Source organism: Niallia oryzisoli (genome assembly GCF_043641075.1).
GTDB lineage: Bacteria > Bacillota > Bacilli > Bacillales > Cytobacillaceae > Bacillus_BD > Bacillus_BD oryzisoli_A.
Map to the genome: position 1 here is coordinate 517,809 of NZ_JBHZRC010000001.1, position 57,671 is coordinate 575,479.

At 38.3% G+C, this 57,671-nt stretch carries 51 protein-coding genes and 1 pseudogene (2 of these 52 cut by a window edge); 37 read left to right on the forward strand and 15 right to left on the reverse strand.

Going from position 1 to position 57,671, the window contains the following annotated elements; translation table 11 throughout:
* The 7 genes from ACHUFV_RS02750 to ACHUFV_RS02780 form a co-directional block, all read left to right on the forward strand.
* Positions 1-1,194: the 3' portion of an alanine/glycine:cation symporter family protein gene (locus ACHUFV_RS02750; protein ID WP_394233356.1), read on the forward strand. 267 nt of this gene lie to the left of the window's left edge; 1,194 of the gene's 1,461 nt are visible here — the last part of the coding sequence; its start codon lies off the left edge, out of view; it ends in the stop codon at positions 1,192-1,194.
* 204 nt (positions 1,195-1,398) lie between these two features.
* Positions 1,399-2,124, forward strand: coding sequence for a 3-ketoacyl-ACP reductase (locus ACHUFV_RS02755; protein WP_394232077.1), 726 nt, complete (start codon positions 1,399-1,401; stop codon positions 2,122-2,124).
* 316 nt (positions 2,125-2,440) lie between these two features.
* The gene (locus ACHUFV_RS02760; protein WP_394232078.1) at positions 2,441-2,815 is read left to right on the forward strand and encodes a GntR family transcriptional regulator; all 375 of its coding nucleotides are present in this window, start codon (positions 2,441-2,443) and stop codon (positions 2,813-2,815) included.
* Positions 2,816-2,826: 11 nt separating this feature from the next.
* Entirely contained in the window at positions 2,827-3,516 is a 690-nt protein-coding gene (locus tag ACHUFV_RS02765; protein ID WP_394232079.1) for an ABC transporter ATP-binding protein, read from the forward strand.
* Positions 3,513-4,343 (forward strand): hypothetical protein, encoded by an 831-nt coding sequence (locus ACHUFV_RS02770; protein WP_394232080.1) that lies wholly within the window; start codon positions 3,513-3,515, stop codon positions 4,341-4,343. Before ACHUFV_RS02765 ends, ACHUFV_RS02770 begins: the two co-directional genes overlap by 4 nt.
* Positions 4,344-4,358: 15 nt before the next feature.
* Entirely contained in the window at positions 4,359-5,582 is a 1,224-nt protein-coding gene (locus ACHUFV_RS02775) for a hypothetical protein (RefSeq protein WP_394232081.1), read from the forward strand.
* Positions 5,583-5,778: 196 nt separating this feature from the next.
* Positions 5,779-6,573 carry an enoyl-CoA hydratase/isomerase family protein gene (locus ACHUFV_RS02780; RefSeq protein WP_394232082.1) on the forward strand — a complete coding sequence of 265 codons (795 nt, stop codon included), beginning with the start codon at positions 5,779-5,781 and terminating at the stop codon, positions 6,571-6,573.
* Between the two features lie 88 nt (positions 6,574-6,661).
* Here ACHUFV_RS02780 and ACHUFV_RS02785 read toward each other — a convergent pair whose 3' ends face one another.
* Positions 6,662-7,465, reverse strand: a complete 804-nt coding sequence (locus ACHUFV_RS02785; protein WP_394232083.1) for a hypothetical protein — start codon at positions 7,463-7,465, stop codon at positions 6,662-6,664.
* A gap of 170 nt (positions 7,466-7,635) precedes the next feature.
* On the opposite strand from ACHUFV_RS02785, the gene ACHUFV_RS02790 reads away from it, so the two are divergent.
* The 6 genes from ACHUFV_RS02790 to ACHUFV_RS02815 all read left to right on the forward strand — a co-directional run bounded on the left by ACHUFV_RS02790 (position 7,636) and on the right by ACHUFV_RS02815 (position 14,263).
* Positions 7,636-8,220: a nucleotidyltransferase family protein gene (locus ACHUFV_RS02790; RefSeq protein WP_394232084.1), complete on the forward strand. Its 585-nt coding sequence runs from the start codon at positions 7,636-7,638 to the stop codon at positions 8,218-8,220.
* A gap of 134 nt (positions 8,221-8,354) precedes the next feature.
* Positions 8,355-10,511 (forward strand): xanthine dehydrogenase family protein molybdopterin-binding subunit, encoded by a 2,157-nt coding sequence (locus tag ACHUFV_RS02795; protein ID WP_394232085.1) that lies wholly within the window; start codon positions 8,355-8,357, stop codon positions 10,509-10,511.
* Positions 10,508-10,984: a (2Fe-2S)-binding protein gene (locus ACHUFV_RS02800; protein WP_394232086.1), complete on the forward strand. Its 477-nt coding sequence runs from the start codon at positions 10,508-10,510 to the stop codon at positions 10,982-10,984. Before ACHUFV_RS02795 ends, ACHUFV_RS02800 begins: the two co-directional genes overlap by 4 nt.
* Positions 10,969-11,841, forward strand: a complete 873-nt coding sequence (locus ACHUFV_RS02805) for an FAD binding domain-containing protein (protein ID WP_394232087.1) — start codon at positions 10,969-10,971, stop codon at positions 11,839-11,841. The genes ACHUFV_RS02800 and ACHUFV_RS02805 overlap by 16 nt, the downstream gene beginning before the upstream one ends.
* Positions 11,842-11,865: 24 nt before the next feature.
* Positions 11,866-12,702 carry an XdhC family protein gene (locus ACHUFV_RS02810; RefSeq protein ID WP_394232088.1) on the forward strand — a complete coding sequence of 279 codons (837 nt, stop codon included), beginning with the start codon at positions 11,866-11,868 and terminating at the stop codon, positions 12,700-12,702.
* A 358-nt stretch (positions 12,703-13,060) separates the two neighbouring features.
* On the forward strand, positions 13,061-14,263 hold the full coding sequence (locus tag ACHUFV_RS02815) for an iron-containing alcohol dehydrogenase (RefSeq protein WP_394232089.1): 1,203 nt from the start codon (positions 13,061-13,063) through the stop codon (positions 14,261-14,263).
* Between the two features lie 58 nt (positions 14,264-14,321).
* On the opposite strand, the gene ACHUFV_RS02820 is transcribed toward ACHUFV_RS02815, so the two are convergent.
* Complete coding sequence (locus ACHUFV_RS02820; protein ID WP_394232090.1) at positions 14,322-15,041, reverse strand: TerC family protein; 720 nt, start codon at positions 15,039-15,041, stop codon at positions 14,322-14,324.
* 276 nt (positions 15,042-15,317) lie between these two features.
* Here ACHUFV_RS02820 and ACHUFV_RS02825 point away from each other — a divergent pair.
* Positions 15,318-15,589, forward strand: a pseudogene (locus ACHUFV_RS02825) (EamA family transporter); the annotation flags it as partial.
* Positions 15,590-15,680: 91 nt separating this feature from the next.
* Here the strand turns inward: ACHUFV_RS02825 and ACHUFV_RS02830 are convergent.
* From ACHUFV_RS02830 to ACHUFV_RS02855, 6 genes are all read right to left on the reverse strand, one after another.
* Positions 15,681-17,177 (reverse strand): aldehyde dehydrogenase family protein, encoded by a 1,497-nt coding sequence (locus ACHUFV_RS02830; RefSeq protein ID WP_394232091.1) that lies wholly within the window; start codon positions 17,175-17,177, stop codon positions 15,681-15,683.
* Between the two features lie 92 nt (positions 17,178-17,269).
* Positions 17,270-18,244 (reverse strand): PDR/VanB family oxidoreductase, encoded by a 975-nt coding sequence (locus ACHUFV_RS02835; RefSeq protein WP_394232092.1) that lies wholly within the window; start codon positions 18,242-18,244, stop codon positions 17,270-17,272.
* Between the two features lie 38 nt (positions 18,245-18,282).
* On the reverse strand, positions 18,283-18,801 hold the full coding sequence (locus ACHUFV_RS02840; protein WP_394232093.1) for a dimethylamine monooxygenase subunit DmmA family protein: 519 nt from the start codon (positions 18,799-18,801) through the stop codon (positions 18,283-18,285).
* An 18-nt stretch (positions 18,802-18,819) separates the two neighbouring features.
* Positions 18,820-19,806 (reverse strand): heme-dependent oxidative N-demethylase family protein, encoded by a 987-nt coding sequence (locus ACHUFV_RS02845; RefSeq protein ID WP_394232094.1) that lies wholly within the window; start codon positions 19,804-19,806, stop codon positions 18,820-18,822.
* Between the two features lie 147 nt (positions 19,807-19,953).
* Positions 19,954-21,384 (reverse strand): purine-cytosine permease family protein, encoded by a 1,431-nt coding sequence (locus tag ACHUFV_RS02850; protein ID WP_394232095.1) that lies wholly within the window; start codon positions 21,382-21,384, stop codon positions 19,954-19,956.
* 26 nt (positions 21,385-21,410) lie between these two features.
* A complete protein-coding gene (locus ACHUFV_RS02855; protein ID WP_394232096.1) occupies positions 21,411-21,614 on the reverse strand; it encodes a hypothetical protein in 204 nt (67 codons plus the stop codon).
* A gap of 194 nt (positions 21,615-21,808) precedes the next feature.
* On the opposite strand from ACHUFV_RS02855, the gene ACHUFV_RS02860 reads away from it, so the two are divergent.
* Positions 21,809-23,671, forward strand: a complete 1,863-nt coding sequence (locus tag ACHUFV_RS02860; protein ID WP_394232097.1) for a sigma-54 interaction domain-containing protein — start codon at positions 21,809-21,811, stop codon at positions 23,669-23,671.
* Positions 23,672-23,759: 88 nt separating this feature from the next.
* Positions 23,760-24,329: a DJ-1 family glyoxalase III gene (locus tag ACHUFV_RS02865; RefSeq protein ID WP_394232098.1), complete on the forward strand. Its 570-nt coding sequence runs from the start codon at positions 23,760-23,762 to the stop codon at positions 24,327-24,329.
* 106 nt (positions 24,330-24,435) lie between these two features.
* Here ACHUFV_RS02865 and ACHUFV_RS02870 read toward each other — a convergent pair whose 3' ends face one another.
* A complete protein-coding gene (locus ACHUFV_RS02870) occupies positions 24,436-25,977 on the reverse strand; it encodes a glycosyl hydrolase family 28-related protein (protein WP_394232099.1) in 1,542 nt (513 codons plus the stop codon).
* Between the two features lie 255 nt (positions 25,978-26,232).
* Between ACHUFV_RS02870 and ACHUFV_RS02875 the strand changes: the two genes are divergently transcribed.
* Complete coding sequence (locus ACHUFV_RS02875) at positions 26,233-26,742, forward strand: DinB family protein (protein ID WP_394232100.1); 510 nt, start codon at positions 26,233-26,235, stop codon at positions 26,740-26,742.
* Positions 26,743-26,864: 122 nt separating this feature from the next.
* Here the strand turns inward: ACHUFV_RS02875 and ACHUFV_RS02880 are convergent, their stop codons facing one another.
* The 3 genes from ACHUFV_RS02880 to ACHUFV_RS02890 all read right to left on the reverse strand — a co-directional run bounded on the left by ACHUFV_RS02880 (position 26,865) and on the right by ACHUFV_RS02890 (position 28,474).
* Positions 26,865-27,314 carry a cupredoxin domain-containing protein gene (locus ACHUFV_RS02880; protein WP_394232101.1) on the reverse strand — a complete coding sequence of 150 codons (450 nt, stop codon included), beginning with the start codon at positions 27,312-27,314 and terminating at the stop codon, positions 26,865-26,867.
* 119 nt (positions 27,315-27,433) lie between these two features.
* Complete coding sequence (locus ACHUFV_RS02885; RefSeq protein WP_394232102.1) at positions 27,434-27,586, reverse strand: BH0509 family protein; 153 nt, start codon at positions 27,584-27,586, stop codon at positions 27,434-27,436.
* A 279-nt stretch (positions 27,587-27,865) separates the two neighbouring features.
* Complete coding sequence (locus tag ACHUFV_RS02890) at positions 27,866-28,474, reverse strand: 3'-5' exonuclease (RefSeq protein ID WP_394232103.1); 609 nt, start codon at positions 28,472-28,474, stop codon at positions 27,866-27,868.
* 300 nt (positions 28,475-28,774) lie between these two features.
* On the opposite strand from ACHUFV_RS02890, the gene ACHUFV_RS02895 reads away from it, so the two are divergent.
* Both ACHUFV_RS02895 and ACHUFV_RS02900 read left to right on the forward strand, forming a co-directional pair.
* Positions 28,775-29,143, forward strand: a complete 369-nt coding sequence (locus tag ACHUFV_RS02895; protein ID WP_394232104.1) for a VOC family protein — start codon at positions 28,775-28,777, stop codon at positions 29,141-29,143.
* Positions 29,144-29,463: 320 nt separating this feature from the next.
* Positions 29,464-30,471, forward strand: coding sequence for an SGNH/GDSL hydrolase family protein (locus ACHUFV_RS02900; protein ID WP_394232105.1), 1,008 nt, complete (start codon positions 29,464-29,466; stop codon positions 30,469-30,471).
* A 59-nt stretch (positions 30,472-30,530) separates the two neighbouring features.
* Here the strand turns inward: ACHUFV_RS02900 and ACHUFV_RS02905 are convergent, their stop codons facing one another.
* Positions 30,531-31,259, reverse strand: coding sequence for a FadR/GntR family transcriptional regulator (locus ACHUFV_RS02905; RefSeq protein WP_394232106.1), 729 nt, complete (start codon positions 31,257-31,259; stop codon positions 30,531-30,533).
* A 350-nt stretch (positions 31,260-31,609) separates the two neighbouring features.
* Here ACHUFV_RS02905 and ACHUFV_RS02910 point away from each other — a divergent pair, with 350 nt between their 5' ends.
* The 11 genes from ACHUFV_RS02910 to ACHUFV_RS02960 all read left to right on the forward strand — a co-directional run bounded on the left by ACHUFV_RS02910 (position 31,610) and on the right by ACHUFV_RS02960 (position 46,696).
* Complete coding sequence (locus tag ACHUFV_RS02910; RefSeq protein WP_394232107.1) at positions 31,610-32,782, forward strand: M24 family metallopeptidase; 1,173 nt, start codon at positions 31,610-31,612, stop codon at positions 32,780-32,782.
* Positions 32,775-34,904, forward strand: coding sequence for a hydantoinase/oxoprolinase family protein (locus tag ACHUFV_RS02915; protein WP_394232108.1), 2,130 nt, complete (start codon positions 32,775-32,777; stop codon positions 34,902-34,904). Before ACHUFV_RS02910 ends, ACHUFV_RS02915 begins: the two co-directional genes overlap by 8 nt.
* Positions 34,905-34,916: 12 nt before the next feature.
* Positions 34,917-36,629, forward strand: coding sequence for a hydantoinase B/oxoprolinase family protein (locus tag ACHUFV_RS02920; RefSeq protein WP_394232109.1), 1,713 nt, complete (start codon positions 34,917-34,919; stop codon positions 36,627-36,629).
* Positions 36,630-36,811: 182 nt separating this feature from the next.
* Entirely contained in the window at positions 36,812-37,873 is a 1,062-nt protein-coding gene (locus ACHUFV_RS02925) for a sugar ABC transporter substrate-binding protein (protein ID WP_394232110.1), read from the forward strand.
* Positions 37,870-39,378, forward strand: coding sequence for a sugar ABC transporter ATP-binding protein (locus tag ACHUFV_RS02930; RefSeq protein ID WP_394232111.1), 1,509 nt, complete (start codon positions 37,870-37,872; stop codon positions 39,376-39,378). Before ACHUFV_RS02925 ends, ACHUFV_RS02930 begins: the two co-directional genes overlap by 4 nt.
* An 18-nt stretch (positions 39,379-39,396) precedes the next feature.
* Entirely contained in the window at positions 39,397-40,383 is a 987-nt protein-coding gene (locus tag ACHUFV_RS02935) for an ABC transporter permease (RefSeq protein ID WP_394232112.1), read from the forward strand.
* A gap of 515 nt (positions 40,384-40,898) precedes the next feature.
* Positions 40,899-41,360, forward strand: coding sequence for a tripartite tricarboxylate transporter TctB family protein (locus ACHUFV_RS02940; protein ID WP_394232113.1), 462 nt, complete (start codon positions 40,899-40,901; stop codon positions 41,358-41,360).
* Between the two features lie 17 nt (positions 41,361-41,377).
* On the forward strand, positions 41,378-42,895 hold the full coding sequence (locus ACHUFV_RS02945) for a tripartite tricarboxylate transporter permease (protein WP_394232114.1): 1,518 nt from the start codon (positions 41,378-41,380) through the stop codon (positions 42,893-42,895).
* Between the two features lie 24 nt (positions 42,896-42,919).
* Complete coding sequence (locus tag ACHUFV_RS02950; RefSeq protein ID WP_394232115.1) at positions 42,920-43,951, forward strand: tripartite tricarboxylate transporter substrate binding protein; 1,032 nt, start codon at positions 42,920-42,922, stop codon at positions 43,949-43,951.
* A gap of 25 nt (positions 43,952-43,976) precedes the next feature.
* Complete coding sequence (locus ACHUFV_RS02955) at positions 43,977-45,335, forward strand: LLM class flavin-dependent oxidoreductase (protein WP_394232116.1); 1,359 nt, start codon at positions 43,977-43,979, stop codon at positions 45,333-45,335.
* A gap of 198 nt (positions 45,336-45,533) precedes the next feature.
* Positions 45,534-46,696, forward strand: a protein-coding gene (locus tag ACHUFV_RS02960) for an IS3 family transposase (protein WP_394232117.1) whose coding sequence is annotated in 2 segments (ribosomal slippage) — positions 45,534-45,810 and positions 45,810-46,696 — 1,164 coding nt in all. Because the reading frame shifts where the segments join, the coding sequence is not laid out codon by codon here.
* 89 nt (positions 46,697-46,785) lie between these two features.
* On the opposite strand, the gene ACHUFV_RS02965 is transcribed toward ACHUFV_RS02960, so the two are convergent.
* Together ACHUFV_RS02965 and ACHUFV_RS02970 are read right to left on the reverse strand one after the other, a co-directional pair.
* On the reverse strand, positions 46,786-47,496 hold the full coding sequence (locus ACHUFV_RS02965) for a TerC family protein (RefSeq protein ID WP_394232118.1): 711 nt from the start codon (positions 47,494-47,496) through the stop codon (positions 46,786-46,788).
* A 266-nt stretch (positions 47,497-47,762) separates the two neighbouring features.
* Positions 47,763-48,500: a Dph6-related ATP pyrophosphatase gene (locus tag ACHUFV_RS02970; protein ID WP_394232119.1), complete on the reverse strand. Its 738-nt coding sequence runs from the start codon at positions 48,498-48,500 to the stop codon at positions 47,763-47,765.
* A 152-nt stretch (positions 48,501-48,652) separates the two neighbouring features.
* Between ACHUFV_RS02970 and ACHUFV_RS02975 the strand changes: the two genes are divergently transcribed.
* From ACHUFV_RS02975 to fdhF, 7 genes are all read left to right on the forward strand, one after another.
* On the forward strand, positions 48,653-49,081 hold the full coding sequence (locus tag ACHUFV_RS02975) for a universal stress protein (protein ID WP_394232120.1): 429 nt from the start codon (positions 48,653-48,655) through the stop codon (positions 49,079-49,081).
* Positions 49,082-49,275: 194 nt separating this feature from the next.
* Complete coding sequence (locus ACHUFV_RS02980) at positions 49,276-49,737, forward strand: PadR family transcriptional regulator (RefSeq protein ID WP_394232121.1); 462 nt, start codon at positions 49,276-49,278, stop codon at positions 49,735-49,737.
* A 15-nt stretch (positions 49,738-49,752) separates the two neighbouring features.
* Positions 49,753-51,495 (forward strand): ABC transporter ATP-binding protein, encoded by a 1,743-nt coding sequence (locus ACHUFV_RS02985; protein ID WP_394232122.1) that lies wholly within the window; start codon positions 49,753-49,755, stop codon positions 51,493-51,495.
* Between the two features lie 46 nt (positions 51,496-51,541).
* On the forward strand, positions 51,542-53,299 hold the full coding sequence (locus ACHUFV_RS02990; protein ID WP_394233358.1) for an ABC transporter ATP-binding protein: 1,758 nt from the start codon (positions 51,542-51,544) through the stop codon (positions 53,297-53,299).
* Between the two features lie 274 nt (positions 53,300-53,573).
* The gene (locus ACHUFV_RS02995) at positions 53,574-54,206 is read left to right on the forward strand and encodes a metallophosphoesterase (RefSeq protein WP_394232123.1); all 633 of its coding nucleotides are present in this window, start codon (positions 53,574-53,576) and stop codon (positions 54,204-54,206) included.
* A gap of 323 nt (positions 54,207-54,529) precedes the next feature.
* The gene (locus tag ACHUFV_RS03000) at positions 54,530-55,342 is read left to right on the forward strand and encodes a formate/nitrite transporter family protein (RefSeq protein ID WP_394232124.1); all 813 of its coding nucleotides are present in this window, start codon (positions 54,530-54,532) and stop codon (positions 55,340-55,342) included.
* Between the two features lie 109 nt (positions 55,343-55,451).
* On the forward strand, positions 55,452-57,671 hold the 5' portion of the coding sequence (gene fdhF / locus ACHUFV_RS03005) for a formate dehydrogenase subunit alpha (protein WP_394232125.1). 753 nt of this gene lie beyond the right edge of the window; only the first 2,220 of its 2,973 coding nucleotides appear in the window; its start codon is at positions 55,452-55,454; its stop codon lies beyond the right edge, outside the window.

Consider the following 57,671-nt stretch of genomic DNA (forward strand, 5'->3'; position numbering starts at 1 on the left):
TGGATGTGGGTCATCACATTTGTCGGTGCAGCTTCGGCATTTGTGGAGTCCACGCTGGCCCAAATCTATAAAGAAAAACAAGATGGCGTCTATCGTGGTGGCCCGGCCTACTACATAGAAAAGGGACTTGGCTGGAAGTGGTTTGCCGTCGTTTTTGCAGTTGCAACACTGCTTGCTATGGCTGTTTTGATGCCGGGAATTCAGGCCAATGCCATTACAGAAGGCGTTTATAATGCCTTTGGTATTGACAAAACCATTACTGGTTTAGTGGTAGTCGCACTTATCGGTTTTACTATTTTTGGCGGAGTGAAACGTATTGCTAGAGTAGCAGAATTTATTGTTCCGTTTATGGCTTTAGGCTACCTGTTAATTGCACTTGCAATTGTCGTAATTAATTTTGATAAAATACCAGAAGTTTTCGGACTTATTTTTAAAAGCGCTTTTGGAGCTGAAGAAATATTTGGCGGAATTATTGGCTCGGCAGTTATGTGGGGCGTTAAACGTGGACTTTATGCGAATGAAGCTGGTCAAGGAACAGGGGCCCACCCTGCTGCGGCAGCTGAGGTTTCCCATCCAGCAAAACAAGGACTTGTACAGGCATTTTCAATTTATTTAGATGTATTTTTAGTTGTTACATCAACAGCCATGATGATTTTATTTACAAATCAATACAATGTCATAAATGAAAAGACAGGAAAAGTGATAACGGAAGGCCTTAAAGGCGTTGAACCAGGACCTGGTTTCACGCAAGCAGCTGTTGATACCATCTTACCAGGCTTCGGACCAGGATTTATTGCTGTTGCATTATTTTTCTTTGCCTTCACAACCATTTATGCCTATTACTATATTGCAGAGACAAACCTTGCGTATCTCGTTCGTGGTAGATACAGAGGAATAGCTTTTGTTGCATTAAAACTCATCCTTATCGGATCCATTTTCTATGGATCAATAAAAACAGCAACAACTGCGTGGGCAATGGGCGATATAGGACTTGGAATTATGGTTTGGCTTAACTTAATTGCAATTCTACTTTTATTTAAACCAGCGTCAATTGCTTTAAAAGATTACGAAGAGCAGCTGAAGCAAGGAAAGGATCCAGTATTTAATTCATCTACATTCGGAATAAAGAATGCTGATTTCTGGGCAAATGGGTACGAGAAGTCAGAACAGGAGCATGATAAAAACGTCATGTAAATCGATCATCTATACAGATTGGAAAGGAGGCAGTTGTAAAAACTGGCTCCTTTTACCAGAACTAATAAAGTCTTTCTTACAGAAATACCTATAAATAATCAGAAGGATAAATCCATCTCCTCTTATTTAAATAATGTTATAACAGCATAATAAAAGAGGTAATCTTCCACAATAAGATAGATCATGTGGAAGGAGTTGTTGAAATTGGTTCAATCATTAAAAGGAAAAACAGCCATTGTTACGGGTGCTGGAAAAGGAATAGGAAAGGCGATTACGCTTGCATTAGCAAATGAAGGAGTAAACCTTGGTTTGCTGGCAAGAACAGAAAATGATTTGAAAGAGGTTGTAAGTCAAGTTGAAGGAAAAGGAATAAAGGCTGCTTATTCAGCGGTTGATATATCATCGCTGAAAGATGTAGAACGCGCGGTTCACCTATTAACAGATGAGTTAGGAACTGCTGACATTCTCATTAATAATGCAGGCATCGGAAAATTCGCCACACTTCTTGAAATGGATCCAGAAGAGTGGAAGAGGATCGTTGATGTTAATCTAATGGGACTCTACTATGTAACACGAACAGTTCTACCGCAATTAATTGAAAAAAATCGTGGGGATATTATCAATATTTCCTCTACAAATGGGTTAAACGGCGCAGCAACCTCAAGTGCCTATAGTGCCTCTAAATTTGGTGTCATCGGCCTTACGGAATCATTAGCACAAGAAGTTAGAAGAAACAATATCCGTGTTACTGCGTTAACTCCGAGTACAGTCGCTACAGAGCTTGCCAATAAAACAAACTTAATAGCAGAAAACAATGATGAAAAATATATGCAGCCGGAGGATATAGCTGATTTTGTTGTATCTCAATTAAAATTGCATCCGCGTATTTATGTGAAAACAGCAAGCCTATTGGCAACAAATCCATTCTAATCAAAAGTGGGACAGAGGGACAGGTAGCGTGGTCTAGTTATGAATTAAACCATGGCACCTGTCCCTTTTCCCATTCCATTAACAATATCTACATTGACAGGTAAGGTGTATTAAGTCTATAATACATCACATAAGGTGTATTAAGGACATAATACACATTTATACTTCAGGTGTATTATGTCCTTCATACAGCTACGTGAATGCAGAACGTATGCTGAGTTTACAACTGCAAGCTGCTTGATTAGTACACATATTTTTTTGTTTTTACTGTATTAACCACTTAATACAGAAGTTGAATTTTTTAGGAGTTGGGTCTATGGAAGCAAAGTTTAATAATCGAGATCCTGTTTATGTGCAAGTCATTCGACATTTTAAAGAACAAATAGCCAAAGGAAATTTTGAACCAGGTCAGGAGATTCCCTCAAGAAGAGAGCTTGCGAATAAGCTGAAGATTAATCCAAATACGGCGCAGCGGGCGTACAAAGAAATGGAGGAACAAGGATTGATTTTTACGGAAGGAAATTTACCAAGCCGCATTACGAAGGATGAACAGATGCTGAAAAGAGTGCGAGAGGAATTGATTTTAGAAGCTGTTGATACATTTATTCATTCCGTTCGGTCCATTAATGTGCCATTACCTGAGGTTTTAAATTTAGTGAAAGATCAATATGAAAAGGAAAGCAATCAATAGGGGGTGATTTTGTGATTGAAGTTAAGAATGTAACGAAAAGATTTGGGAAAAAGACCGTGTTAAAGGGTATTTCTTTTACTGCTGAGAAGGGTGAAATAACCTGTTTAATTGGGATTAATGGTGTGGGAAAGACAACTATTATGAAAGCAATCATGGCTTTAATCCCAATTGACAGTGGTGATATCCTGATTGACGGTGAAAAAATTTGTAAAGAAACCTATGAAAAAATCACCTTTATACCTGATGCGATTACGATGCTGCCATCCATGAAAATAAGTGACGCTTTTACGTTTATGGCCGACTTTTACGGGGGATGGAATCAGCTTCGAGCGAATGAGCTTCTCCAATTTTTCCGCCTGAATGAAGGTGACCGCATATCAGAGCTTTCGAAAGGGAATACCGCAAAGGTGAACCTGCTGCTCGGTCTCTCGATGGATGTCGATTATATTCTAATGGATGAGCCATTTTCCGGAATAGATATTTTCAGCCGTGAACAAATCACAGAGGTTTTTACCAGTCACTTAATTGAAGACCGCGGTGTGATTATTACCACTCATGAAATAAATGACATCGAGCATTTAATTGATAAAGCAGTATTAATAGATAACGGTGTTGTCATAAAGGAATTTAACACAGAGGAAGTCAGGGAAAATGAGGGAAAATCGGTAGTCGATGTCATGAGAGAGGTGTATAAAGGATGAACCGGTTTTTAAAGCTAGTTAATTTTGAGTTTAATCGATTTTTGAAGCTCTATCTTGTCTTAATGGGTATGACTATTCTATTACAAATGATTGGTGTAATTTTAGAGTCACGGCACTATTTGAGTCAAGTAAATCAATCCATTTATAAGGATTTAATGCCAAAGCAACAGTTCCTTGAGCAATTTGGAACCTTTTCTTTTTCTAATATTGCCCATTCCTTTTGGTTTATGGGACCGATTGCCCTTTGTATTGCGGCATTAGTGATTTATGTCTTTTTTATCTGGTATCGTGATTGGTTTGGAAAAAATACGTTTATTTATCGCTTGTTCATGCTGCCGACATCACGTTTAAATGTATACATGGCAAAGGCGACAGTGATTTTTCTCTGCATTCTTGGACTTGTGGCCGTACAACTGCTATTATTCCCACTCGAAAACCGGATAGTAAAGTGGATGATTCCGAATGAGTTTCTAAGTGTACTTTCTTTAAATGGAATAACGAATATTGATTATTTAACCATTCTATATCCATCGTCCTTTCTTGAATTTATTCTTTATTATGGGGGAGGAATGATTGCGGTATTTATGGTGTTTACCGCGATTTTGTTTGAACGTTCGTTCCGCATCAAAGGCATTATCTATGGCATTCTTTATTGTGCTTTCTCCCTTTTTATCTTTTTGGCACCGTTATTAGTAAATACCTTCCTGTTAAAAAATTACTTTTATCCATTGGAGCTATTTTTCATGGAAATAGTAACAGGGCTCATTGTTTTGGCTGGTGCCATTTGGACGGGGCATTATTTATTAAAGAATAAAGTAAGGGTTTGATAGGAGGTTGAAAAAATGAAACGATACTGGAAAATAATCTTTCTTTGTATCCTATCGATTGTCGTCATTGGCACGTTTTATATTCAATCCAGCCTGGCTGAACAGGAGAATATACAAATTGAATTTGAAAAAGTAAAAGGAAGTGAGAAGGAAGTAAAGGATCTTCTTTTATATGGTAATTATGTAGTCGGGAATTTGTATCAGGACCTACAAATCACCGAAAAGGAAACGACCCAAATGAATTATCAATCTCTTTTTCAAAGATTGTCAACAGATCGGTATGCCCCCATATTTAGAAATCTGATCAACAATCATAAAAGCTTTATGCGCGGCAAGGATTTGTCACCTAATTGCTTTTATGAAGATGAGGACCTATTAATATATGCGAACGTCAATGGTGATTTCAATGAAGACCCTTCAAATGACATCAATTTTACTATCGAGGTTTTCAATAAAGATTCCGAAGAAACATTCGCTTTCCAAACAAATGTTGCGAAAAAGGAAAAATACAGCTGGATGAACTTAGAAGACGTTCAAGCTGCAGGCGGTTCTTTAAATGTAATAACCAAAGGCTATGGAAAAAATGGTGCAGAGGATTTACTTGTTTATACCTTTGATTTAAAAGAGCAAAAATTAACAGAGAAAAACACAATCATATCTTCTCAAACAACAAATAATGGCTGGAATGAAATAAGCATGAATCATGATTATAACTCCATACAACCAGAAAACTATCATCTTATTATCAAGAAGACATTTGAAGCTGAAGAGGTAAGGACAAATGGTGAAGTGATGTCCTATGATGGTCAAGCAAAATTGGAGGCAAACGAGGCCTATTTATATGATATTAAGAATAATCAGCTAAAAAAACTATCGTTTCCTGATGAACTTCTTCAATCATACGGTACGTATTCCATTTTTCATTCAACCATCTATATTCAAACACTTTCAGCGAACGGCATAGGAGTCCATCCATATGATATTGAGAAGGATAAATGGGGTGAAGTATTGACGTTTGATTTACCACAATCCAAGAATACTAACGATCAGCCATTTATTAAATTGATGAATGAGAAAATATATACGATTCATTCCATAAATAATGGACATATTCTATCAATAGGAGATTTAATAACAGGAAAGTCCTTATATGAAGGAAAGCTACTTGTTACAAATCAAAAAGAAAATCAAGAAGATTACCAAGTCGATTTCCATGAAATGGAACTTCTAAAAAAGTAATTGGACCAAGGGGACAGACACAGTTGTTCATGAATTCAGGATTAGAAGGACTCGTCTAGATTGACGAGTTTTTTTTATCCATTCGAAATGATGCATAGTCAGCTTGAACGAGAAATTTTCTTCCAATATTTAGAGAATTTTGTCAATATATCTGTTAAAATACTATTGACAATATTTAGTAGGGGGGAGCTTAAGAATGAGGGTTACAATCCAAAGGACAGAGAAGGACGGGAATATTTCGTTACAGGAAAGCGGCGGCTTTGCAATCGTCACCATTAATCGGCCAGAATTGAAAAATGCATTAACAAATAGAATGTGGATGGATTTAAAAGAGGTTGGCAAAAGCATCACACAAAATCCAAAGAACAAAGTTGTGATTCTGCGTGGCAGAGAAAAGCTTTTTACTTCCGGCTCAGACCTAAAACAATTCAATCATTTATCATATGGCGAAGCAAATGATGCCTTTCGAATGATGGAGGAAGCCATTTCCACTTTTGAGAGAATTCCGTTACCAACAATCGGAGTTATTAATGGTCCAGCAATGGGTGCCGGGTTCCAGCTTGCCTTAGCCTGTGATATTCGCATTGGAACACCCAACACCAAGATGGGAATGCCTGTTGGTAGATTAGGAATTACCTTGAATCAAGCCTTTGCCAAAAGAATTGCAGATTTAATTGGTAAAAGCAGAACTATGGATCTCGTGTATACGGGCAGACTCTTGAAACCGCAGGAATGCTTTGATTTAGGGCTTATTAATTATTTATTAGATAATGATACAGATGTAAATCATTATGCAATTGAACTAGGTAAAAAAATTATGGAGCAGTCTCCAGCATCCCTTCTAGCCGTAAAGAGAGCGTTGTACTTTAATAATCCAACTGTTACAATCCCATGGGAAACAGGTATTGATTCAAGTGTTGACGCGTATGACTTCCCAGAAGGAGTCAGGGCTTTTGTTGAAAAAAGAAAACCGAATTTTAAGAAAAAATGATAAAGTATGAAGTAAAAATATAGGGCACTAATAATCATCATTGTTTCAGAAAAACAAGAGGTTATTGGGAGCCCTATTTTTATTAAATTTAAAGCCTTACTGCTGCTAACTTTATATCAATTGTATTCAGTTCGATTTCGAAATAAGCTAGAAGTGCTTCATTGATTTTTTGTTGTATTTCTTCCAAAGGCTCGACAATATTCTGTTCGAGAGTCCAGTTTAGTTCAATTTCTACTGTTATGCCTTGAAAAGTATTGAAATCGCTTTCGAGAATTTTTGCGTTTTTTACATATTTCATTCTCTTACAAATGTAGGTAATCAGCTCACGATACACGTTTTCCTGTATTGTAATCGTACCTTTAGTAAAATGAGGCTGGATAATTGTAACCTCGCCAATATATTTTGCTTGTTTTGAGAAAAGAAACAATCCTTTTTGGATAATTTTTTTTAGTTTGTTCCGCTCAACCTGTGTATATGGAATTGGAATCACATGCTTCCCTTGGGTATTACGCATATGGCGGGCTAAATTTATTTCTTTACTTGAACGAATTTCAGAAACATCTACATATTTATGAATTTTTCCAAGCATCAATTTCTTCGCTATCAAATCCACCATTTTAACGGAGGTTCCAACAATCAAAATTTTGGCCACGCATGTCATACGAATAGCATCCATCACTTCTTTACAATGATCCTCATAAAAAAAAGTGGCTCGTTTAACAGCCTTTATGTAATTTTTTTCATACTTAGCAGACGTACCCGCCATTTTACTTCCGTTAATTATGAATATTCCGTCATCTATAATCGCAGGAATATTATGTTCGTGACAATATTGCAAAACACTCGTGCTTTTTCCCGTTCCACTTTTTCCTACTAACGCATAAACGATCAAAAAATCCCCTCCTTACATACGATGCAGCTTCTTCCTTAAATTATAATTGAAATCTAATAGATACAAAAGTTTAAGATCATTTTATCGTAGAGATGACCCTCAAAGGAATGATTGACTTCTTCAAGAAGTATAAATGTAGAATAATAGAAAAAAATATAGCAGGTGATGAAATGGAAGCAATCATTCTAGCTGCTGGTTATTCGAGCCGAGCAAATGCCTTTAAAATGACTTTACCATTAGGGGAAAAGACCTTGTTAGAGCAAACGATCTCTAAATTTGAAGCAGTGTGCAGTAAGGTCATCGTTGTTACCGGATTCCAAGCAGGAATCATCGAAGAGGAAATTGCAAAAATTAGCAGAGTAAATGCCTATTCCTTTCAAATAAAATGTGTCTATAACGAAAATTTCACCCTTGGTATGTTCAGTTCGATTCAAAAGGGCTGCAATGAAGCGGCTGCTCCAAACTTCTTCCTAACACCTGGAGATTGTCCGCTAGTAAAAAAAGCGACGGTTCAGCTATTGGCAAAACAGAAAGGGAACGTAGTGATACCAAGCTTTAACTACAAAGGTGGACATCCCATCAAATTGTCAAGCGAAGTGAAGCAGAAGATACTCCAAACCAATCCTGAAAGTAATTTGCGCGACGTTCTGGGGGGACTTGAAAAGAACTACTTTAATGTGGCTGACCCAGGAATTTTAACTGATGTTGATACACCAGAGGACTATCGAAAAGCAATAGACTATTATAAAGTGTAATTTTTACAATAAAACAATGAAACTCGTACATATAAATTAATCATAAAATAGCATTCTCAATTATAAAATCATAGGAAGACATCTATATTAACACTAGGTTCCCTTAAAATTATGCGTCGAAGGGTGTTGTTGGAATGAATCTCAAAGACATAAGCACCTCCGTGCCCAAAAAGGACCACAAAGGCAAAGTATCGGGCCAGCTGCCCTATATTAGTGATAAGAAATTGGAAAATATGGTTTATGGTGTTCTGTATCGGTCACCCATTGCTTATGGGAAAATTCAATCCATCCTGTTACCACATCTGCCTGAAGGGTACGAAGCAGTGGGGGCAGATCATATTCCGGGACCCAATTATGTCAAAATTATCAAAGAAGATCAGCCTATATTTGCCAATGAGTGGGTTCATTATATTGGTGAGCCAATACTGATGCTCGTTGGAAAAGAACTTGATATTCTCTACAGCTTGTTAAAGGAAGTAACAGTAGAATTTGAAGAACATAGGGCTGTCTATACATTGGACGAAGCAATTAAACAAAAATCAACATCTACCATGGCCAGTTATGAATTCGGCGAAAGTTTAGACAGCATATCAGCAATCGAACAGGGAGCGCATCACATCATTGAGGAAGAATTTGATACGGGTTATCAGGAGCATGTCTACCTAGAGCCACAAGGAATGCTAGCCATATATAAGGAGGATGAAATCGTCGTTCAAGGATCTATGCAATGCCTTTATTATATAAAAGATGCATTGCTAAGTGCGTTAGCCTGTGGTGATGATGAGGTCAGAGTAATCCAAAGTCCGACAGGTGGAGGTTTTGGCGGTAAAGAAGATTTTCCTTCGATGATGGCATGTCACGTTGCCGTTGCTGCTCGAGCACTCAAAAAATCCGTCATGCTCGTATTCGACCGTTCTGAGGATATGGTGGTTACAACAAAACGTCATCCAGCCAAACTCAAATATCGAACAGCGATTGATAAGGATGGCAATATTTTAAGCATGTGTGTGGACATTTTTCTTGATGGCGGAGCGAATGCCGGATTGAGCTCTGTAGTGCTGCAACGTGCCTTAATCAACAGTGCAGGAGTATACAAAATCCCCCATTTTCATGCAAAAGGCTATGTCTTAAAAACCAATACTGTTCCAAACGGTGCCTTCAGAGGCTTTGGCGCTCCACAAAGCTTTGCCGGCATCGAGGGACATATGAGTCATCTTAGTAATCTGGTAAAAATTGACCCGCTTGAATATAAACGAAAATACCTAGTCAAGCAGGGGGATCCAACCATCACCAAGGGTAAATTCCACGAGCCCATATTAATGAACGATATGATTGAGGATCTGCTTAAAGTATCAGATTACAAAAAGAAAAAAGAAGCTTTTCAGCATTTCAATCAACAAAATCAGCGCTATAAAAAAGGCATAGGTGCTTCGCTGTTCCTTCACGGCTGCGGCTTTACAGGGAGCGGTGAAAAAGATCATATTAAAGCGACGGTGAAGCTCGTCAAATCAAAGGACGACCGAGTATCGCTTAAAATCTCCAATTCCGATATGGGACAAGGCATATTAACAACGCTAAGTAAAATTGTCGCCAAAGGGTTAGACCTCCCTTATGAAGAGATTCACTACCCTGATCCCGATACGAAAGACGTTCCAGATTCCGGTCCAACCGTAGCCTCCAGAACAACGATGATTGTTGGGAAATTGCTTGAACGGGCCGCAAAAAAATTGAAGGTTCAATGGCAGCCAGGGGTTGAACAGGGAATAGTTGAGCACTATGTTCACCGTGAAATGATTCCTTGGGACGAGAAAACCTTTACTGGAGATGCCTACCCAGCGTACTCATGGGGCATTAATATCGTTGAAGTAGAGGTTGATACGTTGACAGGAAATGTTAAATTAAAGAAAATATACGGCAATTATGAGGTTGGAAAGGTTATTGATGAACGGATCATGAAAGGCCAGATTGACGGTGGGTTGGCCCAAGGGTTAGCGTACGGTTATTTAGAAAAAATGACGTCAAAGGAAGGGAGAATCCAACAAAAAAGCATTTCGGATTATGGACCGCCAACATCATTAGACGTTGTCCCTATCGAAAGCAAGGTTTTTGATAACCCCTATGCTGATGGTCCTTACGGGGCAAAGGGTGCAGGCGAACTAACTTTAATCGGAGGTGCTCCTGCAGTTCAGGCTGCGATTGAGGATGCACTGCATACTTCTTTTCAGCAAATCCCGATTACACCGGAAGTCATAATAGAGAGTCTTTGGATGAAGGAAGGCGACGAGGCTTGATAAAATTTAAACTTAACGGAAAGATAGTAGAAACAGACGCACCTGCTACTGCAAGGTTATTAGATATACTAAGAGATGAATTGGATTTAATTGGAACAAAGGAAGGCTGCGGTGAAGGAGAATGCGGAGCCTGCAGTGTTTTTGTGAATAACCTTCTGCAAAACAGCTGTCTTATTCCAATAGGCTCCATTGCTGGTGCTGATGTTCAAACGATCGAAGGGATACTTGAAACAGATCAATTTAAAATTTTAGATGAGTGCTATTCCATTGCCGGTGGAGTTCAATGCGGCTATTGCATTCCAGGAATGATTATGGCAAGTGCAGCCTTGTTAACCAAGAATCCTCATCCATCAGAGGAGGACATCCGTGATGGCATATCAGGAAACCTCTGCCGCTGTACCGGCTACAATATGATTGTTGAGGCCATTCATCTAGCAGCTAGAAAAGGGGATGGCATATGGCAGAGAAAATAACAGCGTACCGCTTCGATCGTTTAGACCAAACCCTCAATCAATTAAATAGTGAAGACTGTGCCATAATGGCCGGCGGCACGGATGTCATGGTTCTTCACAAAAGCCGAAGGGGAGTTCCTCCAAAAATCCCCAAACCAGTAGTATTTATTGACCATCTTCCCGAACTAAAGCAAGTATATCGAAATCACAAGGATCTCCACATCGGGGCCTGCTGTACCTATGGCGAATTACTTGAACATCCGTTAATTCCAATTGCTTTAAAAAATGCGATTCAAACGATAGCAGCCCCTGCTATCAGGAATCGGGGAACATTAGGCGGAAATATTTGCAACGCCTCCCCAGCCGGTGACACGCTTCCATTATTATATATATACAATGCAAAGCTTCAGCTGCACTCCGTTTCTGGTATTCGAACTGTGGCAATAAGTGATTTTATTCAAGGTCCAAGACGAGTTAATCGTCTTCAAAACGAACTCGTAACCGAGATTATCCTGCCAGCCGTTTTAGACGATGAATCACATGTCATTTTTGAGAAGGTCGGGAACCGCAACGCTGATGCGATTGCCAAAGTATCGTTTGCCGGTTTGATTCGGGTAAGTAAAGGTCATATAGATGATATTCGATTCGCCTTTGGGGCAGTCGGACCTACAATGGTTCGTTCAAGCCAATTAGAAAGCCTACTGCTAGGAAAAACCCTGCCATTAACACAAACAGACATCACACAGGTTGTGACAGCCTTTGATAAGATTATTAACCCAATCGACGATCATCGCTCTACTGCTTTTTACAGAAAAAAGGTGGCGTTAAATCTTTTACATTATTTTTTAAGCTTAAAGCACGATCAACCAAATCAATAGTATTAAAAAAGGGGAGTGCTGTACATGCTGCTGATGGAAAAAGTGGGCTTGCTGACGCGCCAAAACGAAGCATTTGCATTGGCCATGATTATTGAAGCAAGGGGCTCCACTCCCAGTCATGTTGGAAAAATGATTGTATACAAGGATGGGACGATTGAAGGGACTGTCGGCGGCGGATTGGCTGAATTCTATATCATCGAAGAAAGCGTAAGAGCTATTGAAAAGGGGCAGTCCAAAGTCGTTGAATATATATTGAATAAACATGCCAAGGACGGAATTCAGATGAATTGTGGCGGAACGATACGGGTCTTTATTGAAGTCTATACAAGCAGACCTGAACTAGTATTGGTTGGTGCAGGCCATCTAGCCAACGCGCTGGGAAAGATTGCTGACTTACTTGAATATCCCTATTGCGTTGTTGATGATCGCGTTGGTTATTGCACGAAGGAGCGCTTTCCAAATGCGGAAAACCTTTTTGTAAACGAGGATATTGGTAAAGCGCTGCTCTCAGCAAACCTAAGTGAAAAGTCATATGTGGTCATTGTAACAAAGGATTCTGATGACATTGTTTTACAAACGGCACTGCAATTTCCTTGCGCCTATATTGGGATGGTCGCCAGTAAACGTAAGACCCTCACTATATTAAAAAAACTAAAAAGCGAAGGCATTACAGAAGCCCAGCTGGAGCAGGTCCATTCTCCGATCGGATTGGAAATAGGCTCAGAAACAACAACAGAAATAGCCCTCAGCATCATGTCAGAAATTATCAAAGAATACAAATCTGCCAGGGGTTCTAGGGGGACGGGTACATTGGTCCGAAAATGGGACAGAGATGCCATAGTTCAGAAAGGAACGATGTAATCTTCCGTAACATTTAAAAACTCGTCATATTTGACGAGTTTTTTAGACTATTTATGATGATAAAAAGTTTATAATAAACTTGAATTGAATACTGTTCAGGAGAATGAGGCTGTCGAGTTTAATGAGTCGGCGGGATCCCGTCCAATAATAGTACAAGCACTACATATGAATAAGGTGAGTCCAAGAAGATAGAATAATTAACCATCCAGGTGGAAAACTATATTTTTGTGAAGAAGGCTTGTTTTTTTACTTATCATAAAACGGGAGAAAAACTCTCGTCATGAACGCTTGATGTCTATTACGTAAAGGGTAAAACTCCTAAACAGCTTTTAGAACCTATTTGAAAAGGAGAAATCACATGTTAAATTTTACTTTAAACATTCCAACGAAGATAATTTTTGGAAAAGGCGAGGTCGATCATTGTGGAGATCTTGTTAAAGAGTATGGAAGGAAAGTTTTATTGGTTACCGGTCGTTCTTCAACTAAAAAAACGGGGTCCCTTTCTAGAGTATCCGAATCTCTAAGAGCAGCAGGTGTTGAGTTTGTTGTGTTCGATCAAGTAGAACCAAACCCGAGAGCAGAAACGGTTGATAGAGGGGGACAAATCGCTCGTGATGAAAAATGTGATTTAATTCTAGCTTTAGGCGGTGGTTCCGCCATGGATGCAGCCAAAGCCATAGCAACCGTGGCTGTTTCTGCTAGACCGATCCATGAATATATTAGAGGAAATAAAACGGGCTTGTGGAAGGAATTGCTGCCGATAAAAGAGGCACTCCCTATATTGACCATTCCAACGTTAGCAGCAACAGGATCTGAAGCCAATTCTTCCGCCGTTATTACGAATTGGGAAACGAAGGAAAAATCAGGGATTGCTGGTCCAGCCTTATTTCCTCGTGCTGCCATTCTTGATCCGGAGTTGACCTATACCGTATCTGCTGACTACACCGCGGACGGAGCGGTAGATATGTTCACTCATTTGTATGAGGGGTATATGACAGGCGATGAAAGTGCAAACGTTCAAGACGAGATTACAGAGGGACTCATGCGGAATGCGGTGAAATATGGCAAGATGGCAATTGACCATCCGGAGGATTATAATGCCCGTGCACATCTCCTTTGGACCAGCACCCTAGCCTTAATTGGTATTGCAAACGCAGGAAGAGGGGGAAGCTTCCCGGTTCATCAAATTGAACATACGTTGTCCGCACATTATGATATCTCACATGGACGCGGATTGGCGATTCTTACCCCAGCTTATTTTCGTCAAATCATTAAAAAAGACAGGCCACATCGTCTTGCTAGATTAGGGCGGAAAGTGTTTAACGTTACACTTGATGATGATGCTGCAGCTTGTGAAGCAACAATTGAAGCATTGGTAACCTGGTATAAAGAAATTGGTACATACGATACATTGAAAAATCTTGGTGTGAAAAAAGAGGATTTGAAATTGATGGCGGAGGAAACGATACGTGTAGCAGGATTAGGTCAAAATACTATCGTTGCAACACATCCGTTAACTGCTGATGAGGTACTTCGAATTTATGAAGAGGTTTTTGAATAAGTAGATTTAAAATGTGAAGAAAAAAGGGAAAGAGTATTTCACTCTTTCCCCCAAACCATTATGCTGTTTGTTTTCCTTCAGCTGCTTTTGCACTGCTTTGATTCTTTATATAGCCTATTGAAAGTATTATGGCAGTTACCACAGCTAGAATGACATATGATATAGCCCCATGTGGAATTTCAACCAAACTATTTAAACTCTTATCTTTTAAAATCATTTCTCCAGCTGTCCAAGAGAGAATACCTGCACCCGCATATGCAATCCAAGCGTATTTTTCCATTAACTTAACAATAAATTTTGACCCAAAGATCATAATAGGAATACTGATAATAACACCAAGAGCTATCATCCCAATATGACCATGTGCAGCACCTGCTACAGCCACTACGTTATCTAAGCTCATAACCGCATCGGCAATAATAATCGTTTGAATGGCTTTAACTAGACTATTATGTGACTTAATATTTGCATCCTCTTCGCCTTCAACCAATACCTTGTATGCAATCCAGAGAAGAAGGGCTCCACCGAAAAGATTAACGTATGGAATTTGCAGCAGATATACAATAATAGCTGCGAAACCAATTCGCAGAATAACCGCGCCTGCTGTACCCCAGAAGATGGCTTTATTTTGTAAATCTTTTGGCAGATTTTTCGTTGCCATTGCAATGACGATTGCATTATCACCAGATAGGATGATGTCAATTAGAATTATTTTCAGTAATGCGATCAGTGCTCCTGATGATACAGCAACACCAAGTGTTAGAAATAAGTTTTCCATCTTTGCTAAATTCTCCTTTTTAGTTTGGTACTTGGTATACATAATACCATATTTATCAGAAATTTCAAATAACAAATTGATAGATTGCTAGTATTTTATATGTTTGATGTGCAATGTTGGTATTATATACTATCACTCGTTAATTGAAAACAATTAGAATAGAAATTATGCTTTTCCGAAATTTGCAATTCTTTGTGCGAGCTGTACCTTATCTAATAGAGAGGCTTTAAAACAAATGAAAAATGACGAACAGAATAGGAGGCCACTCGTCAGCGATTACAGGAGATTACGATGTCTCAGCTATCCCAACCGAACATTTGGGGAGGGCTCTTGTATTTAGGCATTGTCTCAACAGTAGGAGGATTCTTACTTTGGAATCGCGGATTACAAATGTTTAACGCCTCAAGCGGGGGAATATTTTTCTCTTTCAACCCATAGTTGGAACAATCCTTGGATGGCTTATTCTAGGAGAGAGCATAGGGATGACGTTTTGGATTGGTTCTATCCTTATTCTCACAGGTGTATTATTCGTAATTAACGAGAAATAAGGTAAATTGTAGGAATAAAAAAACTCGTCAACTTGACGAGTTTTTTTATCATTGAATCCATTCGAGGACCAGGGGGACCTGTCCCTTTGGCTTATTTATTGTCTGAGAACCAGCCTGTTGGTGCGACAGCAAGGTTAATATTAATTTGTTTTACTTCTTGGAATTCATCAAGTCCAAATGTTCCTAAGCTTGAACCGATACCGCTTTGTTTATAGCCATGCCATGGAGCCTCATTATAGGTTGGTCCGAATGTGTTGATCCATGTGATACCTGCACGTACTTCTTTAATTACACGCATTGCTTTTGCACCGTCCGAAGTGAATACGCCGCCGGCAAGTCCATAGATTGTGTCATTCGCTAGTTTAATGGCATCTTCTTCATCCTTGAATTTTTGAATTACGACTACAGGTCCGAAAATTTCTTCTTTTACGATACGCATTTCTGAAGTTACATCAATAAAAACAGTTGGTTCAACAAAGAATCCTTTATCCAAACCATTATCAGTTAAACGATTACCGCCACATGCTAATGTTGCACCTTCATTTTTACCAATTTCAATATATTCTAGAATGGTATGAAGCTGTGCTTCACTTACAATCGCCCCCATTTCGGAGCCTTCTTCTAACCCAGGCCCAACTTTAATATTTTTAGCACGTCTTACAAACTCAGAAACGAATTTATCATAAATGCTTTCTTCCACAATAATGCGGCTTCCTGCTGAGCATACTTGTCCAGAGCCATAGAAGATCCCAACTAATGCGTTATCAACAGCTGCTTCAAAATCTGCATCAGCAAAAATAATATTTGGTGATTTGCCGCCTAGTTCAAGAGAGATTTTCTTCAAGTTGCCTGCAGCATTACGCATAATGTTTCTACCAACTTCAGTACTTCCAGTAAAGGAAACCATGTCCACATCATGGCTGCTTGCAATGACTTCACCAATCACAGAACCTTTTCCTAATACTAAATTCACGACACCTTTTGGAACGCCTACTTCTTCAATAATTTCAACTAATTTAGTTGCTGTCACAGGTGTTACCTCAGCTGGCTTATAAACAATCGTATTTCCAGCACCTAAAGCAGGGGCAAATTTCCATACGCTCATCAGGAATGGGAAATTCCAAGGAACAATTAAACCTGTTACGCCAACTGGTTCACGTACAACCATGGCTTGCATTGGGTCTGCGACATGATAGGTTTGTCCATCCGGGGTTCTAATTAATCCTGCATAATAGCGGAAGCAGGACGCGGCATCATGGATATCAATATCAGCCTCCGCTCGGATTTTTCCATTGTCCTTTACTTCCAACTCAACAAGTTCATCATGCTTTTCATCAATTTTATCCGCAATTTTCAAAAGGAAGTCGGAGCGTTCCTGAGCACTTAACTTTGACCACACACCGCTTTCAAAGGTTTCTTTTGCGGCTCTAATTGCTTCTTCTGTTTCTTCAACCGTTGCTCTCGGAGCAATAGCAATCAATTCACCAGTAGCAGGATTGATAACCTTATTGCCATCCGGATTATTAGAAAGTCTCCATTCACCATTAATATACATTTTTAATTCTAGTACTTGTGTAGTTGTTGTCATATTATTGCCTCCTAATTATATGAATCTCCTAAAGCATCACTACTATTTATAATTGAATAAAAGCTTACTATTAAATGGAGTAGGGGAGCTAATTACAATTCTAAAACAAGCTCTTTTTCAGTTTCTTTGGCTCTTGAGCAGCAGGTTAGAATCACTTTCTTTGTTTGTCTTTCTTCGTCTTTGTAGAAGTGGTCGCGGTGATCAACCTCTCCGTCAACAATCTGCACCTCACAGCTTCCGCATCCACCTACCTTACAAGAATAGGGGGCTTCAACCCCTGATTTTAATAGTGCCTCCAGTAGTGTTTCACTTTCCGAAACCTCCACTTGTTTACCACTATTTGCTAATGTCACAACAAAAGGATTCTGTGGGCCATCATCAGCCAATGTAAAAACTTCAAAATGAATAGAATGACTAGGATATCCATAGCTTTCCGCTGCTTCTCTATATTCCTTCACCATTGAAATCGGTCCGCAGAAATAGACATGTGAGCCAATTCGGTGCTCAGTCATGGTTTCAGGTGTCATTCTAGTAGGATTTTCCGCTCTTGAGAAATAGAAATGACATTTTCCAGGATATTTTGCATTCAAAACATCATAGAACGCACATTCATCTTTTGTTTTTGCTGCATAGTGTAATTCAAATGATTTTCCTTCAGCAGTTAAATCTTCCATCATCGTCATAAAAGGAGTAATCCCAATACCAGCTGCATAAAACACATGATGTTTCGCTGCTTTGAAGGCAAGAGGGAAATGATTTTTAGGCCAGCTGATTTCTAAATAATCTCCGACCTGGATCTGCTCGTGCCAGTAAACAGATCCTCCTTTTGAGTTATCATCCTTTCGAACCGCAATTGCATATTGTGTACGGTCAGTTGGATGGCTTACAAGTGAATAATTTCTTTCGATGATTTCATCGCCATTTTTTACATAGGTAGCAATATGTGAACCACCGGTAAACGCAGGCAATAGATCTCGATCGACCGGATATAAATAGAAACGCTTTACATATTTTGTTTCCTGTACGATCTTACCAACATATACTTGAATGTTTCCAAATCCACTCATCAACATCACTCCAATCTATTTTTATAAAAATAAAGCTGTTAATTTGATGGTATAAAGGCAGGGTTGTATGGATATCCAATATAACCTTTTCTTTCTCTTGAGAAGAAAGGACCAACTTCTAAGCTGATTTGACAATGATGACAGATCGTATCATTTTCTTCTTGTTTTACTTCTTGCAGGTGATAGCATTTTACACAATACACAAAACGCTTCTTTTCTCCGGAAATTAGCGTTTGTATTTCATCCTCAGAAAAACCTGCTTCAATGGCCGATGTGAAAATTGCTACAGCATCATCCCATTGCGCTGAAATATAAAGCTGTGTGCCCATTTTTTGACGTTCAACGAGTTCTCGAACATTTTCTAGCTGTAAAGCATTATTGATTTCAACAAGTTCATAATCCTTATGACCATTTATTTCCTTAATAAACTGATGGATTTTGTCTACTTCTTTAGGTTCAGCAGAAATAATTAATAACTTTCTTCTATCCTGTCTGATTGTGAATGCTTCGACAATGGTTACAGATTGATCAAATAATACCGGGCTGTTATAGACCATTTTACATACCTCCAAATCTTATTTTGCTTGTAAATTTAATTGCTCAACTTCGTTTTTCAAGTATTCCACTGTTGGCTCAATGAATGGAGTAAACCCTTTATAATCTGCCATTGGCTTAGGAATATCGGATAAAATAGAGTACGTTTGCATCAGCCATTCTGGTCTTTGCGCTAAGTCCTTCATCGCCAGAAATTGAGTATTTAACACAAACAAAATGGCATTGCTTCGCGGCATACGATAGAAAAACTGTTCTTCAACCCGAAGCCTTACAAGTTCACCGGCATTTTCAGAATTAACTAGATATCGGGTTGGTCCCCAAGTATCAAAGGTTTCGTAGTTAACATCCCATCGATTTGCCATTAGGTTCCAGTTAATTCTTGTCCAAGGCTCGCCCGGCAGAACATTTCGTAATAAGAAATTCCGTACTCTTTCAGCTAATGGAACACCTGTACGTGATACAAATGGGACAGGTCCGTGGATTTCATCAAATGACATCCCTTTATTCCAGTGAGGGGAGAATAGGGCAGCATAGGATTCCTGTGCCACTTCTAAATAAAGATTGTCATCTCGATTTACCATTAAGACAAAGTCAGTCGTGAAATGACGGCCGATTAAATCGAGCGGCTCAAGCTCGATACTTGATGCATCACCAAAAATGAAGGATTCCGTTTCATTCAAAATGGTATTGTGGAAAGTCCAATGATTTCCGTTCTTTTCTATTTGGAAGTGCTCAGGGTATTTTTCCACCGCCAATTTCATAAGCATTTCCGCAACTTCCCATTGCATTTCCATTGTATGTGGATAGGATTGGAACCGAACTGCTGGTTGTTCCTTCAATAATTCTCTTTTTCTCTCAATTTGTTTCTTATACTCCGGAGTGATGACCACACAATTTTGATGGTCCTTATCAAGCTTTCTTAAGTCATTGGAATAGCGGTAGTTATTACCTTCTTTAATCGTATGAAAAGGGTATGGGAATAGCTCAAGATTAGTAGATTCAAACATGAAAATTCCTCCTTTAATTTAAAAAGATAACTTTACATAGGCATAAGCAATAATTGTGCCAACTATAAATAATTAGAATTTATGATTTTTCAATATATTTTATATTCTGAAAATTTCATTTTTAAAATTTCCATTCAAAATTGAAATCTAAATTAAGTCCACTTGTTCCTGTACCGACTCAGCGGCTTTTTTGCTTACCTCTTTATCAACACTGTAAGCAAAAACATATTTAGCTGAAATATAGTAAGTAATAAGGGATGCAAAGTACGCAGGGATGCCTGCTGAAATATATTCGAAAAGACCGCTTGCTTTATCTAATAGTGGGTTGTACAGTCCCCAATAAACTAACGTTCCAATAATGATACTTGTTATGGCTGAAGGGTTGATGCCATGCCAATACTTATACTTTCCATTTGTATTATAAAGATCATATAAGGAGATCTTTTGTTTCTTAACAAAGAAAAAGTCTGCAATGACAATACCACCAGCAATAGACATAATGTAAGCAATGACTGTCATAAAAGAGTTAAAAGCATTATAGAAGGTGGAGCTTAATAATAGAAATACAGCGGGAACGGTTGTTAGCATAGCGACAAGCCAAGAACTCTTTGGAAAAATCGTTTTAAGACTAATCACCTGTGAGTACATTAAAAAGATAGCTGCCGTTAAATTACCCAGTGTAAGCAGGATTAGTCCGATTAATCCAACCCATGTTCCAGCAATGGCCAGCATCCATTCAGTTGGGTTTTGTGTACCAACAACTAGTGTTGTCAATGCTCCAAGGACAACCGCAATATTAACCAGAATACCATAGCTGAAGAAGGTTGCTTTATAGGCAGCTTTTTCACTTTTTACCAAGCGGGCATACTGACCTAAATAGGGCAGCCAGGAAAATCCTAAGCCAACATTTAATTCAAGCGCAGTCATAAAAGAACGGGATAACTTTTCATATGGTTCAGCAGGATGTAAAGCTAATATTTTATCCATACCCTGTCCTGATATAATCAGAATTAGCAATCCAACTAATAAAATCGCAATGGCCGGAACTCCAATCCAATTAAATTTCTTGATTGCTAATGGTCCTCTAAATGTTACGGAGAAGGCAATGACAAATAATAGAATGGCAAATAGAGGAACTCCAGTTGCCGAAGATGTAAAAAACGCTGGTATACTTGTAAAACTTAGTATTTCAACAATCGCTTCACCTGCCATATAAAGAGCCACGGCAGTATAGCCAAGTGTTAAAATAGCGAAAACAAAGTAAAATAGTTTCGCGCCTAAGTAACCAAAGGAGCTTCTAAATCCAATAAAGGTGTCAATCCCATATCGTGCAAAATAGATGGTAATCGGTACGATTAATAAAATAGGGAAGGCTTCACCAAAAAGAATCGCTCCCAAACCCTCTCTAGCATTTACCATCAAGCCGGTATAGGCCCCAGTTAAGATACAAATACACGAAATTCCTATTCCTACTTGTATTAAAATTAAATCCCACATTCCAAAGACGCGGTCATTCTTTGCTGCGGGGAGAAAGCCAAAGGCCACATCCTTTGAAATTGATGAATTTTCTTTACCCATATTCTTCCTCCTATACTATAATGAGATTAACTTACTAAAACGTAAGCCAAAAAAGCAGCAATGATACCAACAATCACAATAGAGCCTTTTGCATCCGAAAATTTCATTTTTTCAACGATGGAATCGCTTTCTTGATAATCTTGTATTCTGTTATGAAGATCTGTATACATTCCTTTAATGAATGGGTCGTTTGATTCCATGTTTTTTTGGATATGATCTTTTTGTTTCATGGACTTCCTCCTTTCAAAGCCTTTGTACCCTAACAGAAGCAATTCTTATGCCAAATGAATAATCTAAGCTAAAGTTACAAAAAACATTAATTACTTCTATTTTTCTATTTCATATTTGAAATTTCGATTCATTTATGAAATAATTTACAAAATAATCAGAATATTTCTATTTCTAAACAAGGGGTGTATTCAAGATGGGATCTATCACAGTATCAAATGAACAAATACTTCACGCTTTTCAATCTAGTATCCTATCGATTTACGATGAAATTATCATAACAAATGCAAAGGGACTTATTTTACATAGAAACGGGGAACTGAAAGACTTTTGGTCAACACCTGCTGATTTCTTAATCGGCAAATTATTGATGGAGCTAGAAGAAATTATTTACTTTGGTGAACGCTTTTTACAATTAGTAAATCAAGAGGTCAATTCACTCCAATTACTAGCTTGGAATGGAAGTACCATTCTGATCAGTGTATTTCCGTCAAATGGCTATGGTGAAGAAATGAGATTATGGGGATTAAAAAAGATTTCTGACACAGTCATCGATTCAATTGAGATCGCAGCAGACAGGGATATAACAAGTATTCCCAGCATGGTTGTCCATAGTGATAAAATGAAAGATGTCCTGAATACGATTGATATGGTATCAAGGGTTTCCACAACTGTCCTTTTATTAGGAGAATCTGGTGTAGGAAAAGAGATGTTTGCCAAAACTGTACATCAGTTAGGTAATAGGAGCTCGAAACCATTTATTGCGGTGAACTGTGGTGCCATCCCGGAAAATCTATTAGAGAGTGAATTATTTGGTTATGTTGGCGGAGCCTTCAGCGGCGCTAACAAAAATGGATCACCCGGAAAATTCGAACTAGCGAACGAAGGAATTATCTTTCTTGATGAAATTGGTGAAATGCCTATGAACCTGCAGGTGAAGCTGCTGCGAGTTTTACAGGAAAAAGAAGTGACACCTATAGGAGGCGCAAAATCAATTAAGATTGACGTCCAAATTATCGCGGCAACGAACCGTTCACTTGAAAAAATGGTCAAAGAGGGGCGTTTCCGAGAAGACTTATACTATCGATTAAATGTTGTACCGATTGACATTCCTTCCTTAAGGGAAAGAATTGAAGATATTCCGGTCTTAATCTATCATTTCGTTGCAAAATATAATAACTTGTATAATCGAAACATCTGTATTACACCTGATGCAATTGATTTATTTTGTATGTACGATTGGCCAGGAAATGTTCGTCAATTAGAAAATACAGTCGAACGTATCGTTGTCACAAGCAGAGAACAAAATGTAGACTCAAGCATCGCTTACGGTTATATTCCTTGGGAAAAAGATGAAATCAAGGAACCACCAATAATTAAACACATTATGCCGTTACAGGAAGCGATCGATATGATTGAAGAGCAGTTAATTCAAATGGCTGTTGAAAAATATAAATCCTCCAAGCTCGCCGCAAAAGTACTAGATATTAGCCAACCAACATTGAGCAGGAAATATAAAAAAATTCGTGAAAAATTGCAGCAGGAATCTCAGTCCTTTTCAAACAAAAGAAACATTCTTGAACAGCATTTAGATAAACAATTACGTTCAATGGCTATAGTAACATCCACTGTAATACTCCCAGAGGAAATCACCGAATTAATGAAACCAAATACTTCACCATCCAACCCAGTCTATAAAACCGTTCAAAGGAAATTAACAAACATACGAGAACAAGAAGGTATTATTGAATGGGTCTACATTTTTAGAATGCTAGAAAGTAGTATTGCACAGACCATTGTGGCCAGTGAAGATTTCGTTATTCCACCTGGAGTGTTATATGAAGGACCACCTGAAATCATGGAAGTAGCCTTTGCAGCTTTAAATGGAAAAGCAGGAGTCACTCCACTATACAAAGATATCTACGGTGAATGGAAAACAAGCTTTGCGCCATTAATGGACACCAACGGAAAAGTAGTAGCCATTATCGGCTTCGACCATAAAAAATCCTATATCGAAACAGAATTAAAGAAAATAGAAAATATGCTAAAAAAGCATTAATGGGACAGGGGGACGGGTTTGGCTCAAAGAATAAACTTGTCGGAATTTTCATAATGAGATTATAATTGGAAAGAGGAGGCTGATAAAAATGAAAAAAGCAATCTTGTTTTTAGCAAATGGTTATGAGGAAATCGAGGCATTAGCGGTTGTTGATTTTTTACGACGTGCTGACATAACGGTTGATATGGTTTCAGTCATTGGAACCTTGGACACTGTCAGTGCTCATGGAGTACATATTAAAGCTGATAAATTAGTAGAAGAAGTGAATCCAGCTGATTATGATGCTGTCATCACACCTGGAGGTCTTCCCGGTGCCAACTTACTTGCAGAAAATGAGCATGTAGTGTCTTATCTACAATCATTCTATAATGAAGAAAAGCTGGTTGCATCCATTTGCGCATCACCGCTTGCGTTAGAAGCGGCGGGACTTGCAGCAAAGATTAAAGGGACATGTTACCCTGGCTTCGAATCGCAAATAAACTTTAAAGAGTTCTCTGAGGAAATTGTCGTAAAGGATGGTAATGTCATTACCTCTCGCGGTCCGGCAACAGCACCATATTTTGCGCTGGCTATTATTGAAGCTCTTTCAGGAAAAGAAAAGGCAGATCAAATTCGTAACGGCACGTTGATTCCATTGGTAGAAGGCGCTGTAAAATAATTATCAATACTCGATAATGCAAACGGCTGAAACCATTTCAGCCGTTTGATTGTTATTTGATGAAAAAAGAAGTAGTATACTAGCTGCTTTGTAATCAAAATTTGTATTACCTCATAACTGGTACAAGGTGTCTATCCCCATGGACCTGTTTAATAAAAGTATCATCCGTGGTAACGTTTTGAATGTTGACAAAATCTGGACGATTTATACCTCCATATACTTTTATTGCCGGTCCAGCATTGAGAAATTCACTAAAAGAAAACCGATTCAATAACACATTTCTTGCCCGATATTGAATCGCAACAACTGGATTGTTTTTAAAGTCATAATGGGGGTCCCCAATAGCCCAAAATTGATTAATAACGACATTTTGATACCCTGAAACGACTAAGCTGCGAGGCGCGGAGTCCCTATATAAATCCGAATAAACAGGTGCAATCGAAATTAAGCTGCAAGCACTAATATTAAAAGCGGTTTTCGATTGTTCATCTGTGCTTTTGTGATGTCCAATATGGCGAAAATTATAGGAACGATTATCGTTTACAGAAATATGCCCTATAATTTGTACATTTGAAGCAGCTGATGAATTTTCATGTGCCTTTATTTCAATCCCGCCAAAACATCTTGCAGAGGAGTTTTGGACAAGCAGGACATTTCTTGAACCGTCATCAATTTCAATCCCGTTTGAATTAGAGAAACCCTTTTGATGTGAGCGGCCGCTTGGGTCACACATATGGGAATGGGTAATAAGTATGTAATCACTGTGATGAGTCGTAACCCCGTCATCACCAAACCCATAGCCATTCACTTGATTAAGCCATACATATTTACTGCCGCCCCGTGCTCTAAATCCATCTCCCGCATAGTTATATAGGGTCGAAGAGATATCAAAGCAATGGAGACCTGGATTAATTCCTTCAACTTCATGGACCCAGCCATAGGTAACGTTGGCATACGTTAAACAGCTCGAATGATTTCCCCAGGTACTTGTTTTGGCTGTGTTTCCAAGCCTTTTAATATTCCAGTCTAAACTTAGACCTTTAATAAAAAGGTGATGATTTCCTTTCCAATGATTCGCATTTGTTACAAGTCTAATCCCTTTCGAAGCTTGATTATGTAATTTAATTATGGTTTTTCCTTTTCCTGCACCGATTAAATAGGTCCAGGAGGGGAGTCGGATTCCTTTTGTTATAAATACACCTTCAGGAACAACAACTTTTACTCTTCCGTTTCCAATTGCTTTTCGAAAAGCCGCTGTACAATCTGTTTTTCCATCTCCTATAGCACCGAAATCCAATACATTAACTTCAAGTGTGATATGATTCAAAAGCTGATTGAATTCCTGATCCAGCTTTTCCTTCCAATCTGGAAAGATATTTTCTTCCATATCCACAATGGTTTTGCTTGGGGGTAAAGGAGTAGAGAGTTCGGCAAAGATGCGAAAAAACCATGCCATAACTTTTTCTAACAAAGACCCGGACCGCTTAGTAGCTCTTTCCGGTATATCTGGTTGGTGATTCTTACATGTTTGCTCAAACAGCTGCTCTGTCTCTTTAACTAACTTTTTTAGTGGAAGCATGTTATTTGTCATTTCTGCAATCAGCTCGGGATTATTTTTGGGATTATGGGTTCGATCAAAATGAAGCATTCTTTTCACTCCAAAACAAAACATTATTCATTATTATAACCTTAATTCCTCATGACAGGAAAACAGCAGGATCTTCAACCGATGTAAAAATATTAAATAGAAAGGAATTATTACTTACTTATAGAAGTATAGATTACATGATTGTTTTTTCAGCAACAATTACCATGATTCTACCCTGACAGTTTCAAGGGATTACTAGAAAGCAGGCCAAAGCATGTTGAAAGAACAAAATTTTCTTCTTTAAGGGGGAGTTCCGTGAATAGTCTTATTCATCATCAGATGCTTGAAACTCGAAACAGTCTTATAAGGGAATTTGAATTATTAAGTTATGATGCATTTAATTATAGACCAGAAAATAATCGGTGGAGTATTGCGCAAGTTTGTCATCATTTAGTGTTAGTAGAACGAGCAACTGTAAAAGCAATAAAATGGGGATTGAGTCAGAATAGGGACTCAAATATAGAAAGGAAAAACGTTCAGCGCATATTGGATCGAACAAAGAAACTCCAAGCACCAGAGATTGTGGAGCCCGAATCAGCACCATTTGAAAAACAGCAAATAATAGAGCTGTTGGCTGAACCAAGGAATGAGTTAATAAATACCTTAAGTTCAATTGATCAACCTACTATACTCCAAACAAAGTCAGTCAATCATCCTGCCTTTGGGGATTTACCTTTAGACCAATGGATTGAAGCTGTCTATTTGCATGAACAGCGTCATATGGAGCAAATAAGAGAGATTAAGGGTCTTTTGGATTTATGCTAATGTTCCATTAAATAACGAAACAAACCCCAGCAGACACATGCGGAGTTTGTTTCGTATGTTATTATCATGACCTGCCACTGTATAAATAGTAAATATCCAGGAATAGTATTAGACTTGAATGGTTAATCAACGGTAATATATGCGATCATTGGTCCATTTTGCTGGATGTTAGAATGCACTGAACATATTAACCGATATGTTCCTTTTTTATCAAATTTGACCTTCAGTTCTGTTTCCTTGCCTTTTTGTACAACACCTTGATAATCGGTTCCTTCAATATAAAATGGATGCTCTAGCCCATTTACCCCATACATCTGAATAATCACTTCTTTTCCCTTTGGAACCATAATGGTCCCAGGATGCCATCGATAGGATTCCATTTCTTTCCCAGCTTCTGTTTTACCCGCAAATTCAGCTGTTACCATATGAAATGTATAGGGTTCATCCGCACTTACTGCTTCGCCGTTTGTATAAATCGTGAGTGGCTGCATTAGATACCATCCAGTTACAACTAGAAAAAGTAATAGTAAAAATAAATAAATCCATTTTATCCGTATCGTAATGAACTTCAAGCTATCCCTCCTTAGTAAAAGTATATGCGGAGGGGAAGAGGGACTTGTCTAGATAATAAAAAGGAGCAACGGATTGGTTATCCGCTGCCCCTTTAATGGTTAAGTATCATGCAGATGTATTAAAAATAGCTTTCCATTTCTGTTCTTGAATAGGCAAACTCATAGGTATTTTCGAGTGAATGATCGCTCATTTCCTCTAATTGGAAGCGATTTACCCCAAAATAATTCACTAAAAATTGGATTATGTTATCACGCTCTAGATTTGAAAGCATTCATCATCATCCTCTCTTTAATAATATATAACACATATATTATATTTTTAACTATTATATAACAGAAAATCATTAAAAGATACCTTTTTATTTTTAAATTTTCCGACTTTTCCCATTATTTTTTGTGTCATTTTTCATTCAAATGTTGAATATTGTAGTCAATCAGGAAAACTATATTTATAGGGAACAAGCTTTTTTTGTCAAAATAAACAAGCTAAAGAGGGACAAGGTATACCTTGCCCCCGTTTCTCTTTAGCTTGCCATACTTTATCATTTCATTTATTTCTTAACTTCTTTATTTTTTCGGACTAACGATGAACGGTATCCTTTATTTGAAATCTCACCTGGTTTTATTTGGGTTTTAGAATAAATTGAATCAAAATCTCTTAGTTCATATTGCTCCATTAGCTTTAACATAATAAGGGCACATGCTTTTGCGTCATCTAGAGCATGGTGATGGTTATCTAGACTAATTCCGAAATAGCGGCTAATAGCGTCCAGGGAATAGCTTGGCTGGCCTTTTAATAGCCTTCTAGACAGCTGATAGGTACAAAGTAATGGATTATAGCATGACTCCATTTGGTATCTAGCTAAATTATCGCGTAAAGCATATCCGTCAAACGATAAATTATGAGCTATCATTAAACGATTGTCTATCTTCTCTTTAATAGAATGATAGAAAACATCAAATGTAGGAGCATCCTGAATATCTTTTGGCGTAATACCGTGAATCCGAATATTGAATCCATCAAATCTCTCTTCAGGATTAATTAATTGATAAATAGAATCTACCAATTTACCATTTTCAACAAAAATCATCCCAACAGAACAAATGCTGTGTCTAGATCTATTGGCCGTTTCAAAATCAAACGCGATAAAATTCTGCATTCCTTCTTCTCCTTATATTCAATAGAAATAGTGGTAAATCCCAAAAAACTTAAATAAAACTCCTACATTACATTCTTTATATACTATTATATAACAAAAGTAGAAGGGGAGGTTACGTTAAAAGGCAAGTAATGAGAACGAAACGCCATCCAAATTCTAGGAATACTGATACATCAAATTCCCTACTACTTAGGAAATTCCTTTAGCATCTACCTAACCAAATGTCAATGCTTTTTACCGTGTTCAGTCAGTGAAGTTTAAGATATAATAATGGAAGATTGAAATATGGAGGAAGAGAAAATGTTCAAGAGTAGCAGTGTGACAATCGAAGTAAAGGATTTAAAAAAAGCAAAACAGTTTTATGTGGAAACGCTTGGATTTAAAGTACAGTTCCAAGTAGAAGGACATTTAGTGCAGGTCGAAGCACCCGGTCTGACAATTGGACTCGTGCATCCTCGTGAAGGACAAGAGTTTCATTCAGGGAAATCTGGCAGTGTACATATTGGCTTGGAAGTACATGAATTGGAGTCAGTAATCAAGCTGCTAAAATCACGTGGTGTTGAGTTCCAGCCAATCATGGAAGAAGAGGCTACCAGGATTGCTTACTTTAATGATCCTGAAGGGAATCCCCTTTACTTAATTGAGTTAAAAATCGGAACCGAAATGTAATCATTTTAAGCTGCAAAGATAAATTTTCTGCCATTACATAAGTAAAGAAGAATATTTCTATTGTTTATAGAGAAAAAACACGTTATCATTAACGTGTTTTTTCTCTACCTTTTACAATCGACACCAATCTCAAAAAATAATACACGATCATTAACAAAGACCACAAAAAATACATGTTTCAAGACGAAAAGTTATATAATGATAAAAATGTATTTTCCTTGCTTACGATAAACTCAGTTATCGTAAAAGACAAGGTCATAACAAGATAAGTCCCAAATGCTTTGAAAATAGAATAAGATATTGGCAGGTGTAGGATCAACATGCAGAGACAGCAAGCCATCATCATTATAGCTAGTCTTCTGCTAGTAAGCGTCCTTCTAATTATTTTGTCTTCAGATTTCAATCAAGTTAGATCAGTAAGCTTGTCAACAGAAATATCGATGAAAAATGAGAAGAGTACTGGAGAAGCTGGAGATAAAGAGCAGACTCAAACGAATAAGGCAGCTGAAGTAGAAGTAAAAAAAGACCATATATCTACAGATAGCGCATCTGAAGAAGAGGAACAGCTAGTAGCAGATAGCAATAATGAAAGGCAGACGTTAACAAAAGGAATTAAGAAGAAAATCAGGGAAGTCGTTGAGGGAACCATTCGTTTGTTTAAGAAGGATCTACGGGTTGTAGCAATCGGTGATTCTCTTACTCAAGGTGTAGGTGATGAGACAGAGAGTGGCGGATTTGTTGGGATCCTAGAACATACCTTTGAAGATAACCATTTAAATATCTCCGTTGAAAATTATGGTAAAAGAGGGAATCGTACAGATCAGTTGTTAGAACGGCTCGAAAATAAAGAAATTGAATCATCCATAGAAAAAGCGGACACAGTCATGATTACCATTGGTGCCAATGACATTATGAAAATAGTAAAAAGTAACCTTACCAATCTAACTTTAGAGCCTTTTCAAGAAGAAAGAGAAGCATATATGGACAGATTAAGAAACATTTTCATTAAAGTGAACGAAATAAATCCAGATGTTCAAATATACCTAGTTGGCTTTTATAATCCATTTGAAGAATATTTTGGTGATATCGATGAATTTGGAGTGATTACGGATAACTGGAATGATGCGGGTAAGTCCGTTACAGAAGAATTTGAGAATACAGCATTTATTCCCGTAGCTGACATTTTTGATCAAACCAGCACCGAGTTGTTAGCAGACGATTTTTTTCACCCCAACACCCACGGCTACAAATTAATTGCCCAGCGTGTCTTAGAAAACTTAAATGAAGTTAGTATCGAAAGTGAAACAACCGAAGAAGGAACGGAATAATCATTCAAAAAAGTAATCGGCAAGTGCCTGCGCACTTGTCGATTACTTTTTTGCGTTGTTTAGCTTATTAATCGCTTGATCTGTAAATAGGTTCTTGAATAATATAAATGCTCTTCCATTGCTTTTTTTGCCTTGCCTTCATCCTTTTCGATTATGGCTTCAATAACATCTGTTATCCCTATTAAAATATAACTTTTTTCTTCTTCTAGGATATTTGGAGAATTTTTCTGATAAGTCATAATAATAGCATTCATGATTGCTTCTGTTAGTGGATTATGAGTGCATTTGGCAAGTAAAAAATGGACGGTTGCATCAATTTTCAACATATCTTCCGCAGAAAGCTCCTTATTACGGATATCCGATAAACAGCTTTCTAACAATATCAAGTCTTTATCTGTTCTTTTTAAGGCAGCTATGCCAGCAGAGGGGATTTCAATCATTTTTCGCAACTCAAATATATCAGGGTGAGTGATGGTCTTGGAATGAAGGGAGAGCATAATTAATTCATGGATATTATTACTTACATCTTCCGGTAAAAAATCACTTACCCTGTATCCACCTAATTGGCTGTTATAGGGCTCTATGACACGACTATCAACAAGGTAGGTGAATGCTTCCTTCATAGTTGGTCTGCTTACGCCAAAATATTTTGCTAGACTCAGTTGAGATGGGAGTGTATCACCTCGTTTAATTTTACCTTCAATGATCATTTGCTTAATCGAATTTGCAATTTGCTCAGGAATAGATAATAATTCAACTTTATGAGACGGTAACATTAATTTCTCCACACTCCCTATAGTCATTCTGTCTACCAAATCATATTATTTCACTAATTAACTTGTAAAACCTATTGTGAGATTTTCTAACACAGTTTTCCATTTTCACTTCTTATAAATAGCAATTAATAGGTGTAAAAAATTATTACAGCTAATTTGATGGGGTGCAAAGTTTTATTACAGCTTAAGAGGTTGTTTATTGTCCCAATATTCTGTAAATTGTACGTATACCAGCTAAGAGCTAAAAACTATAAAGTTGAAATGACTGAAAATGAATAGTAACAGATAGTCTATTGCAAATAAAAGTCAGAAAATACTGATTTTTAAACATTTTAAAATTATATTAATAGAGAGGTGTTTGTATGTCAACCGCTAAATCAATTGAAGCGATGAAAAAGGAAATTATGAATCAACGCTGGGCGCGACTTGAAAAAGAAATGGATCACTTAGACTTAGATGTGGTTTTAATTTATGGGAAAGGCATTATTACCCAGTACGGAAATTTATATTATTTTGGTGGATATTATCCGATTTTAAGACACGGGTTTGTCATCAAAATAAAAGGGCAAGAACCGATTGCTTACTATAACACTAGAGCTGATTACTTCTTGGCAAAAGAAAAAGGAACCATCCAGGATGTTCGCTTTGTGGGTACTGGTGATGTTATTCAGGCAGAAGATCCTCTATTAGTAGAAATCGCTAATGTGATTAATGCCGCTTCACCTAACAAAGTAAGCATTGTGGGTTTGAAAGAAAATATGAATATCAAACAATATGAATACCTCATGAATCATCTAAAAGGTGAAATTTCAGATGGTACAAGAATGCTGGCGAATATCAAAGCCTATAAATCACAAGAAGAAATCGATATGGTCAGGATTTCTTTTGAGCTTGCTGAAAAGAGTTATGTTGCATTCCATAAGGCTATTCAGCCAGGTAAAACATGTTCCGAAATTGCCGGAGAGGTAGAAAGAATTGCTAGAGGGAATGGCGCGATTGACACCCTCGTATTTATTGAAGAAGGGCCCTTCTTCCTTCGAAAACCAACAAGAAAAGTGATAAGTGAAAATGCCCTTGTCACTTGTTATGTGGAATTAATCGATGAGAATGGCTATTGGGTTGAAAAGGGAGGTCTTATTGCTGTCGGTGAAATAAGTGATGAGATGAAAGAACTTGCAGAGGCTTGTGTACAAGCAATGGAAGAAGTTAAGAAGACACTTAAACCAGGAAGAACAGTCGGAGATATCGCTGATTCTATTCATCAGCAGATTGACCATCTTCATGTCAAAATCGGCATTTGGCATGGACATGGAATAGGTGTGGATCATGATTTACCAGTCATAAGTGATAACGGCACAGAGATTCTTGAGGAAGGTATGGTCATCAGTGTACATCCGAACTTTGCCAATGCAGCTGAGGAATTCGGCGCAAGTATCGCGGATGTTTTTATCATTACAAATGATGGTGCTGAATCGTTAAGCAAACTTCCATATATGTCATTTCTATCACAAAAGGAGAGTGAAAGAATTGGATAAATTTACAATTGGTATTGATGTTGGGGGTACTTTTACCGATTTATTGTTAATCAATTCAACTACAAAAGAGCAATTCATAGAAAAAACTTCGTCTACTCCAGCTGATCCTTCGATTGGTGTAACGAATGGCCTTGATCATTTGGCGAAAAGATTAGATATTTCTACACAAGAATTATTAAATAATACAACGTTAATTGTTCATGGCACGACAGTTACAACAAATGCTGTATTAACGAGTAACGGTGCGAAAACCGGATTATTAACCACGAAAGGGTTTCGTGATGTTTTGCAAATGAGAAGAGGGGTTCGTAGCAGGGAGCATCTTTATAATAATAAATATACGGCACCTAGTCCGTTAGTATCAAGGGACTTAGTCATTGGCATTGACGAGAGAACTGATGCGGAAGGGAAAATTATTAAAGAGATCGATGAGAAGGAAATTTGTGAAGCCTTGGATTGGTTCAAGGAAGAAGGAGTTGAATCAATCGCTATCTGCTATATGCATTCCTATGCAAATTCGGAAAATGAAAACAAAACGAAAAGAATTGTGGAGCAATATATGCCTGAAGCCTATGTAACGGTTTCAACGGATGTGTCTTCCATTATCCGCCTATATAACCGAGTAAGCACTTCTGCCATGAATGCATATGTAGGTCCCATTTTAAAAGCGTATATGGACCAATTAATGATCAAACTTGAAAATAAAGGGTTTACTAATGGAGAACTTTTAATTATGCAGTCAAATGGAGGTGTAACTAATCCTGTCACGGTTTCTAAAGTACCAGCAACCACCGTTTTGTCAGGACCTGCTGCAGGACCTGTTTCTGGAAGTGCGTTTGCAAAAGCGTCTGGGTTTGATAAAGCAATTGTAATCGATATGGGTGGTACCTCATTTGAAGCATCAATTATTGAAAATGGCGAAGTAAATATTCGTCGAGAAGGAGAGATTAATCGAAATCTTATCTCACTGCCAATGGTATCTATTCACACGATAGGTTCTGGCGGAGGAAGCATTGCCTGGATTGATTCTGGCGGCTTGCTTCAGGTTGGTCCACAAAGTGCCGGGGCTTCTCCTGGTCCGGCCTGTTATAGTCGAGGAGGAGAACGTCCAACATGCTCCGATGCTAACTTACTTTTAGGTTATTTAAACCCAGGATTTTTCCTTGGCGGGGGCATGACATTAGACAGCAGCTTGGCAGAGACAGCTGTTAAAAATCATATCGCGGGTCCATTGAATATGAGCGTTGAAGAAGCTGCTTTTGGAATCTATCAAATTTCAAATTTGAATATGGCAAATGGTGTAAAAGAGGTCACCATCCAAAATGGCCAGGATCCTCGAAACTTCCCGCTTGTTGTAGCAGGTGGAGCAGGGCCAATCCATGCCGCCATGATTGCAAGAGAACTTGATATTTCAGAAATCATCATCCCAACCTTCTCATCTGTCCTTTGTGCAGTTGGAATGCTTGCATCGCAATTAAGACATGATTATGTAAAAAGCTACCATCGGACATGGGAACAAGCTAGATTTGCTGATATTGTAACGATTCTTGCTGATAGTAAGACAGAAGGAACGAAAGCCTTACTTTCGGAAGGTGTTACAGAGGATAAACAAATCGTTAGGGTCGGCCTGGATATGAGGTATGTTGGTCAGCATTACGAAGTGAACATTGAAGTCGATGAGGCCGTCATTTTAAAGAATGATAAGGATTTAGTTGAAAATGAGTTTCATAAAGAACATGAAAAGCTATATGGCTTTGATTTACGAGGCCATGAGATTGAGGTTATCAATATCCGCTTATCCTGCCGGGGAGATTTTGTCCAATTTTCTCCAAGAACCATTGAATCCATGAATAAGGATGAAAAAATTGAGGTCAAACATTACCGTAAAATGTTTGATCCGGTACAAAAAAGGATGGTAGAGGTTCCTGTCTATGATGGTGATCATATGAAGGCAGGAGCAGAGATAGTTGGTCCGGCCATCGTAGAGTTAACCACAACGACGATCATTGTTCCATATGAATTCAAGATGAACCTGGATGTGAATGGCAACTTTATTATGATTGATACAGTTTCGACATTGAAGGATTTTCATTTCCAATTTGCATCAACAAATAACAATTAAGGAGGGGTTTCAATGGATTCCATATTCGTTTCAGTTATATCTAATCGATTAAAGGCCATCGGAAGGCAAATGGGAGCTGTTATTGAAAGAAGTGCACATTCTCCATTGCTTGTAGAAGGTAGAGACTTCTCCTTAGGTATCTATACTGCAGATGGTGTATTAATCGAGCAAACGGAGTATATTCCGATATTAGGTTATGCTGCCGCACCTGGTGTAAAAGCAGTTGTAGAGTATTTTAAGGGTGACATCCGTGAAGGAGACGTCTTTCTTCATAATGATACCTTTACAGGCGGGAATCAAAACTCTGACTTTAAAGTGTTGAAACCAGTCTTTTTCGATGGTCAATTATTTGGCTGGACTGTTATTACAGCCCATCAGGCGGATGTAGGAGGAGCTGTACCAGGCTCATATAATCCATATGCAACCGATTTATGGCAGGAAGGAATCCGGATTACTCCAATTCGAATTTTTAGTAACGGGAAAAAGGTGAAGGATGTTTGGGATTTAATCATCGGAAATGTCAGATTGCCAGTTGTTGGTGATGATATTCTTGCCATGGTTGGCGGATGTACGGTAGGTGAAAAAGAACTCGTTAAACTTCTCAATCAATATGGCGCAAAAACTGTCAATGAAGCTATCTCTGAAATCTTTGATTCTACTGAAAAGATGGCAAAGCAAATGATTAAACAAATTCCAAACGGAGTTTACGAGGGAGACTGGTTGGTTGTTGATGATGGCTTTAATCATGAGGCAGAAATGAAAATCAAGGTAAAGGTAACGGTGGAAGATGAGCATATGCATTTTGACTTTACAGGAACATCCCAGCAGACAAAAGGATACGTAAATGCTCCGTTACCCGTTACGATTTCTTCAGTTATGATTTCCTTTTTCATGTTGACTGAAAAAGAAATAGCCCATAATGAAGCTATCCAAAGATGTATCTCCATCTATGTACCGGAGGGGACAATGCTAAATCCAGTATTTCCGGCTGCCTCTGGATTTGGTAACCATTTAAGCGATCAAATTTGTTCTGCCATTTTCATCGCTTTATCAAAGGCACTGCCGGAACAAGTAACGGCAGGTTGGAATTCCCTGTTATGCTCTATTTTAAACGGTACCGATGAACGTACACAAAAGCCTTTCGTTGATATTATGTTAATTAGCAGTAAAGGTGGAAGCGGCGGTACAAAAGGGGCGGATGGATATGACCATATCGGGTTAATCGCTTCGGGCGGTGCTCTTGCCGCACAGGATCCTGAAATGTTTGAATTAACGCTTCCACTTACATTACAAAAATATGAATATGCTACCGATTCATGCGGAGCAGGTGAGTGGAGAGGCGGCTTAGGTGTAGAGGTTATCTTTACAATCAATGCTGACGGTGTTCAGGCAAGTGTGTTTGGTGATGGCGGTAATGAAACTACTGCCGCCCCTGGCATTCTAGGTGGCACAAATGGTGCAGTGAATTATATTCAATTTGAATATCCAAATCAAACCATGTATAACAGCTATACAAAAGACTTAATTTCCAATATTCCAAAAGGAACCATATACAAACAGTTGGCCGGCGGTGGTGGCGGATACGGAGACCCGAAAAAACGGCCAGCTGAACTGGTAGCAAAAGAGGTTCGATATGGGTATATTTCAAAAGAATTTGCCAAAGACCAATATGGTGTAGTGATTTCAGATGTAAAAAAGGGAGAAATCGCTCAGCTCTTAAGATAAACCTATTAATAAGCTCATTAGCCTTGGTATGTCGGATGAAGACATATCAAGGTTACTACTTAATTTCAAAATAAATAAGTTTAGTGATTTGATTACTAAGAATTAATACCTTATTAGATAATGTATAAATCATCTCGTTCGAAACATGGATTGATTGGATGGCCATTAGAGGAGGAAATAGAATGAGACTTAAACTAATGATCTTATTGATAGTCAGCCTATTATTTATTTCTGCTTGCGGAAAGACAGAATCCACTAAAACTGCGGGTACTAAAGCCAATGGAAGTGCATCTGATTATAAAATAGGTATCTCCATTCCAATGGAAGCCAATAATTCGATTAAAACATGGTATAAAGCAATTCAGGCTAGAGCTGACGTCTATGGATTTAAAGTGATGGGGATTGACGCACAAGGTGATGCAAGTAAACAATCCAGCGATATCAATACCTTGATTGGACAGGACATAGATGCATTAATTGTCTGGCCCTTGGATTCAAAAGCCATTCAACCTGCATTAGTCAGGGTAGCAGATAAGGGGATTCCTGCGTTTGGGATTGATTTTAATGTTCAAAAGGGTGGAGACGATTTTGGACTTGTGAATCAAATTATTGCCGGAAGAGAATCGGCAGCCATCACTGTTGCCAAATTATTTGCAGACTCCTATTCTGAAGCAGACGTTGCAGGTATTGGATTTGCTATCCCGGTTCCTGGAAATCTCTTTGTAATGGATAAATACAAATCTGAACTTAAAAATTATCCAAATTTAAACTTTGTAGGTCAAAAGGATAATCCGTCAGATAATATTGCGGGTGCAGAGCCGCTTATGAAAAATCTATTAACAGCCAATCCTACTATTAAAGCCGTATTTGCCTATAATGACGAAAGTGCTATCGGTGCCTCCCAGGCGGTAAGTAATGCAGGGGGAGAATTGTATTCAAAAGACAATAAAGAAGGCATGATGATTGTAGGCTTTAATGCTGAAGCAGGTGGCATTCAAGCGATTAAAAACGGCAAAATGTATGCGACATTTAATATTAATCCTGTAAAAAGCGGTGCCATCCAAGTGGATTTTATTCATGATTATTTAGTCGAGGACAGCAAGGACTCCATCGCAAAGGAAATAATTGTTCCATCTCCAATAATTGACCAGTCTAATGTTAATGAATTTATTTCATGGGAGGAAGAATTGAAGTTAGTGAAAGATCTAAAATTTGATGCACTGAAAGAAAGTGGAGCTAAATGACAATAGCACTAACGAAAACAGATACACCCTTTGCATTGGAAATAAAGAATATTTCTAAGTTTTTCCCAGGAGTGGTAGCTTTAAATCAAATTTCAATGAATATAGAATGGGGTACCATTCATGGGATTGCCGGCGAAAACGGCTCAGGTAAATCTACCTTGCTAAGGATTATAAGCGGAATGGAGAAGCCGGACCAAGGAGAGGTCCTTTACAATAGCCTTTCTGCAAAGGAATCACATAAGCTTCTTCAGAAAGATGTAGCTATGGTTACGCAAGAGCCTTCCTTAGTCAACTCTCTATCTGTCGCAGAAAATATTTCGATTGGCAGGAGAAGTCAAAATGAATCTAGATGGCTGGTGAATTGGAAAAAACATATGCAAATAGCTTCGGATTATCTAGAAAAATTAGGGGTAACCGACATTGATTTGAAGTGTAAAGTGGAACATTTGTCACCTGATAAACAACAATTAATATTAATTGCACGTGCATTAGCCTCAAACCCGAAAATATTATTATTGGATGAAGCGACAAGCTCGTTATCTGAAGATCAGACACTTACACTGTTTTCCGTATTAGAAGGACTAAAAGCAGATGGTTTGTGTATTATTTTTATTTCACATCGTTTAAAAGAATATACTCGGTTATGTGATTACGTAACAATCTTAAGAGATTCTAACTATATTAGAGACCTGAACCATGAGGACATGACGGAGGATTTCATCGTGACGTCAATGGTCGGCAGAGAATTGAAGGATTATTATCCTGAAAAAGAAGCAACTCAAACGGAAGAGGAAGCGATTGCCTTTCGGGATTTTAGTTGTCGTCAAGTGAAAAATGTTTCGTTCTCCGTTAAAAAAGGGGAAATCTTTGTCTTAGCTGGTCTAGATGGGTGTGGACGAAGTGAACTACTAAAAGGTTTATTCGGCGTCATTCCCACAAAAGGATTTTTAGAGGTCTATGGAGAGAATATGAAATTTAGAAATCCAAGAGAGGCGATGGATAAGGGCTTTTCATATATCCCTGGCGAAAGAAAATCAGAAGGGATTATTGCGGAAATGTCTATCATGGAAAATGCCATGTTAAGTTATCGAAGCCAAAAACCGTTCTGGAAATGGATTGAACGGAAATTTGAAAAAGAAAAATTTCTTGAAATGAAAGAATCCATGCAGATTAAAGCGCCATCGATTCATACTCTTATTAAGACTTTATCTGGGGGGAATCAGCAAAAGGTGGTTTTAGCTAGAGCATTAGCGTTAAAGCCAAAATTTCTTTTGTTAGAGGAACCTACAAGAGGAATCGATGTTGGTGCTAAAGCAGAAATCTATAAATTACTTCGTGAATTAACGAAGCAGGGAGTCACCGTCATGATTTCTACCTCAGAATTGCCAGAAGCGATTGGGATTGCCGATCGAATCGGAGTCATGTTTCGCGGGAGCCTGCAGAAGATATTACATGAAGATGAGATGTCGGAAGAAAAAGTGATGCACTATGCAACAGGAAATTAATTTGGCAGGAGGTGTGCAATGGAAAATGTTGTTGTGAAAAACCAGCTGCAACAAAAAGAAAATAATCAAGTTAAAAAAAACCTGCTCAAATTAGTAGGTATAGGACCGCTATTAATCCTATTATGCGCCATCATGAGTTTATTAAACCCAGCCTTTCTAACGTTTTCGAACTGGATTAATCTATTAAATTCAATTTCCGCCATCTGGATAATGGCAATGGCGATGACATTGGTATTAATTTCTGGCGGGTTTGATTTATCCGTTGGTGCTAGTCTAGCATTTAGCGGGTTGGTTCTAGTTAAGTTAGTGTATGTAGGTGTTCCGGAATTATTGGCTATCGCTATTACGTTACTTGTCGTTCTTATCATAGGTATGATGACAAATGGATTCTTTATTGGCAAGCTAGGTTTGAATTTTTTCGTTGTCACGCTCGGAACGATGTCCTTGTTTCGCGGAACCGTGTATGTTTGGACGGACGGGCAAACACAATATGCCGATACATTACCAATTGTTAGTTTCTTAGGGAATGGATCCATTGGAACTATACCTGTCTCGATCATCATCATGTTTGTAATATTCCTCATTACTCATCTCTTTTTAAAATACACTCAATTTGGCAGAGGAATTTATGTGGTTGGCGGAAACTCAACAGCTGCTAAATTGTCAGGTATAAAGGTCCCGCTCATTCTGATTGGTGTATATGGCATGAGTGCTTTATATGCTAGTATTGCTGGAATAATTGAAACAGGTAAATTAGCATCTGTTTCACCAACAATTGGCTCTGGTCTGGAATTGTTGGTAGCAGCAGCAGTATTGCTTGGTGGAACCTCTTTTAAAGGTGGAGAAGGGACAGTCATTGGTACTACTTTAGGTGTACTATTTATTGGAGTCCTTCAAAATGGCTTGAGTCTATCCGGTATCTCCTCATACTGGCAGGAGGTCATCACAGGAGGAATCCTCATTTTTGCGATTTTATTAAACTATTTTAAAGCCAAACAAACTTAAAACTGGACGAGACTCCTTTATTTGGATAAAGACAATAAATTAAAACACGTTATCTATAACGTGTTTTTTCTCTGCATATGATATGATTAAATTCCTATTGAGAATGAAAGACTCTGCCCAATAAGACTGTTATAATAATCTAAAAATTTATAATTAAATGTTATTGACAACATATTTGAAATCTGATAATTTAAATACAAACTAAATGGATAGGAATAATACAAGTTCGATCAGACCACTGAAGACCTTGAAACGTTTGAGATATTCAAGCGTTCAGGGTCTTTTTTGTTTTAAAAAGGTTGTATACGTTCCTAATTAATTGGTTGGACCATTGGGTGTTCCCACCAAAATACAAATGATAAGGAGTGAAGGGAGCTGTTATACCACTTATACATAGAGCATTTTGAAATTAGTGAAATGATTAAACTACGAGAAGTTAGCAAAGCACGAACAGCAATGGAGAACCACTTGATTAGTGTCGAAAGAACTTTAAAAACAAGGGAGGAAAGAAGCAAATGACTGCTAAGTTAATATCGGAGAAAAAAATAGGTGGATTTATCACTGTCCTGTTTGGATTTCTTTCCTTACATGAAGCAAAAAGACTCTATCCTTTCAGCAAAAATATATTAACAGGAGATCATATTTTTCCGGTTTTTATTGGTGTTCTACTTTTGTTATTTGGGATTAGTTTATTATTTGAACAAATAAATGAAGGGCCTAAAGCTGATATCCCAAAAGGAGAAACTAGATTTATCTTAATTTCTTGCATTAGCATCTTGTTTATTTATTGCTTTTTCATCACAATCCTTGGATATGCCTGTAGTACATTCATCATATCTGCTTTCTTACTAAAAGTGATCGGACACTATCGTTGGAATTTTTCTCTTTTACTAGGAGGGGTACTGACGGCTGTTATTTATTTTCTATTCATTGTCTTATTAAAAACACCGCTACCAAGTGGATATTTTACATTTTAGAAAGAAGGCAGCAAAATATGGAATCATTTTTGGCTTTGTTAAATGGCTTCAGTGAAGTAATCACACCTTTCAATCTGTTGATCGTATTGCTGGGTTCTCTGCTCGGAACTTTAGTCGGCGTTCTTCCCGGTTTGGGACCAACATCTGCGATTGCCATTCTTTTGCCGGTCACTACAATTCTGAGTCCAGTTCAAGGTTTGATGATGATGGCAGGTATTTATTACGGAGCGATGTATGGCGGCTCAACTACTGCAATTCTCATGAATATTCCTGGTGAATCGTCATCTGTACCAACCACATTAGACGGTTACCCGCTTGCTAAGCAGGGTAGAGCAGGTGCTGCCCTTGGCATAGCGGCAATAGGCTCTTTTATTGCGGGCATAATCGGACTGGTTGGGCTAGTTCTTTTTACTCCCTTTTTGGCCGACCAAGCACTGAAATTTGGTCCGCCGGAATATTTCACAATTATGCTACTGGCTTTATTGGTCCTTTTTAATTTAACTGGCTTCTCTTTTAATAAATCAGTCATTATGGGGTTGTTTGGCTTCTTATTTTCGATGGTCGGCATCGGGATGACGTCAGGAGTACCAAGATTTGACTTTGGCTTCAGTTTCTTAAGTGGCGGCTTCGAAATGGTTAGTATCATCATCGGCTTATTTGCGATTACAGAAATTTTAAAGGGACTCGAGGAAAAACGCAAGTCCATCCAACAGGTGAAGATTTCAGGGATTTACCCGAACAGCCAAGATTTAAAACAGAGTAAATTATCGATTTTAAGAGGCAGCTTGCTTGGTTTTTTTCTTGGGATTTTACCTGGAGTATCCGCAACCATTACAGCATTTTTATCTTACGATTTAGAAAAAAAGCTGTCTAAGCACCCCGAGAAATTTGGAAAGGGTGCCATCGAAGGCGTTGCCGGGCCTGAGTCCGCTAACAACGCAACCAGCTCGGGCGGATTTATTCCCTTGCTTGCATTAGGTATACCGGCATCACCGCCGCTAGCTGTTTTATTAGCAGCACTTATGATCTATGGTTTGACACCGGGCCCCATGCTATTTGAACAAAACAGTCAGGTTGTTTGGACCGTAATTGCAAGTATGTTTATAGGAAATATTATACTTTTAATCTTAAATCTGCCTTTAGTAGGATTATGGGCAAAACTAACAAATGTGCCTTTTGGAATTTTAGCTCCTATTATTCTTTTAATTAGTATCTTTGGTGCCTTTACTGTCAGAAACAGTATGTTCGACGTCGTTGTTGCCGTTATTTTCGGGGTGTTGGGTTATTTTTTCCACAAATATCAATGGCCTATTATTCCATTTATCCTTTGCATCGTGTTAGGTCCAAAAATAGAAAGAAATTTTATCCAATCACTAGAAATGGCAGCTGGGAACCCCTTGATTTTTGTACAGCGTCCGATTTCATTAATTATTTTAGTCACCGCTGTAATGATTTTAATTCTATCGATAATTCTTGTGAAAAGAACGAAAAAAAGAGTCCTACAAGAAACTGGAGACCAAATGGAATTTTCCTAAATAAATGATTTTGGAGGGTATATGATGAAAAAGCTTTTTGCACTTTCGTTTGCAGTACTGTTATTAGTCGGGATCCTTCTTACCGGATGCACAACAAACACTAAAAGTAATTCAGAAAAGAAAGAAAACGAGGAGAAAAAGACAAGCGCTGATTATCCAACCAGACAAATTGAGTTAGTTGTCCCTTTTGCAGCTGGAGGCGGTGTGGATTTAGCAGCACGCTCTGTAGCTGACTATTTAAGTCAAGAGTGGGGACAGCCAATTGTCGTAACAAACAAGCCAGGTGGAGGAGGAATCATTGGTGCCCAATATGCCTTAAAAGAGGCTAACCCTGATGGATATACAGTTCTGGCAAATAACGTATCAACCACTACTATGTATGAAGCAGGAACGACAAAGCCTGTTGTTTCGAATATGGAAAATAAATTTGCAGCCCGTATTGCTGCTGGTACCCCTGCTTATGCGGTAAAGGCTGATGCTGAATGGGACACATTTGAAGAATTTTCAGAATGGGTCAAGAAGAATCCCGAAAAATTAACATGGGCAAGTGTTGGCCCTGCCGGTTTTTCATCCTTTGTGGCTGCACAATGGTTTGAATCACTTGGGATCGATTTTAATAAAACACAAATGGTGTCATCTGAAGGTACCTCTGACTCGGCCGCGAAGTTAGCAGGAGGACATGTTGTATTGGCCATTCATACTGTTGGGGAGCTAGCTCCGCTTGTAGAAGCAGGAAAGATTAAATTGCTTGCGGTTCAATCGCCTGAACAAAGCCCTCTTTTCCCAGATGTTCCAACTACACAAGAAGCTGGATTTGACGGCTTAACGATTAAATGGTGGACTGGATTATCTTTCCCGGCAGATACACCTGATGAAATTATTCAAAAATGGGAGAAAGCAGTAGAAAAAATGGAAAAGGATGAAACGTTTTTACAGCAATTAGAAAAAATTAAGCTAGACCCAGCCTATCTAAATTCAGACGATTTCACGAAAGAGGTTGAAAAGGAGACAAAAGAATTAACAAAATTGGCGGAAGATACAGGAATTCGGAAGTGAAAAATAATAGGAATGAGGGATTACAATGACAAAACGTAATAGGGAAATAAAATTAGGAGCCTTTTTTCAAATACCTGGACATCAGATTGGCGCTTGGAGGCATCCGAAAGCGGCGGCTGATCAGGTAATGAATTTTCAGTTTATTAAAAAATTAGCCCAAACGGCTGAACGCGGAAAGTTTGATATGCTCTTTCTTGCGGATCATAGTGCGGTTAAATTTACAGATAAACTGGCACTTGAGCAAAGTGTTAATACCTCTTTTGAGCCTTTTACATTATTATCTGCCCTTTCAACTGTGACTGAGAACATTGGACTCGTAGGTACTGTATCCACTACTTATAATGAACCTTTTCATGTGGCAAGGAGATTTTCATCACTTGATCATATAAGTAACGGGCGTGCTGGCTGGAATGTAGTGACATCATACCAGGAAGAAGAAGCACGAAACTTTAATCTGGAAAAGCAACTTTTGCATTCAACACGCTATCAACGGGCTGAAGAGTTCGTGGATGTAGTCAAAAAACTATGGGACAGCTGGGAAGATGATGCGCTTGTTTTCGATAAGGAATCAGCTAAATTTGCTGACTCCTCTAAAATGCATGAGATTAACCATAAAGGGGAATGGTTCACCGTTGCTGGTCCATTAAATATTTCCCGCCCCATTCAAGGGCATCCAGTAGTGGTGGAAGCAGGTGCATCTGAAGCGGGGATGGAGCTTGCAGCACGTACGGCAGAAGTCGTTTTCACAGCTTGGCAAACACTCGAGGAAGCTAAGGATTTCTATCGTGATTTAAAGGATAGAATGGGTAAATACGGACGTTCTCCAGAAGAGCTTAAGATTATGCCGGGGATATATCCTGTTATTGGGAGAACGGTGGAGGAAGCTGATGAAAATCAAAAGCTTCTAAATAACTTGATCCCTGAAGAAGCAGGGGTAGCTCTTTTATCGAGAATGATTGGTTTTGACTTATCTGGTTATGATGTTGATGGTCAATTTCCAGATGTGACGGTAGAAAAAGTGAATGCTGGAAAAAGTCGTTTTCAGTTAATAAAGGATAAGGCAGATAGGGAAGGCTTGACTATCCGACAGTTGTATCAACAGATAGCAGGTGCTCGCGGACACCGTGAAATCAAAGGGACACCTGAGCAAATTGCTGATCAAATGCAAGAATGGTTTGAAAATGGAGCAGCAGACGGCTTTAATGTAATGCCTCCTTACTTTCCGGGAGGATTGGATGACTTTGTGGATCTTGTCATTCCGATTTTACAGAAACGAGGATTGTTCAGAATTGAATATACAGGAAAAACCTTAAGAGAGAATTTAGGTTTAAAACGGCCGGCAAATACACTAGTAGAAGGGAAGAATTTTGTTCAAATTAATTAAAATAATAGTTGGAAATATAGAGATCATTACTTTAAATAAGGAGTGATGCAAATGAGAAATTCTCTCGCGAAGGTGCGAAAAAAACGAAAAACTAATAGAAAAAACCCGTCTTTTAGACTAACCTACTGATATGAGACACTATAAAACACCCTCGAAATGGTACACTTATTAAAAGTACTAATTCGGAGGTGTTTTTGCGTGGGCAAAAACGTTTATTCAAGTGAAACAAAGTGGGCAGTAGTAAAGGATAAAATGAGTGGGCAGTTTACAAATCAAGAAATTATGAAAAAGTATGGGATAAAAAATGTATCCCAAATTAAGACATGGATGAAATGGTATCGTGAAAATCAAGTAAACAGATTTAATCAGCCGATTGGTAAACAGTACACCTATGGACATGGGCCGGATTCTCAAAGTGCCGAAGAAAAGAAAGAGAGTCAAATTACACATTTAAAAATGGAGAATGAAATCTTAAAAAAGTATTTGGAGATCGAAAAGGAGTTGAGAAAGAAGTAGTTCTCCTGTTAGTACATAGGTTACGTAAAAAGTATACCGTTACAGCTATTTTAGCAGCTTTAGATGTCCCCAGATCGACTTACTACCGATGGGCATCTAATCCAGAAGTCAAATTGTCCAGGTATGAAGAGACAATTATTTCACTATGTATTGAAACAAAATATCGTTATGGGCACCGAAAGATTACACAATTACTAAAACGTAAGTATCAAATAAAGCTAAATCGAAACACAGTTCAACGCATTATGCAGAAACATCATTTACAATGTCGAGTGAAACCTAAACGAAAATGGAAATCTCAAGGAGAATCGGTGATTATTGCGCCCAACCTAATACAACGTGATTTTAAGGCAGCTTTGCCTAATCAAAAGTGGGTAACGGATATCACCTACATACAGTATGGTTCTTCTACACTCTATCTATCGACCATAATAGACTTATACAATAATCAAATTGTGTCTTATAAGTTGTATACACATCAACAAACACCTTTAGTTATTGATACATTAATAGAAGTGTTAGAAGTAAGAGGTAACCCTAAAGGCGTTATCATACATTCGGATCAAGGCAGTGTATATACTTCATATGCATATCAAAATCTAGTAAAAGAGAAGAACTTGGTCAGTAGTATGTCAAGAAGGGGGAACTGTTGGGATAATGCAGTTATTGAATCGTTCCACTCAAATCTAAAATCAGAGGGATTCCAGTACGTGAAGTTTAATTCAATGTCTTTAGAAGCGGTCAGAGAGCAAGTGGACCAATATATAAAATATTACAATGAAGAACGTATCCAAGAAAAATTAGGCTACCACACACCATTAGAATATGGTAGCATGGCAGCCTAAGAAGGTGTTTTATTAATGTCTCATATGCCTAAGTCAGTCTACTTTGACGGGTTTTTTCTATTACCTAAACACGGTAACGATTAAATTGATTATTTCTCTTCGACTGTTTTTACAGGACCATGATTTTTGAAATAGCCTGCGGCAAGTACCAATACTGTTATTATTGCTAGAATTGTATAATAAACCGCTCCGTGTGGAATATTTACTAATTTATTTAAAGATTCATCTTTTAAAATCATCTCTCCGGCAGTCCATGTAAGAATTCCAGCACCTATATAGGCAATCCAAGTATATTTTTCCATAAGCATTACAATAAACTTTGAGCCAAATATCATAATCGGGATACTAACAAGTACACCCAGCGCAATCATTCCGATATGTCCATGTGCTGCTCCTGCTAAAGCCACCACATTATCCAAACTCATCACAGCATCTGCAATAATAATGGTTTGAACAGCTTTAAACAGGCTATTATATGACTTAATCGTATTGTCTCCTTCATCTTCAACCAATACTTTGTACGCTATCCAAAGTAGAAGGATACCGCCAAAAATGTTGACGTATGGTATTTGCAGTAGGTAAACAATTATGGTTGCAAATCCAATTCGTAAAAGTACAGCACCTGCTGTTCCCCAGAAAATAGCTTTATTTTGTAAATGCTTTGGCAGGTTTCTTGTTGCCATCGCAATGACAACTGCATTATCTCCGGAAAGTATGATATCAATTAGTATAATTTTAAGTAAAGCTACAAGTGCTCCCGATGATACTGCAACACCAAGTGTTAGAAATAAATTTTCCATCCTTCATTGATATCTCCTTTATATGGAATGAGGGAAGATTGTCCCATCATAAATGAAAACATCCTTATTCTTTTCATGAACAGGATCATATACCCGTTGTAAAGTTTTGGTTATTTACAACAATACATTATACAATACTTTTAGAAAATGACAAGGTTAATAGATTGAAGGATTTCCATATTATTCAAGCGTTTTTTGATGATGATTGATATAAGCTGTTTACTTCTTCAGTCGGTAAGTACAATGGTGTACCTATTCCAGGTGACCTATCCCTCTACAGAATCATCCAGCTTCAATGGTAAAAATGCATAGTCTCCGTCTCTAATCATCTTGCATTTACGAACCGCTACAGGCTGTGTAAAAATAGGACCATCAAGTACAGTTGTATGAAATTCACCGCCTTCTCCGCAAGGGTCAATCCCACGATCTTCAAGCTCCTTCACGTATTCATGGGTTAGTGTTCGTCCTAAATCGTCTTCTCTCATTCCTAATGATAAGTTTACTGTTACAATGATTGTTACAAATCCTAGATCGATAAAGTCCTCGACAGCTTTACGATGATCCATTCCCCATAAAGGCATCCCAAGCCTTAATCCAACTTGTTCCGCAACCTTTTCATGCCAGCAGCCATGTACAGGCATATCTAGGTCCCCAGTGACTAATGCTTCAGCACCTTGACTTTTAGCTTTTTCTAAGAGGCCAATAAATACTTTTTCATAATCTTCCCAGCTTGCTGCTGCCGAATATACCGGTAATCCAATCGATTTAGCTTGAGCAGCTATAAGCTCAGGAGGCATGCCATGTGATCTAGAGCGTTTTCCTTTCTCCTCAAGCATTACGATTAGTCCAACAGCTTCTCCAACCTTCATGGAACGATATAAAGCGAGAGAACTATCTTTTCCTCCGCTAAAAGAAGCAATAAATTTATTCCCATGGGCACCATTTTTCCAATCCTTGAATCCTTTCACTTCCGTTTCACCCTTTTTGTTAATGACTTTATCCATAATAATTATATATTTAATCAAGGTAGGAGGGATAGCTTAATGAAATTAAAGGGTTTCAATGAGTGGTTGTCGAAGTTTGACATATAAGAGGATTTGATAAATTCCAATCCTTATATGAAAGACCTCTATAAAACTTATCTGGAGTGATAACTATGAAAAAACTAATCATTGTTCCAATTGATGATTCCCTTAATTCTCATCAAGCACTTAAATATGCATGCACAGTTGCTAAAGAAACGGATGCTGATATTGTTCTAATAAATGTTCAGCCTAGCTATCATTCAACGCCAAATATCCATCGGTTTATATCGAGTGCAGCAATTCAAGAATATATCCAAGAAACAGCAGAAGAAATTTTAGAAAAAGCTATACAAACAATAAACAATCAAGAAGTCCATCTAGAAAAGGTTATTCGTACTGGTATTCCGAAGGTCGAGATAACTAATTTAGCTAAAGAACGGAATGCATCTCATATTATTATGGGGACACGTGGTCTAGGAGCCGTTAAAAGTGCTGTTATCGGAAGTGTGAGCTTAGGTGTATTACAGCTTGCTACATGTCCTGTAACGATGGTGCCTTGACAGGGAAGAAGCAACAAATTCAGCGAAAAATCTATATGATGATCGATCAAATACTAATAGAAAAAACTCGTCATTTTGGCGAGTTTTTTTCTATTAGTCCTTTATACAGATTACTGAAACACCTAAAAAAAATTTGTCATTAATCGATATATCGATTAAAATAAACGATATATTAATGGACTAGGAGGTATAAAATGAAAAAAAGAAAAGGCTTTGTTCAATTAGCCGTACTGCATCTGCTTCAAGAGGAATCTATGCATGGATATCAAATCATGAAAGAGTTAGAGGACCGTTCTGATGGATTATATAACGCAAGTGCCGGTACTATTTATCCCGCACTTCAAGATCTCCTCGATGAAGGGCTGATTATCCTACAGGAAGATTCAGATAAGAAGGTCTATCGAATTAACCTCAATGGTGAAAACCGTTTAAATGAATATCATCATCTTGAGGAATTCGATTTCTGGCTGGAATGGAAGGAAAGACAATTCTGGAGAAATTCAAAAGAAGCTGTCCATGTAAAGAAAGCCATCAAACAATGGGAATTCGAGCTAAGAAAAACGATCAAGCATATTCGTTCAGAACCAGCAAGAACGGTACAGTTAGTTGCATTAATTGAAGAAACAACCGAACGTTTAAAGAAAGAATTTAGCTAAATAAGGGGAAAGTTCATGAACTCCATGAAAAAGTTGCTTCACTACATAAAACCATATAGATGGTTTGCTGTCCTAGGGCCTATCCTGATGTGCATCGAAGTGGCGATGGACTTACTTCAGCCAACCATTATGCAAAAGATAATTGATGAGGGAATTGCCAACCAAGATAATGCCTATATCATTAAACTCGGTCTATTATTGCTGCTAAGCGCTTTTATTGGATTAATTGGCGGAGCAGGAAGCTCGGTTTATGCTGCGAAAGCAGCCGTTGATTTTTCAAGTGATATTCGGCGGGATCTGTATAAAAAAATTACATGTTTTTCCAGCCAAAATACCGATTCTTTCGGAACAGGTAAATTAGTTACGATCGTGACTAATGATATTGCAGCCATTCAATCATCCTTAATTATGACGCTTCGTGTATTTGTACGTGGACCGCTATTGTTTATTGGTTCTGTCATTATTGTTTGGACAACTGCCCGTGAACTGTTTCCTGTATTACTCGCAGCTATTCCGATTTTAATACTATTTATTTATTATTTTTCAAAAAAAACAGGTGACCTGTTTTCTTATGTGCAAAAAGCGATGGATATGGTCAATACAAAGCTGCAGGAAACTCTGGCGGGAATTCGGGTAATAAAAGCATTTGACCGTCAGTCGTATGAGAAGAAAGAGTTTCATCGTATCAATAACCTTTTAACCAAACGAAATTTGTCTGCAGAACAGGTGATTCTTACGCTTATGCCGCTTTTGATGTTCGTTGTGAATATCGGGATTGTTGCGGGAATCTGGCTTGGTGCGATTAAAGTAAATGAAGGGACTCTACAGGTCGGCGTTATTCTTGCTTTTATTAATTATTTAAACATTATGATGAACGGTTTAATGAGCAGCAGTCATGTTCTTATGCAAATTACCCGCTCCTTTCCATCTGCTGGCCGGATTGTTCAAGTACTTGAGACGGAAATTGATATTGTGGAGACCGACTATCCTGTATCACCGAAAAAGGTATTCGGAACTATCGAGTTTAAGAATGTTTATTTCAGCTATAGTAAAAATGGCGAATACGTATTAAAGGATCTCTCCTTTACTGTGAAGGAAGGAGAAACGATTGGAATAATTGGACCGACGGGGAGCGGAAAGTCAACGTTAGTTAAACTGATTCCCCGTTTATATGACTCAGATTCTGGAGAGATATTCATCGACGGGATCAATCTAAAAGACTATTCGATTCAAGGTCTTCGCTCAGGTATTGGCTTTGTACCTCAGAAAGCCACGCTGTTTTCGGGCAGTATTGAAGAAAATTTACGATATGGAAAAGACGAAGCGACAATAGTCGACATGGAGTCAGCCGCCCAATCAGCCTCAGCAAGTGAATTTATCGAAGAGCTCGAAGCAAGATTCTCTCACTTCCTTACTCAAGGTGCAACGAATTTGTCTGGCGGTCAAAAACAGCGTCTATCAATGGCACGTGCTTTTATTAGAGAACCTGGCATTCTGATTCTCGATGATTCAACTTCAGCGATTGACGCGATTTCTGAGTCAAAGGTTCAGCAAGCCCTAAATAGAACCTTTCCAACCACAACTGTCTTCATTATTTCATCGAAAATTTCATCCATCATTCACGCTGACAAGATTCTTGTCATGGAGGACGGAAAAATTGTTGCGAATGGCACACATGAAGAGTTATTGAGTAATAGTGAACTATATCAGGATATCTATCAAACACAACAGGGAAGGCAGGTGGCAGTCAATGAATAAGCCTTCTGCTCCGAACATTATTGGCAGAGCACGAGGCCCTAGAGGAATGAATGGGCCAGCAGAGAAAGCAAAGGATCGGAAAGGAACGTTGCTAAGAATTTGGTACTATATGGAAAGACAAAAGGGAACACTTATTGCTTCGGTTCTTTTTGTTATTATCTCAACCTTGCTGGGTCTAATTGGACCATATTTGATTGGTGTAATTATCGATCAATATATCATCCCAAAGGATATAACGGGAACGTTACGAATGCTTGTGTTACTTGCGGTCATCTACACGGCTAGTGCCATATTTACTTGGCTTCAATCCTTCACAATGGTACGGGTCTCCCTACATACGATTCGCCATTTGCGTCAGGACTTATATGATAAATTTCAGACGCTTTCGTTAAGGTTTTTTGATAAACATTCTCATGGAGACCTGATGAGTCGGGTAACGAATGATATCGAGAGCTTAAATAACTCCCTCAGTCAAAGTGTTAGTCAAATTCTATCAACTGTTTTAATGGCTTCAGGGGTTACGATAGCCATGTTCTCACTCAATTGGATTTTAGCCATTACAGCATTATTCATTATACCTTTGATGATTTTTACAACGAAAAAAATCATTAAATACAGCAGTAATTATTTTATTAAAAGGCAGCGCGATCTGGGAGAACTCAACGGATTTGTTGAAGAATCCATTTCAGGTTTCGAAGTTGTTACGTTATTTGGCAAAGAAGAAAAAATGAATCTTGAGTTTTCTGAGATTAACGAACGATTACGTCATTCTGCGATGAATGCCGATATGGTTTCAGGCTTTGTCGGACCGACGAATAACTTTATTAACAACTTAGGTTTAGGTTTACTTATCGGAATAGGCGCGGTTATGACGGTTGAGGGGATGACGACCGTTGGGGTTATTGCTGCATTTGTAACTTATTCTCGTCAGTTCTTCCGTCCGATCAACCAGCTTTCAAGCTTGTTCAATATGCTTCAATCGGCTATTGCGGGAGCTGAACGAGTGTTTGAAGTGATGGATGAAACCCCCGATATCGTCGATCATTACAATGCAGTCTCTATTGATTCATTAAAGGGGGATGTTGAATTTTCACATGTTGACTTTAGCTATGATAATAGCAGACCCATCCTGAAAAATATAGATTTTCAAGTAAAAGCAGGAGAGAAAATTGCCTTAGTCGGACCGACTGGATCAGGTAAAACTACCATTATTAATCTATTAATGAGATTTTATGATGTAACTACAGGTGAAATCAAACTAGACGGACAGAATATAACTCAATATAAAGTAAGCGATTTACGAAAAAAAATCGGCATCGTGCTTCAGGATACCTTTTTATTTTCCGGGACAATAATGGAAAATATTCGCTATGGTCTTCTTGAGGCATCAGACAAAGAAGTGATTGAGGCAGCAAAAATGGCCTCGGCCCATAACTTTATCAAGCATTTACCACTGGGATATCAAACGCTCATTACCTCGGGAGGCTCGAACTTAAGTCAAGGACAGCGTCAGCTGCTCGCAATTGCGAGAGCCATTTTAGCAGACACAGATATTCTTATACTTGATGAAGCAACTTCAAGCATTGATACAAGAACGGAAATGGAAATTCAACAAGGACTCATCCATTTAATGGAAGGGCGCACGAGCTTTGTCATTGCACACCGATTAAAAACAATTGAAAATGCTGATCAGATATTGGTGATTCACAATGGAGAAATAATCGAAAAAGGGAAGCATGAAGAGCTTCTAAAGAATAAAGGATTTTACTGCAGTATGTATGAGAGTCAGTTTATGCTGGGATAAAAACAAAGAGATAGTTGTTTTGTAGATAAAATACCATTTCATTCAATTATAGATTTGAAGAAAGCCGCGGAATGTTTAGGTACAAAAAAAGCACTCACACATGTTGATAAAATATGTTTGTGGGTGTTTTTTAGTTTATAGGAAAGGTAAGGCGATGAAGTAGAATCCGAAATGAATATGTAAAATTTGTGTTAAAAGGATACCATTCATGTCGCATAACCATATTTTTTAGCATATTTTATTGTAACCAAGAGGAAAGGTAGAGGTTACAAAAATGTCTAGAATTCTCGCCATTTCTGATATTCACGGTCATGCTGAAGGGGTTAAAGTTCTTTTAGAGATGGCCAGGTATGACCCACAATCGGACAAGTTATTTTTACTTGGAGATTTTATTGATAGACGTCCGTTTACATGGAGTTCAATCGAATACATTAAAGAACTGACCGAAAAAGGAGCCTATGCAATTAGAGGTAATACCGATTGCTTCTACAAGAAGAATAAAAATGGGTATAAAAATAAGAAACCCTTACCAGGCTTTACGATTAAATTTATTGAATCCTTGCCCTTGTATATCGAGCATGAAAACTATTTATTCGTTCATGCTGGAATTCGTCCAGGTATTCCACTTCATCGGCAATCTTTCAAGGATTTAACAGAAATACGGGAACCTTTTTGGAAAACCCCTTACCCGTATGCTAAATTTGTCGTGTTTGGTCACACTCCTACCGAAAAAATGGGAGCAAATCCTGGGGAGATTTGGTTTGGCCCAGGTATGCTTGGGATTGATACAGGGGCGAAACACGACTATCGATTAACATTAGTTAACTTAACAGAAGACATTAGTTATTCTATTTCAACAAATCCTAAGCATCTGTATAAAGATTTACGTATTTCACCCTTTAAGTAGGTCCGTCAATGATTAGGAAATCTCTTTTCCACTATGAAAATAGTGAAAAAAGTTCATAAAACATTCACAAATAGAATTTTCCATGTTACTATAAGAAAGGTTTATAGAGTATGAAAAGTTCATTGATGTTGGTTAATAAAAATTGACTGTACATCCTGTTCTTTGCATTATATCTATGGCGGGAAGGATTGCTAGTATGATCAAATGCTTAGCTGTCAGCCCACTATAAAACGGAGCATGCACACGCATGATAACCGATTTATGGTGGGTTTTTTTGCGTTTTGATTATCTTTAACATCCATCTATAACAGGAGGACTACTTTATGGCGTTTCATCATTCCCAGCGTATTGCTGAAAGAGCAATTGAAGCTGGTGAGAAAAAAGCATCATTGCCAGTTGGGCACGCGCTTTTACTAGGTTTTTTAGGAGGAGCCTTTATTTCACTAGGTTTTCTCTTAGACATTAGAGTTATTGCAAATTTACCTGAGGAATGGGGTTCCTTTAGCTCATTTTTGGGAGCATCTATTTTTCCTCTGGGACTGATATTAATCGTAATAGCTGGCGGAGAATTATTAACAGGAAATATGATGGTCCTTCCGATTGCTGTTTTTGCGGGGAGAGCAACGGCCGGACAGCTCTTGAATAATTGGCTCTTAATCTTAGTAAGTAATTTCGTTGGAGCAATCTTCGTTGCCTACTTCTTTGGTCACATAGTAGGTTTAACGGAAGCAGGTGCATACCTAACCAAAACGGTTTCGATTGCAGAATCTAAACTGAATGAGACATTTATTCAAAGCTTTATTTCCGCAGTTGGCTGTAACTGGCTTGTATGCTTAGCCGTATGGATGGCTTTTGGTGCAGATGATATTAGCGGAAAATTACTGGCCATTTGGTTTCCAGTTATGGCATTTGTAGCAATTGGCTTTCAACACGTAGTTGCGAACATGTTCGTCATCCCAGCAGCTATCTTCGCCGGGCACCTTACATGGGGAGATTATTTCACTAATTTTATCCCTGTTTTATTAGGTAATGCTTTAGGAGGTACCTTGTTTGTTGCCTTCATTTATTGGAAGGTTCATAAGAATTCACTAGAAGTATTTGCTGAAGAAAAACCCAAAATCAAAAAGGCAGGATAACGATTTTTATTCATTTTATAAAATGAGAAACAAATGTTAACGAAAAGATAAAATCAAGATTATCTACAAGTTAAATAGATTTCTTTACTTTAACAAGGGGGGACTTAAAGTGATAGAAAAGGTGAATGTTCTAATTGATGGAACAGCGCATCAGGCAAAAAAAGGAACTCGTATTTTAGATTATTTACTACAACAAGAAATAGATCATCCGCACATATGCTATTCTGACGTTTTAGGTCCGGTTCAAAGCTGTGACACGTGCATGTGTGAAGTAAACGGCAGCATCATGCGCGCATGTTCTACAGTGATTGAAGACGGAATGGAAATTTTGACCTCGTCTGAGCTTGCAAAGCAGTCGCAGGAAGAAGCAATGGACCGTATTTTAGAAAACCATTTATTATACTGCACCGTCTGTGACAATAACAATGGAAATTGTCGGATACATAACACGGCAGAAATGATGGGAATTGAACACCAATCACGTCCACATCGTTCGAAAGGCTACGAAGTGGATCTGTCTCACCCATTTTACCGGTATGATCCAGATCAATGTATCCTGTGCGGTCGCTGTGTGGAGACATGTCAGGATCTTCAAGTGAACGAAACACTATCGATTAACTGGGAAAGCGAGCAGCCTCGTGTATTATGGGACGGTGGAAAAAGCATTAATGAATCCTCCTGCGTATCCTGTGGACAATGTGTGACTGTTTGCCCTTGCAATGCTTTAATGGAAAAATCCATGCTTGGAAATGCTGGATTAATGACAAGTATATCAGATGACCTGCTTACACCAATGATTGACATTGTAAAAGCAGTGGAGCCTGATTACCAAACCATCATGGCAGTTTCTGAAATAGAATCCGCGATGCGTGATACACGGATCAAGAAAACAAAAACCGTTTGTACGTTCTGCGGCGTAGGCTGTTCCTTTGAGGTTTGGACAAAGGATCGTGAGATTCTCAAAATTGAACCATCTGAAAACGCGCCTGTAAACAGTGTTTCCACCTGTGTAAAAGGTAAATTCGGATGGGATTTTGTAAATTCTACTGAACGCATTACAACACCATTAATTCGTCAAGGCGATGTATTTGTTGAGGCTAGCTGGGAAGAGGCTCTTTCTCTCGTTGGGAAGAAATTAGGCGGTATCAAAGAAACTTACGGCCATGATGCCATTGGTTTTATTTCATCCTCCAAAATAACCAATGAAGAAAACTACCTAATCCAAAAACTTGCACGTCAAGTATTTGGAACCAATAATGTGGACAACTGCTCTCGTTACTGCCAGTCACCCGCATCATGGGGGTTACAGCAAACAGGCGGTATTGGTGGGGACTCTGGTACGATTAAAGATATTTCGGGTGCAGGTCTTGTTATCCTAGTAGGCTGTGCGCCTGCAGAAGGACATCCTGTACTTGCGACACGTATTAAGAGAGCACAAAAACTCCACGGACAAAAATTAATTACCGTTGACGTCCGCAGACATGAAATGGGTGACCGTGCTGACTTGTTCGTCCGTCCGAAGCAAGGAACAGACTATGTGTGGCTTTCAGCTATTACAAAGTATATGATTGACCAAGATTGGCATAATGTGTCATTTATTAATGAGCATGTCAATCAGTATGATGAGTTTGTGAAAATGATTGAGCCTTACACGCTTGAAGAAGCAGAGAAAATTACGGGTATCAATAAAGAAACATTAATTCAAATAGCGGAAATGATTCGCGATGCTAACGGTACAGCGATTTGTTGGGGAATGGGTGTAACACAAAATATCGCGGGTTCGCATACATCTGTTGCCATTGCTAATCTGCTTCTTGCTACTGGAAACATGATGCGACCAAATGCTGGTGCCTATCCGTTACGCGGGCACAATAATGTCCAGGGTGCTGCAGATATGGGGACAATGCCAAATATCTTCTCAGGATATCAACCAATATCCGATGACCGAATCCGTGGAAAATTTGAACAGGCTTATGGCGTAGAACTCCCTGCATCTCCAGGACTTGACAATATCCAAATGCTTGAAGCTATTGATAAAGGCAAGATGAAGGCGATGTTCATCGCCGGGGAGGATATGGCATGGGTTGATGCTGACTCCAATCATACTCAGGAAATGCTCTCTAAGTTGGATTTCCTTGTGGTACAAGAAATTTTCCTATCAACAACAGCCCAATTCGCGGATGTTATTTTACCAGGTGCTCCTTCGCTTGAAAAAGATGGAACCTTTACAAATACGGAACGCCGCGTACAGCGCTTGTATCAGGCATTAGAGCCACTTGGGAATAGTAAACCTGACTGGTGGATTCTTACAGAGCTTGCGAAACATATG

Excerpts from the sequence above, each read along its gene's own strand:
- ACHUFV_RS02780 (WP_394232082.1), top strand. The coding sequence starts at position 5,779 with ATGAGGGTTACAATCCAAAGGACAGAGAAGGACGGGAATATTTCGTTA.
- ACHUFV_RS02980 (WP_394232121.1), top strand. The coding sequence starts at position 49,276 with ATGAAAAAAAGAAAAGGCTTTGTTCAATTAGCCGTACTGCATCTGCTT.
- ACHUFV_RS02820 (WP_394232090.1), bottom strand. The coding sequence starts at position 15,041 with ATGGAAAACTTATTTCTAACACTTGGTGTTGCTGTATCATCAGGAGCA.
- ACHUFV_RS02840 (WP_394232093.1), bottom strand. The coding sequence starts at position 18,801 with ATGGTCTATAACAGCCCGGTATTATTTGATCAATCTGTAACCATTGTC.
- ACHUFV_RS02985 (WP_394232122.1), top strand. The coding sequence starts at position 49,753 with ATGAACTCCATGAAAAAGTTGCTTCACTACATAAAACCATATAGATGG.
- ACHUFV_RS02860 (WP_394232097.1), top strand. The coding sequence starts at position 21,809 with ATGGGATCTATCACAGTATCAAATGAACAAATACTTCACGCTTTTCAA.
- ACHUFV_RS02865 (WP_394232098.1), top strand. The coding sequence starts at position 23,760 with ATGAAAAAAGCAATCTTGTTTTTAGCAAATGGTTATGAGGAAATCGAG.
- ACHUFV_RS02945 (WP_394232114.1), top strand. The coding sequence starts at position 41,378 with ATGGAATCATTTTTGGCTTTGTTAAATGGCTTCAGTGAAGTAATCACA.
- ACHUFV_RS02795 (WP_394232085.1), top strand. The coding sequence starts at position 8,355 with ATGAATCTCAAAGACATAAGCACCTCCGTGCCCAAAAAGGACCACAAA.
- ACHUFV_RS02850 (WP_394232095.1), bottom strand. The coding sequence starts at position 21,384 with ATGGGTAAAGAAAATTCATCAATTTCAAAGGATGTGGCCTTTGGCTTT.
- ACHUFV_RS03000 (WP_394232124.1), top strand. The coding sequence starts at position 54,530 with ATGGCGTTTCATCATTCCCAGCGTATTGCTGAAAGAGCAATTGAAGCT.
- ACHUFV_RS02935 (WP_394232112.1), top strand. The coding sequence starts at position 39,397 with ATGGAAAATGTTGTTGTGAAAAACCAGCTGCAACAAAAAGAAAATAAT.
- ACHUFV_RS02835 (WP_394232092.1), bottom strand. The coding sequence starts at position 18,244 with ATGAGTGGATTTGGAAACATTCAAGTATATGTTGGTAAGATCGTACAG.
- ACHUFV_RS02900 (WP_394232105.1), top strand. The coding sequence starts at position 29,464 with ATGCAGAGACAGCAAGCCATCATCATTATAGCTAGTCTTCTGCTAGTA.
- ACHUFV_RS02995 (WP_394232123.1), top strand. The coding sequence starts at position 53,574 with ATGTCTAGAATTCTCGCCATTTCTGATATTCACGGTCATGCTGAAGGG.
- ACHUFV_RS02810 (WP_394232088.1), top strand. The coding sequence starts at position 11,866 with ATGCTGCTGATGGAAAAAGTGGGCTTGCTGACGCGCCAAAACGAAGCA.
- ACHUFV_RS02930 (WP_394232111.1), top strand. The coding sequence starts at position 37,870 with ATGACAATAGCACTAACGAAAACAGATACACCCTTTGCATTGGAAATA.
- ACHUFV_RS02890 (WP_394232103.1), bottom strand. The coding sequence starts at position 28,474 with ATGCAGAATTTTATCGCGTTTGATTTTGAAACGGCCAATAGATCTAGA.
- ACHUFV_RS02855 (WP_394232096.1), bottom strand. The coding sequence starts at position 21,614 with ATGAAACAAAAAGATCATATCCAAAAAAACATGGAATCAAACGACCCA.
- ACHUFV_RS02925 (WP_394232110.1), top strand. The coding sequence starts at position 36,812 with ATGAGACTTAAACTAATGATCTTATTGATAGTCAGCCTATTATTTATT.
- ACHUFV_RS02975 (WP_394232120.1), top strand. The coding sequence starts at position 48,653 with ATGAAAAAACTAATCATTGTTCCAATTGATGATTCCCTTAATTCTCAT.
- ACHUFV_RS02870 (WP_394232099.1), bottom strand. The coding sequence starts at position 25,977 with ATGCTTCATTTTGATCGAACCCATAATCCCAAAAATAATCCCGAGCTG.
- ACHUFV_RS02920 (WP_394232109.1), top strand. The coding sequence starts at position 34,917 with ATGGATTCCATATTCGTTTCAGTTATATCTAATCGATTAAAGGCCATC.
- ACHUFV_RS02940 (WP_394232113.1), top strand. The coding sequence starts at position 40,899 with ATGACTGCTAAGTTAATATCGGAGAAAAAAATAGGTGGATTTATCACT.
- ACHUFV_RS02805 (WP_394232087.1), top strand. The coding sequence starts at position 10,969 with ATGGCAGAGAAAATAACAGCGTACCGCTTCGATCGTTTAGACCAAACC.
- ACHUFV_RS02845 (WP_394232094.1), bottom strand. The coding sequence starts at position 19,806 with ATGTTTGAATCTACTAATCTTGAGCTATTCCCATACCCTTTTCATACG.
- ACHUFV_RS02910 (WP_394232107.1), top strand. The coding sequence starts at position 31,610 with ATGTCAACCGCTAAATCAATTGAAGCGATGAAAAAGGAAATTATGAAT.
- ACHUFV_RS02990 (WP_394233358.1), top strand. The coding sequence starts at position 51,542 with ATGAATGGGCCAGCAGAGAAAGCAAAGGATCGGAAAGGAACGTTGCTA.
- ACHUFV_RS02790 (WP_394232084.1), top strand. The coding sequence starts at position 7,636 with ATGGAAGCAATCATTCTAGCTGCTGGTTATTCGAGCCGAGCAAATGCC.
- ACHUFV_RS02760 (WP_394232078.1), top strand. The coding sequence starts at position 2,441 with ATGGAAGCAAAGTTTAATAATCGAGATCCTGTTTATGTGCAAGTCATT.
- ACHUFV_RS02895 (WP_394232104.1), top strand. The coding sequence starts at position 28,775 with ATGTTCAAGAGTAGCAGTGTGACAATCGAAGTAAAGGATTTAAAAAAA.
- ACHUFV_RS02970 (WP_394232119.1), bottom strand. The coding sequence starts at position 48,500 with ATGGATAAAGTCATTAACAAAAAGGGTGAAACGGAAGTGAAAGGATTC.
- ACHUFV_RS02815 (WP_394232089.1), top strand. The coding sequence starts at position 13,061 with ATGTTAAATTTTACTTTAAACATTCCAACGAAGATAATTTTTGGAAAA.
- ACHUFV_RS02950 (WP_394232115.1), top strand. The coding sequence starts at position 42,920 with ATGAAAAAGCTTTTTGCACTTTCGTTTGCAGTACTGTTATTAGTCGGG.
- ACHUFV_RS02965 (WP_394232118.1), bottom strand. The coding sequence starts at position 47,496 with ATGGAAAATTTATTTCTAACACTTGGTGTTGCAGTATCATCGGGAGCA.
- ACHUFV_RS02885 (WP_394232102.1), bottom strand. The coding sequence starts at position 27,586 with ATGCTTTCAAATCTAGAGCGTGATAACATAATCCAATTTTTAGTGAAT.
- ACHUFV_RS02770 (WP_394232080.1), top strand. The coding sequence starts at position 3,513 with ATGAACCGGTTTTTAAAGCTAGTTAATTTTGAGTTTAATCGATTTTTG.
- ACHUFV_RS02955 (WP_394232116.1), top strand. The coding sequence starts at position 43,977 with ATGACAAAACGTAATAGGGAAATAAAATTAGGAGCCTTTTTTCAAATA.
- ACHUFV_RS02775 (WP_394232081.1), top strand. The coding sequence starts at position 4,359 with ATGAAACGATACTGGAAAATAATCTTTCTTTGTATCCTATCGATTGTC.
- ACHUFV_RS02830 (WP_394232091.1), bottom strand. The coding sequence starts at position 17,177 with ATGACAACAACTACACAAGTACTAGAATTAAAAATGTATATTAATGGT.